Raw genomic sequence first — 48,700 nt, forward strand, 5'->3', positions numbered from 1 at the left:
GAACGCCGGACTGTTAATCCGTATGTCGCTGGTTCAAGTCCAGCAAAGGGAGCCAAATTTTAAAGCCTTGTCTAACGACGAGGCTTTTTTTTGCTTCTTTTTTGCCTAAAGATTAAAAACCTATTCTTTCTATGGTTGTTATCACGCTCTTAAAGTCCGATAATAACCAGATCACCTATTATCATAAAAATCATTGGCATGACTGAGTATCTATTACTACTTGTTGGTACTGTTTTAGTGAACAACTTTGTACTGGTTAAGTTTTTGGGTCTTTGTCCATTTATGGGCGTCTCTAAAAAACTAGAAAGTGCAATCGGAATGGGCCTTGCGACAACCTTTGTCCTAACCCTCGCTTCAGTGTGTTCATATCTTGTTGAAACCTATATTTTAACGCCTCTTGGCATTGAATATTTACGCACCATGAGTTTTATTCTTGTGATTGCAGTTGTCGTTCAATTCACGGAAATGGTTGTACATAAAACAAGTCCAACATTATATCGTGTCCTTGGTATTTTCTTACCTTTGATCACAACGAACTGTGCTGTTCTTGGTGTGGCCTTACTTAATGTATCTGAGAATCATAATTTCATCGAATCCATCATCTATGGCTTTGGTGCTGCCGTTGGTTTTTCATTAGTTCTCATTCTTTTCTCTGCTATGCGTGAACGTATTGCCGCTGCTGATGTTCCTTTGCCTTTTAAAGGTGCGTCTATTGCAATGATCACCGCAGGTTTAATGTCTTTAGCCTTCATGGGCTTTACTGGTTTAGTGAAATTATAAACATGAGTTCAATTTTAATCGCTGTTATTGCTATTGCTGCACTCGCCTTAATCTTTGGATTAATTCTAGGATTTGCGTCAATTAAATTTAAAGTGGAATCAGATCCTATTGCCGAACAGATCGACGCTATCTTACCCCAGACACAATGTGGCCAATGCGGATACCCAGGGTGTAAGCCTTATGCGACAGCCATTGCAAATGGGGATGACATAAACAAATGCCCTCCCGGCGGTCAAGCGACGATTGAAAAATTAGCCGATCTCATGGGAGTAGATGTCCCGAGTACTGATGATGAAGTCGTAAATGTAAAGACAATCGCCTTCATCCATGAAGACATGTGTATTGGCTGTACCAAATGTATTCAAGCTTGCCCAGTGGATGCCATTGTCGGTGGCACAAAAGCCTTACACACCGTGATTGAAGCTGAATGTACTGGCTGTGATTTATGTGTTGCTCCCTGCCCAACAGATTGTATTGAAATGATCCCTGTAAGCACGACACCTGATAATTGGAAATGGGATTTACATACTATCCCTGTTGTTAATCTTCCGGCAGATAAGCCTTCTCAAACATCGGAGCTGTAACCCATGTTGTCCATTATCGAACAAATTAAACAAGGCCAACTGTGGGATTTTCATGGTGGTATCCATCCGCCTGAAAATAAAACCATCTCAACTCGTAACGTAATTCAACAGGCCGGAGTTCCAAATGAACTCATTTTGCCATTAAAGCAACATATTGGTAGTAAAGGGGACATCTTAGTTGCTGTCGGTGAGCTCGTGCTAAAAGGCCAACCACTCACGCAAGGTAATATTGCCATGTGTGTGCCTATTCATGCGCCTACATCTGGAAAAATCACTGCCATAGAGCCAAGAACCGTCGCTCACCCTTCTGGTTTAACTGACCTTTGTATTGTCATTGAATCAGATAACAACGATCAATGGATTGACGATCGAGAACCTATCACTGACTTTTTCAATCAAGATCCTATTGATCTTATTGAGCGTATTCGTCAATCCGGTATTTCAGGCATGGGTGGTGCTGGTTTCCCTACCAGTAGAAAGCTACAAAGTGGTATTGGTAAAGCAGATATATTAATTATTAATGCCGCTGAATGTGAACCTTATATCACTGCCGATGATCGTTTAATGCAAGATTATGCGGAAGAAGTCGTTACTGGTATTAAGATCCTCCAACATATTTTAACGCCTAAATTGGCCGTTATCGGTATTGAAGATAATAAGCCAGAAGCAATAAAAGCATTAAATAGGGTAATTACTGATCATGATAATATCGTGATCCGAGTGATCCCAACCAAATACCCATCGGGTGGCTCTCGTCAGTTAGTTAAAATTTTAACCGGTAAGGAGGTTCCTGCTAGCGGCCGTTCTACAGATATAGGCGTTATCGTGCAAAACGTAGGAACTATTTTTGCGGTTAAACGTGCAATCTGTGACGCTGAACCTTTAATTGAACGAGTCGTCACATTGACTGGAAACAGTCTTGATGTTCCGGGTAATTTTTGGGTTCGTTTAGGAACTACTGTTGATCATTTAATGACATTGGCTGGTTATAAAGCCGATAAAAAACACCCTAGAATTATTATGGGTGGTTCGTTAATGGGCTTTACTCTGCCACATAAGCAGATCCCTATAACTAAAATTACCAACTGTATTATTACACCAGACAGAAAAGAGCTGCCCCTTTATAATCATGAAATGGCCTGCATTCGATGCAGTAGTTGTGCTGATGCCTGCCCTGCTGCTTTATTACCTCAGCAATTGTATTGGTACGCAAAATCAGAAGAGTTCGATAAATGTGAAGAATACCATTTATCTGATTGTATTGAGTGTGGTGCTTGTGCCTATGTTTGCCCAAGTGAAATTCCACTGGTTCAATATTATCGCCAAGCAAAATCAGAAATTTACGCTCGCAAGCAAGATGCGCAAGCTGCTGATCGTGCCAAAGTTCGCTTTGAAGAAAAAAATGCGCGAATGGAACGCGATAAAGCAGAACGTGAAAATAAATTCAAACTGGCTGCAGAAAATCGACGTAAAGAAATGAAAACAGAAACCTCAGCAGGCTCAGGAAATGATGCGATTGCCGCTGCAATTGCGCGAGTCAAAGCTCAAAAAGCCGCTGAAGAATCTGGTGTAGCTAGCCCAAGACCTGCTGTTGCAGCAGCAATTGCGCGCGCTAAAGCCAAGCAAGCAGAAGCGCTCAAAGCGAACACCGCTGAACCTGACAATTCTGAAATGGCAAAATTACGCGAAGAGCGTAAGCAACAATCACGAGAACGGAAAGCAAATCTTGCCGCAGAAACTAATAATTCTGAAGTAAATAATACAGAGTCAGAAAAAATCGCTGATACCGCTAATAAAAAAGATGCCGTTGCTGCTGCCATTGCTCGTGCAAAAGCGCGCAAAGCAGCACAGGCAGAAAAAGAAAGTGGACCTACTGAAACAGTAGCAACCGCTGCCGTTGAAAATGAATCAGCATCTGAACCAGTCGATCCTAAAAAAGCAGCCGTCGCCGCAGCCATCGCTCGTGCAAAAGCGCGCAAAGCAGCACAGGCAGAAAAAGAAAGTGGTCCGACTGAAACAGTAGCAATCGCTGCTGTTGAAAATGAATCAGCATCTGAACCAGTCGATCCTAAAAAAGCAGCGGTAGCCGCTGCAATAGCGCGAGCAAAAGCACGCAAAGCAGCTCAACAAATTGAAAAGAATAAGGAAGAGTAACAGTGGCCTTTTTTATCACTAGCTCACCACACGCTCACAGTAAAAAGAGTACAAGAACCATCATGAAACTGGTTGCCTTAGCGACAATACCAGGTCTACTCGCTCAAACTTACTTTTTTGGTTGGGGCTCCTTCCTACAAGTTTTGATTGCTATTATTACTGCAATTTCAGCAGAAGCATTGGTCTTAAAGTGTCGTAAAAGACCACTTAGACCTTATCTCAGTGACAATAGTGCCTTGCTAACAGGAGTATTACTTGCTCTTGCTATTCCACCACTGTCTCCTTGGTGGATAACGGTTATTGGTGTGATCTTTGCCATCGTTATAGCTAAGCATTTATATGGCGGATTAGGGCAAAACCTCTTTAATCCTGCCATGGCTGCTTATGTAGTATTACTGATCTCTTTCCCTGTACAAATGACCACGTGGTTACCAGTAAAGGTGCTACTTACTGAAAGTATCAGCTTCTCTGATTCCATCTGGTTAATACTTAATGGATTAAGCCAAGACGGTTTTTCGGTTCATCAACTCACTATGAATGTTGATGGTATGACAATGGCAACGCCATTAGATACCGTAAAAACAGGCCTTAAAGCAGGATTAACGACCAATGAGATTTTAGCGGCTCCTATTTTTAATAGCGTTGCTGGTTTAGGTTGGTTATGGGTAAATATAGGTTTCTTACTTGGTGGCCTTTTCTTACTACAACAACGTCTTATTCATTGGCATATTCCGGTGAGTTTTTTAGCAAGCTTGTTTGTCATAAGCAGCTTATTTTCTCTTTTCTCACCAGATACAGCAACATCACCGCTGTTTAATTTATTCTCGGGTGCAACCATGCTAGGTGCTTTCTTTATTGCTACCGATCCGGTTTCTGCGGCAACGACACCTAAAGGCCGCTTATATTATGGCGCTCTTATTGGTGCTCTAGTTTACATTATTCGTACTTGGGGTGGTTTCCCTGACGGGGTTGCTTTTGCGGTTCTCCTAACCAACATGTGTGTACCTTTAATTGACTACTATACAAAACCAAGAACCTACGGCCATAAAAAAGGGTAATTCTATGCTACAGACAATGAAAAAAAGCAGCCTTGTTTTGGTCTTATTTGCTATTGCTTCCACTGCATTAGTTACCATTACTTATGCATTAACCAAAGATCAAATTGCGTATCAACAGCAGCAACAGTTATTGTCCACCTTAAATCAAGTGGTACCAACTGAGCAACATGACAATGAATTATTTAAAGCTTGTACCTTAATCTCAAATGCAGACGCATTAGGCACAGAGGAAGCAATGCCAATCTACCTAGCCTCATTAAATGGCAAGCATTCCGGCGCAGCAATTGAAGCCATTGCTCCTGATGGATATAGCGGTGCAATTAAAATTATCGTTGGTGTTGATGCTGATTCAATGGTAACGGGCGTTCGCGTACTATCACATCAAGAAACACCTGGATTGGGCGATAAAATTGATACTCGTATTACTCGCTGGGTTGATGGATTCTTAGGCAAAAGTGTTGATTCTGTCGAGGACAGTAGCTGGGCCGTTCAAAAGGACGGTGGTCAATTTGATCAATTCACTGGTGCAACAATTACACCAAGAGCCGTAGTTAAAGCCGTAAAAAAAGCAGTTTGGTTTTATAAAACACACCAAGATGAACTGCAAACTCTTCCACTTAATTGTGAGGCTAACTAATGACAACGAATAAAGAATTACTCAAAAATGGATTATGGGATAACAACCCTGCCCTAGTGCAATTATTGGGGTTGTGTCCTCTACTTGCTGTTTCAGCAACCGTAACTAATGCCTTAGGTTTAGGTATTGCGACGACTTTAGTGCTTATTGGATCTAATTTAATCGTGTCTCTTGTTCGTCAATGGATCCCACAAGAAGTTCGTATTCCTGTATTTGTAATGATCATTGCCTCACTAGTAACCTGCGTTCAATTATTAATGAATGCCTATGCTTATGGTTTATATCTATCCCTTGGTATCTTTATTCCATTGATCGTAACAAACTGCATCATCATTGGTCGTGCTGAAGCCTTTGCCTCAAAAAATGATCCTATCCCTGCAATATTAGATGGCTTGTGGATGGGATTAGGTATGACGGCTGTTCTAGTCTTACTTGGCGCTATGCGTGAAGTATTAGGTAATGGGACCTTATTTGATGGGGCTGATTTATTACTTGGTGACTGGGCAACCGTATTACGAATTGAATTATTCCAAGTAGATAGTCATTTCCTATTAGCAATGCTTCCTCCTGGTGCCTTTTTAGGGGTCGGTTTTCTTATTGCATTAAAAAACATTATTGATAAAAGAATAAGCGATCGCCAACCTAAACAGCAAAAAATAGAAATCGAGCGCGCGCGAGTTTCATAGATAAGGACATAAAAAGCAGTATGAATAATATAAAACGACGAGAAATATTAGAACGCTTACGAGCTGATAATCCGCACCCACAAACGGAACTTGAATGGTCAACGCCGTTTGAGTTATTAATTGCTGTTTTATTATCTGCGCAAGCAACCGATGTGAGTGTTAACAAAGCCACACGCAAGCTCTACCCTGTAGCAAACACACCTCACTCTATTTTAGATTTAGGCGTTGATGGCTTAAAAACGTACATAAAAACGATTGGTTTGTTTAATACCAAAGCTGAAAATGTCATTAAAACCTGCCGTATGTTAATTGATCTCCATGATAGTGAGATCCCAGAAGACCAAGACGCATTAGAAGCACTTCCAGGTGTCGGACATAAAACCGCAAACGTAGTACTTAACACCGCGTTTGGTTGGCCGACAATTGCGGTTGATACTCATATTTATCGTGTCTCTAATCGAACTAAACTCGCAATGGGTAAAACCGTTAATGATGTTGAAAAAAAATTGGTTAAAGTGGTGCCAAAAGAATTCAAATTAGACGTTCACCACTGGCTTATTCTTCATGGTCGTTATACTTGTATCGCTCGAAAACCACGCTGTGGTAGCTGCATGATTGAAGACCTATGTGAATTCAAAGAAAAAACAGAAGTTTAATACTAATCTGAATAATCAAATTAAAAACTGGAGCAAAATAATGGCTAATGGACGCATTTTACACACGATGATCCGTGTAGGTAATTTAGATAAATCAATTGAGTTTTATACCAAAGTTATGGGAATGGATCTTCTTCGTCAAAACACCAATGAAGAATACAAATATACTCTCGCTTTTCTTGGTTATGGTGATGAATCTCAAGGTGCAGTTATCGAATTGACTTATAACTGGGGTACTGAAGAATATGATATGGGTAATGCTTTTGGCCATATTGCTATCGGTGTCAATGATGTTTATCAAACTTGTGATGCAATCAAAGCCGTGGGTGGAAATGTGACTCGTGAAGCAGGCCCAGTAAAAGGCGGTTCAACACATATTGCTTTTGTTAAAGATCCAGATGGCTACATGATTGAGTTAATTCAAAATAAAAGTGCTTCAGCCGGTTTAGAAGGCTAATAAGCTCAATATCCACTTAAATAAAAAGGCGTCTATTTATTAGACGCCTTTTTATTATTAACACTTTTTCTAATTAACGCTTTTTCTAATTAAATAATCGTTCTACCTAAAGAGATAACCACGCGTCGGTTTTTATTCTTACCAATTGGTGTTGCGTTATCCGCAATAGGACGACGCTCACCATAAGATTGAACTCGAATACGGTCAGCAGGTAAGCCAATTGATTCAAAGTAATTTTGTAATTTCACCGCTCGTCTTTCTGATACTTGTTGATTGACGTTTTTACCGCCACTCGAATCGGTGTAGGTTGCCACTAAAACTAAGTCGACATCTTTGGTGTATCGAATAAAATCTGCAATTTGAGATAAGCGTTTTTTCGATGATTTATTCAACTCATCACTATTTTTATCAAAATGCAAAATAGTAAATGAGATATCTTCAAAACTGTAAGGTAATAAATTGGCAATACACATACTGAACACGTTGTATTGCTCTTGGAATACCACTGGAGATAACGCAACTTCAATTAACTGCTTAGGACTCTGCCAATCAGCATAGGTAAACGTAGGAAAGCGACCATTTTCTAACTCTGCTAGCATTGACCATGCTGTTGTTCCGCCAACATAACCATCAAATTGCTTAAAGAATTTTAAATTTATCATTGCATCAGCACTTTCACCCGGCGTCCAACGAGGTGGCATCGACACTAAATTCACAGAACGAGTCTCTCCCATTGGGCGGCTCATTTTTAGCTCAAAATCCAAATTTATCTTTTTATTTGCGTACGATGAAAATTCTGCGTTACCATAATTTGGAATATTATGAGATAAGCGACACTCTAATGGCGAGTTTTGTAACATCGTCCATTTTGATTGCTCAGGTTTCGCAACATAGTTCTTATTTGCTAATACTGGAGTAGCAATCAATGAGCTTACTAACAGAGCTGAAGTAAAAAGTGTTTTTTTCATAATACCTAAATCTATGGGTCATGCCGTTGACGATGGTCTAACTAAAGCAAAAATTAGACCAATAATACTGATTTTCCCTCTTCACCCTATTTAACTTCAATAAATATATCCTCATCACACCTTATTTACAGTTTTTATGCTAACGATAATCTGCAATAATAGCGGCAACATTTTCTTACGTACCGAATGATGACTGAAGTAGAGCAACATAATTTATTAAAAAAACGTTTTCGTGGTTACTTCCCTGTAGTTATTGATGTTGAGACCGCTGGTTTTAATTCAAAAACCGATGCTTTACTTGAAATCTGTGCAGTCACTTTAGCAATGGATGAAGAAGGCTATTTAAAGCCAGCAACCACTATTCACTACCATGTTACCCCTTTTGAAGGTGCCAATCTTGAACAAGAAGCCTTAGATTTCATCGGTATTCGTGACCCATTCAGTCCTTTACGTGGTGCAGTAACCGAAGATGTGGCTTTAAAAGAAATTTTTAAACTCATTCGTAAAGAGCAAAAACAACATGATTGCCGACGCGCTATCATGGTGGCTCATAATGCCAATTTTGATCACAGCTTTGTAATGGAAGCTGCTGAACGAACGAAATTAAAACGCATTCCTTTTCATCCATTCTGTACTTTTGATACTGCCGCAATCAGTGGCTTAGCTCTTGGTCAAACCGTATTAGCGAAAGCGTGTAAAACGGCAGGAATGGATTTTGACGGAAAAGAAGCACACTCTGCTCTTTATGATACGGAAAAAACAGCGGAACTGTTCTGCCATATCGTAAATAAATGGAAAGATCTTGGTGGTTGGCCTCTAGCGCCAGAACCAGAAAGTGATACTAATAATAAATAACTGGCTACTTTACTAACAACACAACATTTACAGGGAAACTAAACAAAATGAATCCAATCATTCTTTCTGTTTCAGTAATGCTTATCCTCGCTTTACTTAGAGTTAACGTTGTTGTTGCTCTAACATTCAGTGCACTAATCGGCGGATTAGTCGGTGGTTTATCATTATCTGATACTATTTCAGCTTTTGAAGGGGGCTTAGGTGGTGGTGCGACTATTGCACTAAGCTACGCAATGCTCGGTGCTTTTGCTGTCGCTATCTCTAAGTCAGGCGTGACTGATTTATTGGCTCATAATGTAATTAAACGCATTAATGGCAAAGATAATCTACACGCGGCAACAGGGGTTAAATATCTTCTACTCTGCTTGATTTTATTAATCACCATTTCATCTCAAAACGTAGTTCCTGTGCATATTGCTTTTATCCCAATTCTAATCCCACCATTGATCCAAGTATTCAATAAATTAAAACTGGACCGTCGTTTAATTGCATGTGTTCTTACCTTTGGTTTAGTGACCCCTTACATGATCCTTCCTGTTGGTTTTGGAGGGATATTCCTTAACAATATTCTATTAAAAAACCTGCATGACAATGGCCTTGATGTTATAGCAAGCCAAGTACCTCTAGCGATGGCTTTACCCGCTCTAGGTATGGTTACAGGCCTCTTAATTGCTATTTTTATCTCTTATCGCAAACCGCGTACTTATGTCGATATCGATAATGCAGAAATGCAAGCCACTAACGCAACGCCTACGTTTAATAAACGTCACATCCAAATCTCTATTGTCGCTATTATTGCCGCTCTTTCCGTTCAATTGGCAACAGGCTCAATGATTGTTGGTGCGTTAGCAGGTTTTATGGTGTTTACTTTTGGCGGCGTTATTGCGTGGAAAGAAACTCAAGATGTCTTTACTCGTGGCGTCCATATGATGGCAATGATCGGCTTTATTATGATTTCAGCCGCAGGTTTTGCCGCAGTAATGAAAGCGACTGGCGGTGTTGAGATACTCGTTGATTCATTATCAACCTCTATCGGTGATAACAAGCCTCTTGCTGCGCTATTAATGCTCATTGTCGGCTTATTAGTAACAATGGGCATCGGTTCATCCTTTTCAACCATCCCAATCATTGCCACTATTTATGTCCCACTTGCCGTTGCATTTGGCTTCTCACCGATGGCTACCATTGCCTTAGTCGGTACTGCTGCTGCATTAGGTGATGCAGGTTCACCAGCCTCTGATTCAACATTGGGGCCAACATCTGGCCTGAATGCAGATGGTCAACATGAACACGTATGGGAAACTGTTGTTCCTACATTCCTACACTACAACCTTCCATTGATTGCTTTTGGTTGGATTGCGGCGATGGTTCTATAACTAGCTAATTAACCAATTTATTACATTGATAATTCAGTTAATTTATATATGAAAAGCGGCAGTTAATCTGTCGTTTTTTATATTAAGAACAAATATTTTTTTCTTCAACAGTTCGTTTTATCTATATTTCATCAAAACACTTGCTATACTCTGCCGCTGTCTAGTCATCACCTATTATTAACATGAAATTAATTAAGCTTTCCTCATTTCTCATCATTGACGACAGCACTGTCATTCAAAATGCTATTAGAGCATTGCTCAGCCGTATAGGGGTTCCAACTAACAATGTAGTTTGTTGCCCTACCGCTGGTGCAGCTGTTGGTGCCTTTAAACAACACAAATTTGATGTTCTTTTTGTTGATCATAATCTGGGGCACGGCAGCACAGGTCTTCAAATGTTGGAACAATTGCGTCTACTAAAATTGATCAACGATAACACCCTTGTTTACATCATCACTGGTAATGAAGATCCACAAATTGAATTAGCCTACAGTGATTACAAACCAGAAAAGTACATACAAAAGCCGATCCGCCCAGAAGAAATCATTAAGGTTATTAATCATGATTTAATCAAGCGTCAATTCGCTGTAGCAATGATCTCAGCGTATACCAAAGATGGACTTGCTGGTGTAAAACCTCTTATCTTTAAAGCCCCAAATAAAGTAATCCTTAAAGATTCGATGTTAAAGCTGACTTCCCGGTTAATAAAAGTAAATCGATTAACCGAAGCATTAAGTGTGAATAAAGCGCTATTGTCTATTATTAAAGAATCGGTCGACGTTGAAATACAACAAGCCGAAATTTATATCACACAACAAAATTGGGACGCAGCCAATCAAGTCATTGATGCGTTGCTTCCACAGAATGAAACCAACAATCTTCACTTATTAGACCTAAAAGCTCAAATCGCATTTTATCGTAATAATTTATCTATTGCGATCCGCTATTGGAAAAAAGGGTTTGAATTAGCGCCCTATTCTTATTTACGTTTTAGCCATTTAGTTTGGTCTTTATTAGCAAAAGGCGAGCGCTATGATGCGTTTGATTTGCTAACAAAATACGCCTACTTATTGCCAAATTCAGCATTTGATAGCGCAGGTAAACGAGCAATGGCTGCATGGGGGGATTTATTCTTAGCGTCAGAAGAGACTCTTCAAGATTGGTCACCTGAAAGTTCATGGCAGCGTGTTAGTGTAAAACTGAAAGGGCGTTTACGAGGCATACCTTGTACTTCAGCCCAACGAGCATTATCCGCCTTATGGCAATTAAAAATGAATCGATATGGCGAAGCGAATCGCTTAATATCAGATATAGAATTTTCTGATATTACTGACTATGAAACTGCTTATATTGTGTATTTAGTCTATTGTGAAATGAAATTAGATGATGAAAAAGAAGCCATTGAAGAGAAGTGGTTGAGTAAAATAAAAGAAGGTAAGACAATGTTAGCTAAGCTACAAACACTTGCTTTTGAAAAAGAAAAAGCATCTGCATAATTTTAATTTAATGATACCAATCCGGATAAGTAGTTGTTCTATTCATTCTTGGCGTTGTTATTAAGTCTATAGTTATTAAAAAAGCCACGTATTATCAAAAATACGTGGCTTTTTAATTAAACAAATCATAAATAAAGTATGAATGTTTTAATTCTTACTCAGCTTCAGGTGCATTACGTTGTGCAGCTTCTTGAACTAGAGGCTTTAATTCGCCCTTTTGGAACATTTCAAGAATGATGTCACAACCGCCAATTAACTCACCTTCAACCCAAAGTTGTGGGAAGGTAGGCCATTGTGCGTATGCTGGAAGTTCAGCACGAATGTCTGGATTTTGTAGGATATCTACATAAGCAAATTTCTCGCCGCAGTTCATTAGCGCTTGAGATGCTTGAGATGAAAATCCACAGCTTGGAAGCTTAGGAGAGCCTTTCATATATAAAATGATGTGATTTTCAGCAATTTGTTGCTTGATCTTATCGATAGTTTCCATTGTATCCTCTAATGGGTCGACACTAAGTTGTATTCATTCTACTTGTTATGCTCCCAGAAAAAAATACCTAATATTTGTAAGAGTATTATTTATTGAAAATTCACCACTTTTTCTTTTAATAAAATCAAAACTTGCTAGAATCAAATCGAAGTCAGAATAATTTATACACTCAATTGAGCGCATATTTTTGGAATTTAGTGAGGCGTAGACCTCTTATAAAATGGAGACATGAGCAATGTCATTTGAATTACCAGCTCTACCGTTCGCAAAAGACGCATTAGAACCACACATCTCAGCTGAGACTTTAGATTACCACCACGGCAAACATCACAATACTTATGTGGTTAAGCTTAACGGTCTTATCCCAGGTACAGAATTTGAAGGCAAAACGTTAGAAGAAATCATCAAAACTTCTACTGGTGGTGTTTTCAATAACGCAGCACAAATCTGGAACCACACGTTCTACTGGAACTGCCTAGCTCCAAACGCTGGCGGCCAACCAACTGGTGCAGTAGCTGCTGCTATCGACACTGCATTTGGTTCTTTCGAAGAATTCAAAGCTAAATTTACAGATTCAGCAATCAACAACTTCGGTTCTTCTTGGACTTGGCTTGTTAAAAACGCTGACGGTTCTCTAGCTATCGTTAATACATCTAACGCAGCGACTCCTCTAACAGACGAAGGCGTTACACCGCTTCTTACTGTCGATTTATGGGAACACGCTTATTACATCGATTTCCGTAACGTACGTCCTGACTACATGGGTGCGTTCTGGTCTCTAGTAAACTGGTCTTTCGTAGAAGAAAACCTAGCTAAATAATCCTATGATTTAATTAACCGCGTCTATAACGGTTAATATCAAAGCAAAAAGGTCGGTATTTATACTGGCCTTTTTTTATTTCCTTAATTTGCGGTAACGCTTTGCCTTACATTAGAAAGTAATTACAAAAAACGGCAATTAATTTCCTAAAAAAGCTAAAGTTTTTCAATTCTGTTCCGATAAGTATTTATCATTAAGAGGAATTGATTCATGAAAGTACATACTTTAGATAAAGCAGAGTTAATCAGTGAAATTCAATACGGTTCAAACCTAAACCATGCTATGGAAGCAGGTCGCCGTGCAGATTTTGCTTTAATGATGTCTTTACTCTCTAATGACTTACGTGAAAATACACCCGTTGAAAAAGTAGATGAGAAAAAAGTAACTGAAGAGCTACTTCGCAAACGCTTCCAATTAGCTGATGCCCAAATTCTACGTAGCAATGAAGAAAGTTACTCTCGCGCCGCTTCTCAAGCAAACCAATTTCATAATGGTGGCTTAGCAAGTGCTAAACTGCAATACGGCTTAGCTCCTGATGCTATGGCTTATATGCCACAAGGTACTTGTAATTTACCAGAAGATGTTTACCACAACCTTTCAGGGCACCAACGCCGTCAATTAGAATCAGGTAATGAGATCTTTAACGCTATTCCTCAAGATCTATATAACGAACTAGTAACTGCTAAAGGTCATTCAGAAATGAACCTTTACGTTTAACATTTACGATTTGTAGCCTATTTTTTAACCTACCTCTCTTTCCTGCCCACAACTCTCATTAATATAAATCTATTATGTGAGTTAGTTCATAAATACAAATATTGAATTCGATTTAATCCCTATTTCCAACAAAGCTCACAGCAGATACCCTATTTCTATCCCATGATTAAAGCACTTTATGACACTAATAATAAAATGCGTTAGGGAAGGAATGTTATGCAAATTGAACACTCAACCATTCTAATCACATCCGCTGGGAATTTTATGGGTCGTTCTGTTGCCTACCATTTTGCCTCATTGGGTGCATATCTGATTATTGCTGATTCAAATCATGATGATCTTGCTGATACTCATCGTTTATGTCGTCAAGTCAGTTCGAATATCATCAGTTTTCCACTAAAAGACCAATCTCTAGAGAGCATTCACCGCTTATTCCATAGTATTGACGAAGAATTTAGCGCTGGCATTGATGTATTAATTAACAATTATACTGATGTTGCGTTACCAAGCTTACTGACACCATACAATAAAGAGTGCCCATTTCAATTAACGGAATTAGCCGCTACCTTATTTACTTATGGACAATACGCTGCTAAAAACATGAGACATCATCGTAAAGAAGGCGTAATCATAAACTTAGGGCATCATAAATATTCTTCAGAGCAGCAATACTTAGAAAACTCTACAGCTCTGCTTGCCGGACTAACAAAAAGTTGGGCTAAAGAATTGAATCCATTTAAAATTCGAGTCGGCGGGGTTACTCCGCGCCTTTCTAATGAGTATTCAGAACCAAACATCAACTTAATCAATCAAGAGTTGCTCAAAAATACAGAATACATTCTACAAAATGACTATTTTAATGGCCGCATTATCGAAGCAACCGCTTAGAAAGTTAATGCCTCCTTGGTATAACAAGAATAAAAACCAAAAGTAACTGGCATAAAAAAACCACCTTATTCATAAGGTGGTTTTTTTCATTTCAATATCTTCAAATTATTAATGAAAACATTTTAGCTTATTTAGCATCGAATTATTTCTTTGCTTTTTTCGCTTTTACTTCTTCTTTCACTTCTGGTGCGTCCATTACGTCAGCGTAAGCCGTACCGTAGTAAGAAGCTATTAATACTTCTTTAAGCTCTTTGATCAATGGGTAACGTGGGTTAGCACCAGTACATTGGTCATCAAATGCATCTTCAGCTAATTTGTCTACTTTAGCCATAAATTCAGCTTCGTTAACGCCAGCGGCTTGAATTGACAGTGGGATATCCAATGCAATTTTAAGCTCTTCTAACCAGTTAAGTAACGCATTAACTTTCGTTTCAGTATTACCATCACGGTAACCTAAATGCTCTGCAATTTCAGCGTAACGAGCACGTGCTTTAGGACGGTCGTACTGAGAGAATGCAGCTTGTTTAGTTGGGTTGTTAGTCGCATTAAAACGAACAGTATTCGAGATTAATAACGCATTCGCAAGACCGTGTGGAATGTGGAATTCAGCGCCTAATTTATGCGCCATTGAGTGACACACACCTAGGAAAGACTGCGCAAAAGACATACCAGCGATAGTTGCTGCATTGTGAACTTTCTCACGTGCGATTGGATCTTTCTTACCGTTAGCGTAAGAGCTTGGTAAGTACTCTTTAAGCATCTTAAGTGATTGCAGAGCGTGACCATCTGAGTATTCGTTTGCAAGAACAGAAACATAAGCTTCTAATGCGTGCGTTACTGCATCGTAACCACCGAATGCACATAAAGACTTAGGCATATCCATTACAAGGTTAGCATCAACAACTGCCATATTTGGTGTTAGTTCGTAATCTGCTAATGGGTATTTTTGACCTGTTTTTTCATCGGTTACAACAGCGAATGGTGTAACTTCAGAACCAGTACCTGAAGTAGTTGTAATACATACTAGCTCAGCTTTTTGGCCCATTTTAGGGAACTTGTAAATACGTTTACGGATATCCATAAAGCGCATAGATAAGTCTTCGAAATCAGTTTCTGGATGTTCGTACATCACCCACATGATTTTCGCAGCATCCATTGGTGAACCACCACCAACCGCTAAGATAACATCAGGTTGGTAGCTTGCACATGCTTCTGCACCCGCTTTAACTACTGCTAATGTTGGATCCGCTTCTACTTCATGGAACACTTCAACTTCCATGCCTTTCTCTTTTAAGATTGAGCGTAGGTCATCGATGTAACCGTTGTTGAATAAGAAACGGTCAGTAACGATTAGTGCACGTTTTTTACCTTCAAGATCGCTCATTGCGATTGGCAAACAGCCGCGACGGAAGTAGATAGATTTTGGTAGTTTATGCCACAACATATTTTCTGCTCGCTTAGCTACAATTTTCTTGTTGATAAGGTGCTTAGGACCTACGTTTTCAGAGATAGCGTTACCACCCCAAGAACCACAACCTAGTGTTAATGAAGGAGCCAATTCGAAGTTGTAAAGGTCACCAATACCACCTTGAGATGCTGGCGTGTTTACAAGAATACGAGCTGTTTTCATTTTGTCACCGAAGTACGCAATACGCTCTTCGTTGTTATCTTGGTCTGTGTAAAGTACTGACGTATGACCAACACCGCCTATATCTAATACGATACCTGCTTGACGCACAGCATCTTCAAAGTCTTTCGCTTTGAATAAACCTAATGTAGGAGATAGTTTTTCATGAGCAAATTCGTCATCCCATGAAGCTTCTAAGCCTTCACCGATAAGAATTTTAGTAGAAGTAGGTACTTTAACATTTGCTAGCTCAGCGATTTTGTATGCTGGTTGGCCAACGATGTTAGCGTTAAGTGCGCCATCAATAAGTAGTACTTTACGTACTTTATTTGCGTCTTCTTTGCTTAGGATAACAGCGCCGTATTTAGCGAAACGAGCTTTAACTTCGTCGTAGATTGACTCAACAACAATTGCAGCTTGTTCAGAAGCACAAATAACACCGTTATCGAATGTTTTAGACATTAAGATAGAAGAAACAGCACGTTTGATATCAGCAGTTTCATCGATAACTACAGGCGTATTACCCGCACCAACACCGATTGCTGGTTTACCTGATGAATAAGCCGCTTTCACCATGCCTGGACCACCAGTAGCAAGGATCATGTTGATGTTATCATGTTTCATTAGTGCGTTTGATAGCTCAACAGATGGTTGGTCAATCCAACCAATGATGTCTTTTGGTGCGCCAGCTTTAATTGCAGCTTCTAATACGACTTTAGCTGCGTAGTTAGTTGCATTTTTAGCGCGTGGGTGCGGCGAGAAGATACAGCCGTTACGTGTTTTAAGACAGATTAGTGCTTTAAAGATTGCTGTAGAAGTAGGGTTTGTCGTTGGAACGATTGCACAAACAATACCTAGAGGTTCAGCAATAGTAATCGTGCCGCCTTCATCGTTACGATCGATGATGCCACACGTTAGCTCGTCTTTGTATTTATTGTAAATGAACTCAGAAGCAAAATGGTTTTTGATTACTTTGTCTTCCATGATACCCATGCCAGACTCTTCTGCTGCCATTTTTGCAAGCTCGATACGAGCCGTTGAAGCAGCTAGAGACGCAGCACGAAATATTGTATCAACTTGCTCTTGTGAAAAGCTTGCAAATTCTTGTTGCGCCGCTTTAACACGTGCTACTAGAGCATCAAGTTCAGCTAAATTAGTTACAGGCATATTGTTTCTCCTAAAAATAAAAACTATAAAATTCATTAAAAAACTATTTAGTAAGGACTCTGCTTTTTCATCCTTCTTTGCAGTTCAGCTTAACCATTTCTCTTGGTTACCTTGCTTTACTTTCTTAGTAAATTGCTTTCAAAATTGATTATATTCTTTCACAATTTGAAAAGTATTGATTCAGATCAGTTATGATAATTTATTTACCACTTTCGGCTTACACCTAACGAGCATCTCATTATAAATATGATTTAGATCACATGGTTATACTTGATTTTGACATACTTCAAAAAGCAAACTAATGACAAAACTCTCAATATAAAAAATAAAAGTTGTAATAAACTTACATAAACACGGCAAAAAATGACAAATTGTGGTGAAAACCGCGTGCCACTAAAGAGTAGTATAACTAAAATAAAATTCATATCTTTTATCATTAAAATAACTTGCTCTAGATCACTTTGTTATGAATATCTCACAATTAATCACTCATACAGAGTGCCAGCTAGTAAAGTTGTAGTGGAGAGTACTGCACTTTTTTATTATTCTTATCCACAGTGATAAGTAGGAAATATAGACAGCATTATGAAAACAAAGCGAATAAAGCATTATTTGTATACCACCATATTTGGTACACATACTAAAGGAGGGAAACGATTTGATATCGCATTGATCATATTAATCCTTACCTCTCAAGCAACATTAGTATTGGATTCAATCAGTTCAGTAAAAGCGACTTATGGTGAAGTATTGTGGGTCCTAGAGTATGTTTTTACAGCCATCTTTACCCTTGAGTACCTTTTGAGGCTCTATTGCTCCCCAAGGCCAAGTTCATACGCTAGAAGTTTTTATGGTGTAATTGATTTATTAGCGATTCTACCAACTTACTTAGCGCTGTTTTTCCCGAGCGCAAGTTACATCGCTATTATTCGACTACTTCGTGTGATGAGGATTTTTAGAGTCCTAAAACTAGTACGCTACCTACAAGATTCTAATATTCTTTTGCGATCATTATTAATGGCAAAAAGAAAGATACTTATTTTCTTTAGTACGGTTGCTATTTTAGTGACTGTTTTTGGTTCTTTGATGTTTGTAATTGAGGGGCCAGACAATGGGTTTACCAGTATTCCGCAAAGTATTTATTGGGCAATTGTTACGATAACGACGGTAGGTTATGGGGATCTAGTGCCTCATACAGCACTGGGGAAAGCAGTTGCATCATTAACGATGTTACTCGGTTATTCTATTTTAGCAGTACCAACAGGTATTATTACGGCCGAGTTAAATCAAGAAATGAACACTCATCGAGATTTAGTACGTTGTCCGAATTGTGTAAAAGGAGGCCATGAAACAGATTCGATGCATTGCAAGCACTGTGGAAGTAAATTACCAGAGCCACATGCGAGGATAGTAAAACCAAAACAGCGTTAATTTGATGTATTCAAACTAAAGCTGGAGTTCTTTATTAACGTGGGTTATTCAGAGTAAAGCGTTAATGATCCTTGAGACATATGAGTCAAAGAGTCAGCCTCTAAAAATTTTGGTGCTGCAATAACAGCAAGTAATACGAATACGGCTGCGAATGCCGCAAATTTAGTTAGGACTTGTCCTTTCGTTTTTCTCATTAGTCTGTTTTCTTTAATTTATTAAACTATCGATAATTTACTTCAATTACCCCTTATCGACAGTTTTATAGATTTTTTTTGGGACCAATGTTGCATTATAATTCTTATTGCTGAGATATTAAGCAAAAAAGAGAAAATCAGTCAGATTAAATATTTACACGAATAATATCTTCTTGCCCTTGAGCAAACTGTTTCTTTAACTCAGCTTTTGATTTAAAACTAATCTCTCCGCCTTCAGCCACTGTCATATGCTGGGCCTCTTTATTATGTTTTGATTGATATAGCATCATTGCTTGCATGCAAGTACTTCGTTGCTCTGTTGATAGTGGCGTGCCGTTATGCCACTTCCCTGTCTCAACAGCATATTGTAAGTTTTTGAAGACATCTGCTGTCATTGATTCTAGTAATTTATTAATATTCATTATTCCCTCTCTTTATATACTAACGACTACTAAACGATATCTTTTCATTAATGTTAGTCAACAATATGCCGATAAATAGGTGTAATGGATCACGTTTCCTTTTTTCTATCTATAGGATCATCATGTTTTTAACTATTAAACGACTTTCTTTGCTTACTCTGAGTACGCTTTTACTATCAGCATGTTTTGGAGAAAAACCAACAAGCGAACAGTTGTGTAAAGATCATACCGGTTTACAATGTAATCAATTAAATATGCAAGATGGTCAATGCCGCACTCAGCGTGACACACTGATCCTTAGTCGATTTGATTCCTTAAAAAGTAATAGTGATTTAGATAAATTAAACACAATTAAAGCAACTCATGAATACCAAGTCTGTTTAACCTCTGCCGCACAAATAGAGCCCATCACAGCAAAGGAAGTTAAATCTAAACGCAGTGAAGCATTACTACATACTTACGATGCTATTGATGCATTATCGTTAGAGCTTCAAGATTCCAAAGAGCCTAAAGTTCTTTTTTATCGCTGGGTAAGCGGAGACAAAACGGCATTACGTGAATTTTTACAATTAGAAGGGACAAAAGAACTCGAATCTACCGAACTTCAATACGCACTAGCCACTTTTTATACCCAGCGAGATGGTAATAAAACCATCCTGATCCTTAATCATTCATTAGAGATCCTTACTGAACAAGATTACAAAAATGGAATCCATGCTGTTGTGATCGAATCACTAGCCAGCCTTAATCATAAAGAAGGCAACAAAGAATATGCTTACATTTGGGCGTTAGTCGGCAAAGGATTTGAGTTACAAGTTGCTTCAGAAAAACAACTTGACCTGTTGTACCAATTTACAGACGAAGAAAAAGAAAGGTTAAGCAAAATCAGTGACACGATTCAAGAGAGCATAGAAACACAAACCTTTGCATCCTCACTACTACCTATCGCTACATTACCTAGTACAACGTTATAAACTATGTGATGTTAAAAACTATGTGATGTTAAAAACAAAAAACAGATAAAGAACAAAAGGAGCGAACCTGCTCCTTTGTTTTTATTAATAGAAATAACGGTCTATCTCCCCCTACTCTACCACTGACTTTCATCAAAATTTAATGATACCGAATTAACACAGAAACGTTCTCCTGTTGTTTTAGGTCCATCATTAAATACATGTCCTAAGTGGCTATCACAAGTTCGACATCTAATTTCTATTCTTTCCATCCCATGGCTCATATCTTTAATATAGCTGATCACTTGGTCATTAATTGGTGCGTCAAAGCTTGGCCAACCACATCCTGAATCGTATTTATTTTTAGAGGAAAATAAAACAGTTTGACAGCATGTACAAGCATAAGATCCTGTTGCTTTATTATGTAATAACATACCCGAAAAAGGAGCTTCTGTTCCTTGTTTACGACAAATATTAAACTCATCTTGAGTTAACTGACTTTGCCAATCAACTTCTGTAAGTTCTAAAAATGGTTTTGATTTATCCATCTGAATGACTACCCCTTAAGACTTATTTAAATTAAACCTTGCTAACAATCACCTTTGTAGCACATAATTTGCTGAAGTAATTTTACAGCAGCCGTGCAAAATGACATTAATAGTTATGTAGCTTTTTTTCATAACATGTAATTAAGGTCGCTAAATAACCAGCTTTTCTATAAGTTACGTAAGATTTTTTCTTTATGTTAACAGAATATGATGGTTTTCTTGATTTTAAACAATATAAATGGCATTTTCGCTTGCAGGTTGGCTCAGGATTTTGTAATTTTACTACCAGTTACTTTAAACCTGAAAATCAAATTTAAGTTGTGGAGCAACATATAATGACTATCAAAGTAGGTATTAACGGTTTTGGCCGTATTGGACGTTTTGTTTTCCGTGCATCTGTAGAGCGCAACGACATCGAAGTTGTTGGTATTAACGATCTTATCGACGTTGAATACATGGCTTACATGCTTAAGTACGACTCAACTCATGGTCGTTTTAACGGTACAGTTGAAGTAGTAGACGGTAACCTAGTAGTTAACGGTAACACAGTACGTGTAACTGCTGAACGTAACCCAGAAGAACTTAAGTGGGATGCAATCAACGTTGACGTTGTTGCTGAAGCTACTGGTCTTTTCCTTACTGACGAAACTGCTCGTAAACACATCACAGCTGGCGCTAAGAAAGTAGTTCTTACTGGCCCTTCTGGTGACGTACCAATGTTCGTTATGGGCGTTAACGCTGCAGATTACGCTGGTCAAGATATCGTTTCTAACGCTTCTTGTACTACTAACTGTCTTGCACCTATCGCTAAAGTACTTAACGACAAGTGGGGCATTGAATCTGGTCTTATGACTACAGTTCACGCAACTACAGCAACTCAAAAAACTGTAGATGGTCCTTCTGCGAAAGATTGGCGTGGTGGCCGTGGTGCTTCTCAAAACATCATCCCATCTTCAACTGGTGCAGCTAAAGCAGTAGGTAAAGTAATTCCTGAGCTTGACGGCCTTCTAACTGGTATGGCTTTCCGCGTACCAACTGCAAACGTTTCTGTTGTTGACCTTACAGTTAACCTAAAAACTGCTGCAACTTACGAAGAAATCTGTGCTGAAATGAAGCGTGCTTCTGAAAACGAATACGCTGGCGTTCTAGGTTACACAGAAGAAGCTGTTGTTTCTCAAGACTTCATCGGCGAAACACAAACTTCAGTATTTGATGCTGCTGCTGGTGTTGCTCTAACTGACAAATTCGTTAAGCTTGTATCTTGGTACGACAACGAAATCGGTTACTCAAACAAAGTTCTTGACCTAATCGCTCACGTTTCTAAGTAAGCATTAGTTTAGACTTTCTTTGAAAGCTAACTTAAAAGGTTTTGTTATCTTTTAAGAATAAAAGGCGACTTAATTGTCGCCTTTTTTGTATCTGTTATTTGCAGTCGAGTATCTATTCCTTTTCCAATACCACTAAGGCCACCTGAAAAAGAATATATATTTATCATTTTAGGAGTTACCTATGAATCTTACTCATCTTCCAACCATCAGCGTCTTATCTGATAACGTTACCATTGCTCAGCTTGATGACGTTAAGATCGTCCGCGTACTTCACGAGAAAGTAGAAGCGGCTATTTCCTTACACGGGGGGCATGTTTTATCTTTCACACCAAAAGGTCAAAACGACTTTATTTGGATGAGCAAAGACGCCATTTTCAACCCTGACAAAGCAATTCGTGGCGGTGTTCCTGTTTGCTGGCCTTGGTTTGGTCGTATTGCAAACCCGGCACATGGTTTTGCTCGTAACAGTGCTTGGTCATTAATCGAACATCGTGAAAATGAGAAAGGGGTTATTGTGGTTCTTGGTTTACAAGCCTCAAATGAAACAAAGGCAATTTGGCCTTTTGAATTTGAAGCACGCTTAACCGTAGAAATTAGTGATGAGTTAACGATTACTCTTGATGCTAAGAATACCGATGATAAAGCCTGGAACTGCTCAGGGGCACTGCACACTTACCTTAATGTTGCTGATATTGCCTCAACAACGATTACTGGTATGGGTGAAAGCTACATTGATGGTTTGCAAGACGGAAAAATAAGTAATGGTGGAGATACACTACGCATTAATAGTGCCGTTGATCGTGTCTATACCCAACCACAAGAGACAATTACAGTATCAGATACACAACGTGTCTTATCTATCACTAATGCAGGTCATAATGCAGCTGTTATCTGGAATCCTTGGATTGAAGGCGCTGAATCTATGGGTGATATGAATAACGATGGCTATCAAACCATGGTGTGTGTTGAATCCACTTATCATGCGACAAGTCTTGACGTTGCTAAAGTCATTCAACCTAATGAGTCATTTGTATTAAGTACAACAATCACAGCTTAATTATTTAGATTCTAAAAACAAAAACGGAAGCACTTAGGCTTCCGTTTTTTATATCATCTATTTTTAGCTTCGCTATTTTTTATAATAAGCACCCGCAAAAATTATCTTTCCCAGTACGACTCTTCTAATGAATCTTCACGCTCAGGCAAACCACGAGATAAACGTGGTGAATGCTGTGCTAATACTTCAAAACTTACACGGTTTGAATACTTACATACTTGAGATAATGAAGAGTACGTTAAGTAAGAATGTTGATGCTTACTTGAGTTCGGCACATTATTACGATGGTAATGATTTGCAGCCATATCATGTAACAATGCAGACAAAGCACCATCACCCGCGCCATTCGTATTTTTGATTTTCTCAGGGCCACCCATGTACGGTGAAATATGAGAATATACTTTTGTCGGCTGCTCACAACTTGCTTTAACTGCTGGACGACTGAATTCATATTGATTAAATTCAGCGATTGTTCCTGGAAGTAATGGCAACGATGTTTCACGTTTCGCTGATTCTTCTGTGTAACCGGCCATGTATAGTCCAACCGGACCTGCCGTACATAAAACAAGATCAACCCATTCAAGCGCTTTATCTGCGGCTTCTAGTGGATCAGAAGCACCAGTCAGTGCCTCGCCTTCTTCTTCGTTCATAGCAACAACTGAGACATGATCTCTTAGGAAATCACGCCAATATTGTGGGTCGTCTTGAACTACAAACTTCGTACCCATGGTTAATACCACTGGCACATCATGTTTTTTCGCGTACTCAATTGCTTTCATGGTTGCTTCAGGCATTGGATCACCCTCTTTACAACGAACTAAGTACGCAGTCAAAACTAATGCTGATGCATTTTTAAATATTTTCTCTGGAATACTTTCTGCTCGAAGTTGATTCATATCACCTTCGCTGATCGCAAACGTACGCTCACCGTCTTGGCTAATAAGCGCAAAACAACGACCAATCGCACCAGGAACAGGTTGAAGGTAATTTAAATCCATTCGGCTAGACGTATTACATAGGTAACGGTATGAATAGCTACCAATGTGAATGTCTTCACTCATTACACCGAGTAACACTGACTTATCATCAGCCAATACTGAGTAATTGTGTAGTGTATTACCAATCGTGCCACCAGCGAATTCATTGGTGATCATGTTGTTATCTTTAAGTTCGTTATAAAGCATTTCCGCTTTATCATTATCGATAACCAGTGAGTGTCCTTTACTCAAGCCATACTTTTCAATAAAAGCATCATCAATTCTAGCTTCAATATCCACTAACGTTTGATCAATACCAACAATGTGCGTACGCGACATTTTTTTGGTTTCTTGAGCTTGGCTAACTAATGGATCACGAGCGTGAACAGGGAAATAATGCTTGGATTTACGCTGACCTGGAAATTTCATAAAATAATCATTCAACTGGCTAATGGAATAAGTGCGGGAGTTTAGCCCTTGCTTAACGCCCTCGCAATACCTGATATTAATACCAACGACAAGCAAACGTTTGCTTGCGGGAATTATTTAAGTAACTAGCGTTCTTATCTGTATTCATGGTAATTTAAAGCGTATTTTTTAAAGGTAACCACCATGACTACTGAACTAATTAGCTACGATGATGTAATTGAAGTCGCTTACGATATTTTCTTAGAGATGGCTCAAGATAATCTTGAACCTGCTGACGTTGCTCTTTTCACACTACAATTTGATGACCGCGGCGCTGCTGAAGTTATTGATACTCGTGATGACTGGGCTGAACATGTTGGTTTTGAAGTCGATGGCGAAGTATACGCTGAGGTTCTTATCGGTTTAGTCAACGAAGAATCTGACGTATTAGATGATGTATTTGCACGTATGTTAGTAAGCCGAGATCCAGAACATAAATTCTGCCATATGCTATGGAAACGTGATTAATTCATAATCACCACATGAAAATTATTATAAAAGGAGCTATTTGCTCCTTTTTTATTGAGTTTCATATCATCAATCCCCATTATTTCTTTATGCTCACAAACTGCTTATGGCAGAAAATAATAAAGGAATACTATGTCTCAATTTCAATCTCGATGCCCATCGTGCAATGGATTAAACCGCCTTCCTATTGAACGTATTAATGACACAGCTACGTGTGGTCGTTGTAAAGAACAACTATTAGATGGAAAGCCAGTAGAGGGAACGTCTGATAATCTTGCCGCTTTAATGAATAGTGATAAACCTGTTGTTATCGACTTCTGGGCCCCGTGGTGTAATCCGTGCGTGGGTTTCTCTCCTGTATTTGAAGATGTTGCGGCCGAGCGTAATGGTCAAGTTCGTTGTGTGAAAGTAAATACAGAAGCTCAACAACAAATCGGCGCTCAATATCAGATCCGTTCTATCCCGACAATTATGGTTTTTAAAAATGGTCAACGTGTAGATATGATCAATGGTGCATTGCCAAAAGGCCAATTTGATCAGTGGTTGAACCAAGCACTACTTAAATAATTTAAACCGCAAACAAACAAAAGCCGCTTTATGACTTAACATAAAGCGGCTTTTTAGTGTTTATCTAGTCTATGTTATAGAACAGATTAACCGATGAACTCAACACCATTCATGTACTTACGCAGTACTTCAGGGATTGCAATTTTGCCATCAGCTTGTTGGAAGTTCTCTAAAATCGCAACCATTGTACGACCGACAGCAAGACCTGAACCGTTTAGTGTATGAACCAATTCTGGTTTCTTCTCGCCTTGACGACGGAAACGCGCTTGCATACGACGCGCTTGGAAATCCCACATGTTTGAACAAGATGAGATCTCACGGTATGTTTCTTGTGCTGGAACCCATACTTCTAAGTCGTAAGTTTTACGAGAGCCGAAGCCCATATCACCCGTACAAAGAATCACTTTACGGTAAGGAAGTTCAAGAAGTTGAAGTACTTTCTCAGCATGACCTGTTAGTTCTTCAAGCGCGGCCATTGAATCTTCTGGTTTCGTAATTTGAACTAATTCAACTTTGTCGAATTGGTGCATACGAATAAGACCACGAGTATCACGACCGTAAGAACCTGCTTCAGAACGGAAACACGGTGTATGTGCCGTCATTTTCAGTGGAAGATCAGCTTCTTCAGTAATTGTGTCGCGCACCATGTTTGTTACTGGTACTTCCGCTGTAGGAATAAGTGATAGCATCTTAAGAGGTACGTCACTTACTTGCTCTGTTAGCGGGCTTGTATGGAATAGGTCTTCACTAAACTTAGGTAGCTGACCCGTTCCATATAGGCTGTCGTGGTTAACTAAGTATGGAACGTACATTTCCATGTAGCCGTGTTCTTCCGTGTGAAGATCAAGCATAAACTGCGATAAAGCACGGTGTAAACGCGCAAACTGGCCTTTCATTACAATGAAACGAGAGCCTGAGATTTTAACTGCGCTTGCAAAGTCAAGACCATCAGCAAGCTCGCCAAGAGCTACATGGTCTTTCACTTCAAAGTCGTACGTTAGCGGTGTACCCCAACGTAATACTTCTACATTTTCTTCTTCATCTTTACCATAAGGTACAGATTCATCAGGCAGGTTAGGTACTGAGGATGCGATTGTTTCAATTTGTTGCTGAAGTTCAGTAAGTGCTACTTTTGCTTCATCTAATTCAGAGCCTAGGTTTGCAACGTCAGCCATGATGCGATCAGCTTCTTCGTGATCGCCCTTCGCTTTTGCTTGACCAATGGACTTCGAACGGGAATTACGCTGCGCTTGAAGCTCTTCAGTTTTAACTTGAAGGGACTTACGTTGTTCTTCAAGGTTGCGAAGTGTCTCTACGTCTAGCTTAAAGCCACGACGTGCCAGTTTCTCTGCTGTTTCATCCAGCTCTGTACGAAGTAATTTTGAATCAAGCATTTGTAATCCTATGCCTTATGGTCATTGTGGGTTCAAAGTAAACGAACTCACTTAATAATAAAATTTTGTGCAATTTCTAATTCTAAATTGCGATTTGAATAAGATACCGAAAATGATCTTTTATTGGTAGCGTTTTAAGGTACTGTTTTGATCTAATTTAGCTAAATACTCTAGCTTTTCGCTAATTTTGGTTTCTAGACCACGTTTTGTTGGAAAGTAGTACTTACGATCCTGCATTTCAGGCGGAAAATAATTTTCACCAGAGGCATAAGCGTTTGGTTCGTCATGCGCATAACGATAGTCAGCACCGTACCCCATATCTTTCATTAATGAGGTTGGTGCGTTACGTAAGTGATTGGGCACATCATAATCTGGCGAGTTAATCGCATCCATTTGTGCTTGTTTCCATGCCGTATAAACCGCATTACTTTTTGGTGCACACGCTAAATAGACAACCGCTTGTGCAATTGCTCTTTCCCCTTCTGCCGGACCAATTCGCGTAAAACAATCCCACGCATTCATCGCAATTTCCATCGCACGAGGATCAGCATTACCAATATCTTCTGAGGCGATTGCGAGTAAACGACGCGCAACATACAAAGGATCACCACCCGCGGCGATAATACGCGCAGTCCAATACAGTGCGGCATCTGGATTTGAACCACGGATTGACTTATGCACAGCTGAGATTAAGTCGTACCACATGTCCCCTTTATTATCGAAACGTGCCAGTTTTTCACCCGCAACTTCGGCCAATAAAGGTAAATCCACCACTTTTTTTCCTTCGTGGTTTTCTTCTGCCATGTCATGCAAAAGCTCAAGGTAGTTTAATGACATGCGCGCATCACCCGACACTAAATCGGCCAATTGCAGTTTAACCTCATCTGGCAGAATGAAGTGTTCATCATTTAATCCACGATCTTTATCCAAAAGAGCTTGATCAATCACTTGTACGATATCTTGCTTTTCTAATGATTTAAGCTTGTATACTCGTGCACGTGACAATAATGCATTATTTAGCTCAAAAGACGGGTTTTCCGTTGTCGCACCAATAAACGTGATTGTTCCATTTTCGATATGAGGCAAAAAAGCATCTTGCTGACTTTTATTAAAACGATGTACTTCGTCTACAAATAAAATCGTTCTGCGGCCTGTCGTTTGATTTTCTTTGGCCTTCTCTATTGCCGCTCGAATATCTTTTACGCCAGACGTTACCGCTGATACGCGCTCCACTTCTGCATTGGCATAATTTGCTGCCACTTCTGCTAATGTTGTTTTGCCCGTTCCCGGCGGTCCCCATAAAATCATTGAATGGATCTGACCTGCCTCAAGTGCACGACGTAGCGGTTTACCAACACCCAATAAGTGCTGTTGACCAATATACTGCTCAATATTTTGAGGGCGCATTCTAGCAGCAAGGGGACGAAAATCGTCCCCTGCTGAAAAATCTAAACTGAAATTACTCACGTTTATCCTTTTAGTTGCTTCGATGTCTATTAACGTTGGTCGTCAATATCAACACCCGCAGGGACCGTAAAGCTAAAATTATTTTGTGCTGGCTTTTTCGCTTCAAATTTTGAGAAGCTAAAATCACTGCGTTGACCGTCTTGCTCAACAACAGAGAAACCAGTCACTTCACCTGATGCTTGAATACGCACAATAAATTCACTTTTAATTGCCGAATCAGCTTTAGGCGACACTGTAAATGAATCACCATTTTGAGCTACTGAGTAGTTATCCCAATCAGACGTTTTATTACGAGTTAATAAAACAAATGGCGTTTGTGTCGTTGCTTTATCTAAACCCATCAGCGTCACCTGCTCAACAAATGGATTGTAATACCACAACGTTTGTCCATCAGTAACTAATAGGTTTTCATCAGGTGTCTGTGTATGCCAGCGAAATAAATTCGGACGTAATATTTTTACATCCCCCTCGCCTTGCATCAATACATCGCCTTCTGGACTGACTACTTTTTGGGTAAAGTCAGCTTCAAAGCCTGCATTTTGATTTAAACGCCCAGTTAACTCACTTTGAGGTGATGCTAAAACTGTCGCACTAAAGACACCAGAACTTAATAAACACAGAGAAATCAAAAACTTTTTCATTATTAATTATCACTTATCTAAAATAGAGGATTAATCGCCACTGCCAACAGGAGGTGGAGCAATGACTTCACGGTTACCGTTATGGCCCGGAGTACTAACAATACCGTGAGCTTCTAGTTGCTCAACAATACGAGCGGCACGGTTATAACCAATTCTAAACTGACGTTGAACACCAGATACTGAACCTCTGCGAGAGGTCGTTACAAATTCAACCACTTGATCGAATAATTGATCAAGCTCTTCTTCACTGTCCGATTTCTCACCTGGTAGCAAGGATTCTGCACCTTGTTCACTCTTGGTAATCGCCTCAATGTAATTTGGACGACCACGAGCTTTCCAGTCATTAACCACTGCATGAACATCATCATCTGAGGCAAATGCACCATGTACACGAACCGTATGGTTAGAACCAGGAGCAAGGTAAAGCATGTCGCCCATACCAAGTAATGACTCAGCTCCACCTTGATCAAGAATCGTTCTTGAATCGATTTTGGTGGATACAGTAAAGGCCACACGTGTTGGTATATTGGCTTTAATCAAACCGGTAATTACATCAACCGAAGGACGCTGCGTTGCAAGAATTAAGTGAATACCTGCCGCACGAGCTTTTTGAGCCAAACGAGCGATCAGTTCTTCTACTTTTTTACCTACCACCATCATCAGATCGGCAAATTCATCAACGATAACAATAATAGAGGGTAACTTTTCTAACAACGGCGGCATCTCATCCATGCTGTCACCCGGTTTCCATAATGGATCATGGATTGGGTGGCCTGCTGCTGCTGCCATTTTTAACTTATCATTAAAGCCTTGTAGGTTACGTACCCCTAATGCAGACATTAATTTATAACGACGCTCCATTTCACCGACACACCAACGCAGTGCATTACCGGCATCTTTCATATCAGTAACAACTTCAGTCAATAAGTGTGGGATTCCTTCGTAGATAGAAAGTTCCAACATTTTTGGATCGATCATAATAAAACGCACATCTTCTGGCGTGGCTTTATATAGCACACTCAAAATCATGACGTTTACACCTACTGATTTACCTGAACCGGTGGTACCCGCAACTAATACGTGAGGCATTTTTGCTAAATCAGCAATAACCGCTTCGCCTGCGATATCAAGTCCCATCACTACCGTAGTTGGCGATTTTGCATTTTGAAATATTTCACTACCTACAACATCAGAAAAGAAAACGGTTTGACGATTAAAATTCGGTAATTCCAAACCAACATAAGGTTTACCCGGAATAACTTCGACAACACGTACTGCCATTGCCGATAAAGAACGAGCTAAATCGGTTGCTAGACCTGAGATGCGACTTACTTTAACCCCCGGAGCTAAATCCAATTCAAAACGTGTAATCACAGGACCAGGGAAGATGCCTACCACACGCGCTTTAATTTTATAATCGGCTAATTTCGCTTCAACTAGACGAGCTGTGTGCTCTAGTGATTCACGAGACTCCATTTCTGCACGTGTATCTGGTGAGAACAATAAATCTAAGGTTGGCAGTGGCGACGTTGGTACTGGTAAATTAGGCTCTGAATTAACCAAAAATGGGTTTTGTAAAGCGGCTTGCGTGGCTTTCTCTTTAGCCACTAGTGCTTGAAATGCAGCAATATCAGCATCTAAATGCGTTGGCTTTTCTTCAGGGAATACCTCTTCAATCACAACGTCATTAACCAAAGGGATCTCTTTTATTTCTGGGATCTCTTCTACTTCATCAAACGATGTATCAACCGCATTAATGTGCAGATCGTCTATTTCTTCACCTTGAACATCTTGTTCAATTGCATTAAACGCTGGTAATGCCTCTTCATATAGAATTGTTTCTTGTTCTGTATTATCAGGCAATGAATCAAACTCAGGTGAGAAATACGTTTTATCTTCATCGCCAATCAAAGCTGTTGTATTTTCAGTACACTCTTCAAGTACAACGTCAGTACTCTGGTCTTCATACTTATTAGTGTGCTGCTCATTATATTGTGCGCTTAATGACTCAAGATTATCAGCTTCCAATGTACTTTCTATAACGTCCACAAACTCAGGCATATCGATAACAACATCTTCAGCACCCATCGCCATCGCAGAAGAACTCACCGCAGCAACGGTCGAGGTATACGCAAAAGCTTGCCCTGCATCAACCTGACTTAGTAAAGGATCTTGACCTAATGCTTCAGTATCTAGCTCTGCAATTGTCGCATTACTGCGCATAGCTAAATTAATACCATCTTCTAATTGTTCAGGTTCATCGATCTCTTTAAGTAACTCTGAAACGGTTGGTTGATTCATTAAATCTGTTGTGTTCATGTCTGTTGCATATAATGCTTCAGGCTGAACCTCTATGAATGGAGAATCACTCGATGTCGCTTCATTAAATTCTTGCGATGTAACTTGTGAAGCGAGCACATCTGAACTAGGCGCTGAGAATAATGGGTCATCTGCATAGTTGTCATTTATTTCAAACGTATCAATATCGCTTCCTTTCTCTGCCTCAGGGGCATTCGCAAACATTGACAGTTCACGAGAAGATATTTTTGGGGTTTCAAATGGATCAATTTCTATATCAGAAGCCTCAACCGCTGTCGACGTAAAAGATAAACCTGAATCAATAGGCGTATTTTTAAGTTCTACTTCATTTTCAACTTGGTAGGTTTCATCTTCTGTTTTTCTCATTTTATTTACAACGATTCTAACGCCTTCAAGAGCCATACCGCCAAGATTATCAACGATCGTTAACCAAGAAACGCCCGTAAAGAGCGTTAAACCCGCTCCCCATAGAAACATAAAGATGAGTGTTGAACCAAGTACATTCAAAACAGGCGTCGTAATACTGGTAAGAACATCGCCAACAACACCACCAGAAGAAAAGTACCAAAGATCATCAAAATTGGTATCAGCCAGTGCGCAACTTGTTAAAAATAAAATCAACAAACCAAGAATGCGAGTTCCAATCATCATTAGATCCAGTTCGCCCTCTTCTTTATCTTGATTTTGATCTTTTTTGCGGAAAATAATCCATGTACAGCCTAGAAGAATAACAGGCAATAAGTAAGCTAAAGAGCCAAAAGCAAAGAAAAGAGTATCAGCTACCCACGCACCAAAGGAACCACCAGCATTCTCGACTGTTCCAGCCCAAGCCGTTTGAGTCCATGATGGATCTGCTGGATTAAAACTAAATAAAGAAGTGGTTATAAAAATAGCGGCAAGTAAACCGACAATGAATAACGCTTCTTGTAGGCGTTGATTACCATTCAATCGAGCTTTTTCAGGCTCGGCAACCAATTCTACTTTCAACGTTGTTAGCTGCATTTTTCTTTCAGCAATTTTTTCTTTAATCTTTGTAAACAAAATACTATCCAATGTCACTGTGCTTAGATTTAGTCATCCCTCTTATATAAATGCATTCGATAGAGGGGAAAAGTAAAGATCACTAAATCTGTAGAAATTAAAAACAAGTCGAGCGGCATAACGCCGCTCGCCATTGCTCAAAGGCATATAAAGATAGAGTATACCTAAATCACCTTTAAGCTCTTCAAGATTATACAAATTTAAAGAAAGAAAATCTCTAATTTAGAATCTTGATTCAATTAGCGAGTTTTAATCACTAAATGATTGGTTTGTTTTACTTCTTCCATTACTACATACGTACGAGTGTCATTAACACCTGGAAGACGTAATAGTGTATCACCAAGCAATCGGCGATAAGCACTCATATCTGATACTCGCGTTTTTAAAAGATAGTCAAAATCACCTGAAACAAGGTGACACTCTTGAATATCATCTAATAACTGTACTGCTGTGTTAAATTGCTCAAACACATCCGGAGCACCACGATTAAGCGTGATCTCAACAAATACTAATAATGACGCATCAAGATATTGTGGATTCAGCAAGGCTGTATAACCATTGATGTACCCTTGACGTTCTAAACGACGAACACGTTCTAAACACGGAGTCGGCGATAAGCCTACTCTTTTAGATAATTCAACATTCGAAATTCGCCCATCTTTTTGAAGCTCATTTAAAATATTGCGATCGATACGATCCAGTTCCTTGGATGGTTTCTTATTATCTACCATTTTTTATTCCACCTTATTACTTCCTTGCAAAAAAATATACTACAACTTTTTAATATTTAGCATCAAATTCTGCCATTTACAATCTATACTAGATAAAAATTCAAAACAAAAACCCTACAAGCAGTCAAAATAACTATAACATAAAAGGAAATCAGGATGATCATTGGCGTACCTAAAGAAATAAAAAATCATGAATACCGCGTTGGCATGATCCCAGCGAGTGTTCGTGAATTAATATCTCATGGCCATATCGTTTTTGTCGAAACAAAAGCGGGGTCTGGCATTGGTTTTACTGACGATGATTATATCGCAGTAGGCGCATCCATACTTCCTACAGCTAAAGACGTTTTCGCTCAAGCTGACATGATAGTTAAAGTTAAAGAGCCGCAAGCTGTTGAGCGTGCAATGCTACGTGAAGGGCAAATTTTATTCACGTATTTACATCTTGCACCAGATTTTCCACAAACAGAAGATCTAATTAAGAGTAAGGCTGTCTGCATTGCGTATGAGACTGTAACAGATTATATGGGTCGTCTGCCACTATTAGCGCCAATGTCTGAAGTTGCAGGCCGTATGTCTATTCAAGCAGGTGCGCAAACTCTTGAAAAATCTAACGGTGGCCGCGGCTTACTTCTTGGTGGAGTTCCGGGTGTTGAGCCTGCAAAAGTCGTTATTATTGGTGGCGGTGTTGTTGGTGCGAATGCTGCAAGAATGGCGGTAGGTATGCGTGCTGACGTCACTATTTTAGACCGAAATCTTGATACACTTCGCTCTCTTGATGAAGAATTCCAAGGTCGAGCAAAAGTGGTTTATTCAACGGTTGACGCGATTGAGATGCATGTATTAGAAGCTGACCTAGTTATTGGTGCCGTTCTTATCCCGGGTGCAGCAGCACCTAAACTAGTTACCGCAGACCACATCAAACGCATGAAACCAGGTGCAGCGGTTGTTGATGTAGCTATCGATCAGGGGGGATGTTTTGAGACTTCCCATGCAACAACTCATGCAGACCCTACTTATATTGTTGATGACGTTGTTCACTACTGTGTGGCAAACATGCCAGGTGCTGTTGCTCGTACCTCAACGTTTGCCCTTAATAATGCAACATTACCTTACATTATTAAATTAGCAGATAAAGGCTATAAAGCGGCTCTTTTTGAAGATAAAGGTTTCCTAAATGGCTTAAATGTTATTCACGGGAAAGTGACTTGCAAAGAAGTCGCAGAAAGCTTTGATTTAGAATACGTTACTCCAGAAACAGCACTCACTGCATAAAAGACACATCCTATAACAAAATCATTTGAGGGCACCCATCGCGGTGCCCTTTCTTTACGTCAATAAATTCCCTACAATCACCTCATACCAAAGGATAATGAACACCCAACTTGTGTTTCCTACCCTTATTTTTTGTTTCTATTGATTTTAGCTCGGAGAGCTTATGAGCAACGTAAAGCATTCTAAATTATTGATCCTTGGATCTGGCCCTGCTGGTTATACTTCCGCTGTTTATGCAGCACGAGCGAACCTTAATCCAGTGATGATTACCGGCATGCAGCAAGGTGGGCAATTAACCACAACAACAGAAGTTGAAAACTGGCCAGGCGGCGCTGCAGATATGACAGGTCCTGGTTTAATGGAAGAAATGAAGGCACACGCTGAGCGTTTCAATACTGAAATTATTTTCGACCATATTAATGAAACTGATTTTAGTCAGCGTCCTTTCCGTTTAAAGGGCGACTCTGCTGAATATACATGTGATGCGTTGATCATTTCGACTGGTGCTTCTGCAAAATACTTAGGTTTAGAATCTGAAGAAGCATTTAAAGGCCGCGGCGTTTCTGCTTGTGCAACCTGTGATGGTTTCTTCTACCGTAATCAAAAAGTCGCGGTTGTTGGCGGTGGAAACACTGCTGTTGAAGAAGCGCTGTACTTATCAAATATTGCTGCTGAAGTTCATTTAATTCACCGCCGAGATACCTTCCGCTCTGAAAAAATCCTAATCGACCGCTTAATGGATAAAGTTGAAAACGGCAATATCATTCTACATACAGATCGTACTCTAGAAGAAGTTCTAGGTGATGAGATGGGTGTTACTGGCGTAAGATTAAAAGATACAAAATCAGATACGACGGAAGACTTAGAAGTAATGGGCGCTTTCATTGCCATTGGTCACCAACCAAATACCGCTATCTTTAATGGTCAACTTGATATGAAAAATGGCTATATCAAAGTTAAGTCTGGTCTTGAAGGTAACGCGACTCAAACTAATATTGAAGGTATTTTTGCCGCTGGCGATGTGATGGACCATAATTATCGTCAAGCAATTACCTCAGCAGGCACGGGTTGTATGGCTGCATTAGATGCTGAACGTTTTTTAGATGCGTTAGAAGCAAAAGAAAGTTAGACTATCTGAGTTAACGTTAAGCCCGAAGCGAATACTTCGGGTTTCTTTTGCTCATCTTATTTTGCTGATGTGCCGATAAGTTTCTTATATTCCAATTATTACAATAGAAACTTTAGTGCGTGCAAAATAATACAAAACGTAAGCCTTCAATATTATGGATAAACAACAACAACGCGAGTTAGACCAATGGCTCAAAGGCCAAAGTAAGCTTGCAAAAAAATGGCTAACCCTTTCAATTGGGCTTGGCTTCCTTTCTAGTCTTTTTCTTATTGCACAAGCGGCATTGCTCGCTGATATATTGCATCAACTAATCATTGAACAAGTTGATAAATATGAACTTATTAACCACTTTATTGCCATTCTCGCTATTGTTTCAATCCGAGCTGCATGCAGCTGGGGACGAGAAATCGCAGGCTATCGTTGTGGTGAACATATCCGTGTTCATATTCGCCAATTAATCTTAGACAAACTTCAAGACCTTGGTCCTGCCTATATTAAAGGCAAGCCTGCTGGTGCATGGGCAACCTTGCTACTTGAACAGGTAGAAGATATGCAAGATTTCTTTTCTCGCTATCTGCCTCAAATGTCTTTATCAGTATTGATCCCATTTGTTATTTTGATTGTCGTCTTTCCACAAAACTGGGCTGCTGGTTTAGTATTTTTACTTACCGCACCGTTAGTTCCATTATTCATGGCATTAGTGGGGATGGGCGCCGCAGACGCTAACCGTCGTAATTTTAAAGCATTACAACGTTTATCTGGTCACTTCTATGACCGCCTGCAATCAATGACCACCATTCGTTTATTCAATAAAACCGCACAAGAAACAGCGCACCTTCATGGCGCATCTGAGGTTTTCCGTAAACGAACGATGGAAGTATTACGATTAGCATTTTTATCTTCTGCTGTATTGGAATTCTTTACTTCTATCTCTATCGCTATCGTAGCTGTATATTTTGGTTTCACCTTCATTGGTGAATTGAATTTTGGCCATTACGGAACCACAGTAACCCTCTTTACTGGTCTATTTATCCTTATTCTTGCGCCCGAGTTTTACCAGCCATTACGTGATTTAGGTACTTTCTATCATGCCAAAGCACAAGCTGTCGGTGCTGCTGAATCTCTTGTCGAGTTTTTAAATACAGAAACCAGCTCACAAACTAAAGGGGACAAAAAAGTCTCTGATTCAAGTACTCTTGATATTAAGGTGACCGAACTCATTGTTACCACTCACGATAATAATACCTTGCTTGGTCCAATTAGCTTCCATCTACATGAAGGCTCTCAAACCGCATTAGTCGGCCCAAGTGGTGCCGGTAAAACCAGTTTAATTAATGCCATTCTTGGTTTTTTACCATACCAAGGCAGCATTAAAATAAACGGTACTGAGTTATCTGAGTTGAACAAAAAAGAATGGTATAAAGAAATCAACTGGGTTGGGCAAAATCCAACCTTGGTTCACGGTACTATTGCAGAAAACATTACGTTAGGTAAGCAAGGGATCTCTCAAGAGCAACTTGATACCGCTAGCCAACAAGCCTTTGCCAATGAATTTATTGATGACCTTGGTTATCAACACCCAGTATCTGATCGCTCAGGCGGCTTATCTGTTGGCCAAGCACAACGATTAGCGTTAGCAAGAGCACTATTACAACAAGGCCGTTTGTGGATCTTAGATGAACCAACAGCAAGTCTTGATGCTAAAAGTGAACGTCTCGTAATGAGAAGTCTTAATGAAGCAACACTGGGTCTAACCACATTAATGATCAGTCATCGCTTAGATCAACTTCATACGATGAACACCATTTTAGTGATGGATAAGGGTCAAGTGGTTCAATCTGGTTCATTTGATGAAATTAAAGACTCCGGCTTATTTGCAACCATGCTTGCCGCAAAACAACCAAAGCAAGGTGATCTTGATGCGTGATTTACTGCCTTACATTAAATTATATAAAAAACACTGGTTTGGTCTAACGCTAGGAATGCTACTTAGCTTTGCTACCTTGTTTGCTTCCATTGGCCTACTAACCATTTCCGGTTGGTTTATTTCCGCCTCTGCTATTGCGGGTTTAACCATTGCTCGTGAAACCTTTAACTACATGCTTCCTGCGGGAGCGGTACGTGGCTTCTCTATTGGCCGAACTGCTGGTCGTTGGGGGGAGCGTGTCGTTAGCCACAACGCAACTTTTAAGCTATTGACTGAACTTCGGATTTTCTTTTTCAAAAAGTTAATCCCATTAATTCCAGGCCGTTTTTCAAAACTACGTGATGCAGATTTATTAAACCGCCTTGTTGCTGATGTGGATGCGATGGATCATGTCTATTTACGCCTTATTAGTCCAATCATTGTTGGTACGCTAGGTATTATCGGGTTAACCGCTTTTCTTGCTTGGTTTGATGCCACTATCGGACTTACGCTTGGTGCGATCTTATTCTCGTTGCTACTTATCTGGCCCACTTTGTTTTATAAGTTAGGTAAACAAAATGGCACCGAGCTAACACATAACAAAGCAACATTAAGAATCAAAACACTCGATTGGCTACAAGGCAATTCAGAATTACGTATCTTTGGTGCAGAAGAACAATATCAACAACGTATTCTAGACGCTCAAGTCGCTCTGTTATCAAATCAACGTCACATGGCAACGCTGACGGGTTTAGCAAATGGATTATTACTGCTAGCTAATGGTTGGACACTGTTGTTAATGCTGTGGATCTCTGCGGATGGTATTGCAGGCATGACACCAGATCCTATGGTTGCAATGGTTGCTTTTGCTACGATGGCAAGCTTTGAGTTATTAATGCCTATTGCTGGTGCTTTCCAGTACTTAGGCCAAACACTAAGCTCTGCTCGCCGCTTGAATGAAATTATCACAGCAGAACCAGATACTGTCTTTGATGAAAACGGTGTAGAACAAGATGTAAAAGGTAATCTAACGATCTCTGATGTTAGTTATCAATACATAGATGCTGACACTGATGCGATTAAACACATTTCATTAGATATACTTGCCGGTCAAAAAATGGCAATTGTCGGTCAAACAGGCTCTGGGAAATCAACCTTACTGCAATTGTTAACCCGTCAATGGGATCCTACATCTGGTGCTATTTCTATTGATGGTGTTCTACTGCCTAAATGGAAAGAATCAAGCTTACGCAGTGCGATGTCTGTTGTAAGTCAACGTGTTGATATTCTCAATGGCTCATTGCGTGATAATCTACTGCTTGCTAATGACAGTGCGACAGACGAGATACTAGCTCAAACCCTTGAAAAAATCGGTTTGCATGATCTTGTTTCTAATGAAGGATTAAATACTTGGTTAGGAGATGGAGGTCGTCAACTTTCTGGCGGTGAACGTCGTCGAATTGGTATAGCCCGAGCGCTACTGCATGATGCGCCTATTGTGTTGTTGGATGAACCAACCGAAGGGTTAGATCAGAAAACAGAGCAACAAATCATGTCAGTCTTGAATGAACACATTAAAGACAAAACCGTGGTCTTCATCACTCATCGCTTAGTAAACTTAGAAGCAATGGATCATATCTGCTTGATGGATCATGGTGAAGTGATTGAATATGGTACGCATCAGAGCTTGCTTGCACTCAACGGTGCTTATCACCAATTGTGGCAACGCTTTTAGCTTTCGATTAGTTCCAACTTTCTATTAGTTTTAACTCTCTATTGGTTTAAAGTTACTAAGAATTCAAACCTATAAAAAAACCGATACTGTTAATGCAGTATCGGTTTTTTACTAACTTCTTATGCAGGTTCTAAAATTATGCGTATTTTTCTTCAAACGATTTCATGAACTCAACTAACGCTTGAACACCTTCTAATGGCATTGCGTTATAAATAGAAGCTCGCATTCCACCAACGGCTCTATGTCCCTTTAGCGCTTTCATTCCTGCGTCATCGGCTAATGCTAAGAATTGAGCGTCCAGTTCTGAATTTGCTAACTGGAATGGTACATTCATTAATGAACGGTTACCGGCATGGACCTCATTTCGATAAAAATCAGACTGATCGATATAATCGTATAATACCGCTGCTTTCTTACGATTATGAGCTTCCATTGCTTCAATACCACCATTCGCTTTTAGCCATTTAAATACTAAACCCGAAAGATACCAAGCGTATGTTGGCGGCGTATTAAACATCGACTCTTTATCTGCTAGAACACCGTAACTTAAAACACTAGGAAGGGCATCAGCAGCCAGTTCAAGTAAATCATCACGTACAATGACAATCGTTAAACCTGCTGGCCCAATATTTTTTTGAGCTCCAGCATAGATAACGCCATACTTAGAAACATCAATTTGGCGAGATAAAATAGTTGAAGACATATCCGCAACAATTGGTTTATCTGTCACAGGTAAATCGTTAATTTCAATACCATCAATGGTTTCATTTGGACAAAAATGAACATAAGCGGCATCATCACTTAATGCCCACTCAGCAGCGGGTTGAACTGCTTTTTTTCCATCGATATTAATAATCGTTTCAATCACATTAGGCGTACAATATTTTTTTGCTTCAACAACGGCACTTTGCGCCCAATAACCAGCATCAACGTAATCTGCTTTGGTATTGCCTCCAAGCAGATTCAGTGGAACTGCAGCAAACTGTGCTCGAGCTCCACCTTGACAAAACAAGACCTTATAGTTGTCAGGAATAGATAACAGATCACGTAAATCTTGCTCTGATTCTTCCGCAACTTTAATGAACTCTTTGCTACGGTGGCTAATCTCCATGACTGAAGTGCCTAAACCGTTCCAATTCACCAATTCCTTTTGAGCTTGGGCTAGAACGTCTACTGGCAGCATTGCTGGACCAGCACAAAAGTTAAATACTTTTTCCATGTTTATCAAAGGCTCCTGCTATTTTATAAAAGTTAAGTTTGTAAAATAATGATATAGAAATTAATACCACTTTTTGCCTTACAAATAAATCATAAAGTGATCTAATTCACTAAATAAAAAAATAGCCCACCTAGGTGAGCTATCATCTATACGCATCTTAGCTATTAACGTAGATAACTTAAAAAGCCCAATAACATAAACAACGGCATTTTTTGACCGTTAAGTAATTCAATTTGTCCATCAGAAACCTTAGCTGACAAACGGTAGTTATCTCCCTCTTCTACCGCAAACTCATTAATTAATAACTCATCCATTTGCATACGTAATTCAGGTGTTTCATCGACTAATTTTTTTGCAATCACAAGTTCTGTAGAGCCAGTTATCGTCTTAACTAATTGGTCTGCATTTTGTGATGCTCTTGCCGTGCCTGCCGGTAATGTAAGTAAAATATGACTATCGACTTTACTGCCTAAAACTTCTGCACTAAATTCATTAATATTAGCTTTAAAACCTTGAGCGGCTAATAAATCAAACGAAAGCATTAGTTGCTCAACTTTCTCATTGCTTAACTCTTGATCTTGAAGAAGCGGAACCAGTTTTACCAAGCCATCATAATTAAGATCTTCAAAGCTAATATCAAAAACCCCATTTTTTACAACGCCAGCACTCGTAACAGCCTCATTGAGAGTTAATCGATTTTGAGTACTAAAGCTATTCTCTTCTGCTTTATCTTTTACTTCATGAAGGCGATTCACACTAGTGTATTTCATCCCCTTAAGTTCATTATTAATATCACTTTCTATATCGTTGATCGTCAATTTATCTAAACCAACACTAGCCTCACCAATAAAGATATCGTTAACGTAATGACCTATACTCTGACCTACGACATTCTCAACAACCATTGCTGATTGATTATCCAAACGCAGTTCAGTTTTAGGTAACTGGTAAGATAGCGTAAATTGCCCATCTTTTTCAATGACAGCAGCAAGCTGAGAAGCGGCTAGAAATAGTTTTTCAACGCCTTGAGCCTGTAAATCTGCTGTCGCAAAATCAGTGTCTTGACTCGTAAGCAATAGATCCGTGGTGCCTGTTAACTTACTGTTCGTTTTCAAGGTTAGGCCTTGAACAAATTCAGAGATATCTTCTTTGCTAATAAAAGTAGAAGTAGAAGATACAGAAAATAGTCCGTGAGAAATATCGTGATCTACCATGATTTCTGTTGGATAATCGGCTTGCTCTAGCTCTTCACTCAGTCCTTTATCAACGACATGAATTCGGCTTTGAGCATGAGAGCTTAAATAGCCTCGGTCGTAAGAAACTGACTCTACTTCAATAATTGAATTATTGTACGATGCAATTCCATCTTTAAAAATTGCTTCACCAATCTTACCTGTCGCAAAAGGCCAACAAGCGATAAGTGCAACAGCACCACCAATTGCAGCGTATTTCTTTAATTCATTCATATTCTTATCCAGTTTTATCCATTTCAATTAGTTTACCTAAGTCTCTCTGTGCAATACAACTCTATTTATTTATAATGCTAACCTATTTACTGAACGTTAAACGTATAAAATAAACAAACTATATTTAACAACTCTGTCTATATTGGCTCATATTTTGCTTGGCTAAATAATAAGAAGTAATACACTAATTTTTTGACTAAGTTGCAGTAACTCTAAATTTTACATACTCCCTTCTAGCATAAATACCAATTTCTGTTAGTATTTAGATAATATTTTTGGTTACAGCACTCAATTTGATAGGTTTCAAATATCATGATCCGTAAGACACTTTTAGCTTCAAGCCTAATGTTTATTTCAGCAACATCAATGGCTGCAGATAATGATCCAAACAATTCAAACATGAGCAACTTTAGCTATGACTATGCGGAAGCTCGTATTGGATTTAGCCCATCAACATTTGGTGCTGGTTTAAGTAAATCAATCCACCCTAATGCTCATGCGATCGTATCTCTCGATTCTGAATTAGATGGCGATTACGACTTAGCAACCGGTCTTGGCTTCCACGCTCCAGTAAATAACTGGGCAGATATCACTGGTGAAATGCTACTTCGTGTTGTTGATAATAATCGCAACTTCAAAAATGACACTGGCATGGAATTGAACTTAGGTGTTCGCCAATGGTTAGGTCCACAGTTAGAAGTCGGTGGTAAAGTAGGTTATTTATCAATTAAAGATACTGATGACACATTGTTTTCCGTATATGGTCGTTTCCACTCTACAGAGCTATTCTCAATTGGTGCTGAAGGCCGATTCAATGGCATCTACGGTGACCAATTGCTACTAACTGCTCGCTTTAAATACTAAATTTAATATACCAATTTGAATCACTGATAAATCAATCAGTGATTTAGATTAGTATAGTTAGAAAAAAACTCGTTATCCCTTCAACAATGAATAGATAGCGAGGTTTTTTTTATGTTCTACATTTAAATCTGTTTAAGTAATGCTTTTTTCGTTGGCTCTTGCAATAGAGTCCAATGCACGCCTGATTCTGCACCAGCAAATTTCCACAAAAGCTTCACGTCAACATCACCACCATACGTGTTATTTACTTTTCTAAAGACACTTACTGCACCAACGTCAAAAAATGAATCTACGTCAGGAACTCCCGCTTTTTTAATCATTCTTTCTAGCGTAAGTTGCATATTAGGTAAGTCGCGTAAACGGCGATTCTCTTTTGATTTTTTAAATTCTCGCTCTGCTCGTGAATTATCCATTGCTTCTTTAATCATAGTAAGAAGTAGCGTTGGTCTTTTCTCAAACAGCTCACTAATGTCAAAATAATTCACTGTCGCAATAGTAGATTTTTTTACATGCTTAAAGCGTTCGCAACCTAATTTTTCAAACTGATCATCAACATCACCACCACCTCGAACGTATAATCGCCCTTCAGTAACAAGTGAAAACATTGCGTCTTCAGTAAATAGTCCTACGCCACCAAACATCGAGCGTTTATTAAATTTACCCAGTTTTTTTACAAAGTTAAAAAAGCGTTCCTCTAAATGACTCATGTCGTTCTCCTTGATCTTAAACTTAGCGACCCCCGTCCCTGTCATAAATTTGACATCAAGCAATTGAATAATAAACGTACAATACCTATTTTTCTATAATTTTTCGATTAAGTCCTGAATTTACTATAGATTTCTTTATTGCGATCACACCTTGTAGTATTAATTCATGCAACAAAGTAAGTTTTTTTTCAGGTCGATATCACATTATAGTCTCACAACTATACACATCATTTCGTTGATGAAGTTCACAATATCCATTGGTAGGGTAAATAAAAAACAACTTATTTATTTATCCGTAATAACTTCGTGATGCCTAAAAGGCACTAATTGTCTTAAATCTCTAGATAAGTTGCCTTATTTTATTAAGATTTTTTTTAGAAAACATAAAAATACTGTATGATTATTTCATTATTCAAAGGTATTAATAAAGAATGAATCATTTATCCTTTTTCTGGTTATCTCCTGATAAAGAAAAGCTACTAGCTGCATTAGGAACTGAATTTTGCCAAATGGCATCTCAGAGTATTTCATCAGGTAATATCCAATTACCCCCAATCCCTGATGTGGTTCTGAAAATTCAAAAGTTATGTACTCTTGAAGGCACATTAATTAAAGATGTCTCTGATACTTTATTGGAAGATCCTAGCCTTACAGCTATTGTAATTCGAATGGCAAATTCTGTCATTTTCAACCGAAGAAATATCACCTGTACCGATGTATTAACCGCCGTTTCTCGGCTGGGTATTTATCGTGTTCGTGATATTGTAACCGCTCAAGCGATTGAACAACTCAAACATTCAAGTGATTTAAACAAAGAATGTAATGCACTACTACGTAAAAGTGCCGCTCGTTCACGTGAATTTGCCGCGGTAATGACCATGGTTTGTGAAGAGATAATTAAAGAATCCGATGATGGATCTCTTAATTATCTTGAGCCAGAAAAAGCACTTTTAACAGGATTGCTTGCCGACATCGGTTTATTTTGCCTTGTTAATGAATATTTTGATTACCTTGAAAAAGGGAATTATTTAGACCTAGATTTGGCGATCTATATTTTTAATAAAGAGTGTAATGACACCAGTTACCATGTACTCAGTCATTGGCAATTTGATGTCGATTTCTTAGCTGTTGCCACCAATGAAGAGAAATCAACCAACACTGAATACCCTATCAATTATTTAAACATTGCTCGTATTGCTAACCACCTTTTAATGTTTAGACATAAAGACGATGCCATTGATGATCATGACGTTGAGATTACTCTTGAAGGTGCAGAAGCTCTGTATACATTAAGTAACTTAACAGATAGCCAATTCAACGATCGAATTAAAGAAACCCTAAGAAGCAGTGGTTTGTAGTTTAATTACAGCAAAACTAATAACTTATATTGATGTACTTGATAAGCCTTGATATTCTCAAGGCTTCTTCATGGATGAGGTCTATATCATGCTTTCCGGAATGCTCTTTGTTTTTTTACCACTACTTTTTGGGTATCTGATCCCATTACATAAGAAAAAGCCTCTCCAGCATATTAATGCAGCAACAAGCCATTTAGTTACCATTATCTTAGCCTTAATGGGCTTAAGTCTTGCCGCGCTTGATAATCTAGCCCAAAACTTAAACCAAATAATAACCATTACTGCCGTCTTTTTTGTCTCTATTAGTGTGTGTAATTTAGCAATTCTTCCCATTATGGATAAACTCTTCCCTCTAAATTCAGAAGGGAATAAAAATACGCTACCTCTATTTAAAATGATCCTTGAGTCAGCCAAGTTATTACTTGCTGTCGCGGGCGGCTTACTTGTTGGCTTACTTAGTGGTATCGACTTATCTTGGGTTGAAAAGGCAAGTGAACTGATCTTGCTTCTCCTGCTGTTTCTTATTGGCATTCAGCTACGAAATAGTGGTTTATCACTGCGTCAAATTTTACTCAATAAACACGGCATTATCATCGCGGTAGTCATCATGTCTACCTCTTTGATTGGTGGACTGATTGCTGCTCTATTTTTAGATATCCCCCTACAGCATGGACTTGCTATGGCTTCTGGCTTTGGTTGGTATTCTCTTGCAGGTATTTTAATGGGTGATGCGCTAGGACCAGTATATGGTGGTGCAGCCTTTCTCAATGAATTAATGCGTGAATTAGTCGCTCTTTTATTAATCCCAACACTTATTCATCGCTATCCTGTCACCTCAATTGGTTATGCTGGCGCAACAGCAATGGATTTTACGCTACCTGTCATCCAAAATTGTGGTGGGATCCGCTGCGTACCTATCGCTATTGTTAGTGGCTTTATTTTAAGTTTAGCGGTTCCCTTCTTAATGCTATTTTTTGTCTCTCTATAAAAGAGTAAATTAAGAGGGAAACATCACACTATGAGCCGTTCCCATTGCATTTAATAATACGATGCCTACAATCACAACCCATAATAATGATTCATTTCTAAGGATTTGTAATGAAACTCGTTGCTCTTATTTTACCGTTTGCTTTGCTTACAACCTCTGTTCAAGCTGCCGATACTGAATGTTTAAGTAACAAATACAGCCAATACGTTGATGCTTCTTTAACTTGGTACAAAGAACTGATTGCCATTACAATTAAAAAAGATCCGAATTTAGAAAGCGTCGGGGAATGGTTTCTTGAAGGCCGTCAGCATCATTTCGAATTAAATCGTGCCGCTGTCGATTTTTACCTTAAAAATGACCCATCAAAAGTAAAAACAAATCAATCTATTGAATCTTGGTTACAGCTTGATCAAAAAGAAATTAAAACATTAGCTGCAAATAATGATGCTTTGGGTAAGGTTGCAAAAATAACCTTTGATGATCGTCAAACTCAACCTCATAAACAAAATTATGAATTGCGATCTGCATTTGCCGATATTCTTAGCCACCCAAAAGAAATCGATGCACCACTAAATGCATACAATGAGACAATCTCTAAAATTAGCGATATTACCTGCAAATGATTTGTTTACTAATTAATCAATATGTATTGATTTCGTAAAATTTATACGCTCAACTGTTCATGAGGCACATTTAGACAAGACATTTTTATCATTTTGTTCTAAATTGTGCCTTTAGTCATGGGCAAAGCGATCATCACTTTGCTTTTCAATCACCAACAGAATAGAACAGATACCATGGTAACAGACAACAAGACAGCGGATGCCAACTTAGAAAGCATGTTGCGAATTTTTACTGTTCCGGAAGCGCCCGATTCGACTCTTGGGAAAATTGAACAAGAACTCTCTCAAAACCTGAATCAATTCTTACGAGAACATATTGTCGCAGAAGAGAAGCCTCTGACTGAAATCGAAAAAGATTTTACTGACTCTTCTATGCCAGAATCTCCTATGTATGTTTCTGAACATACTGAGCACTTACTGAACACCTTAGTTTCTCAATCTGTTCATACTTCTGCACCTAGCTTTATTGGTCATATGACTTCTGCATTACCTTATTTCTTAATGCCGCTGTCAAAAATTATGATCGCGTTGAACCAAAATTTAGTAAAAATTGAAACCTCTAAAGCATTTACTCCTTTAGAACGTCAAGTTTTAGGCATTCTACACCGCCTTATTTATGGTCAACAAGATGACTTTTATCATCATTGGATGCATAGTGCCGATCACTCCCTTGGTGCCTTCTGCTCTGGTGGAACCATTGCCAACATCACTGCTTTATGGGTTGCAAGAAACCGCTTATTAAAACCTGATGGTGATTTTGAAGGTATTGCAAAGCAAGGCCTCTTCGCAGCATTAACTCATTATAAGTGCAATGGCCTTGCGATTTTTGTTTCCGAACGTGGTCATTATTCAGTTAAAAAAGCCGCCGATGTATTAGGCATTGGTCAAGATGGTGTTATCACAGTAAAAACTGACAATAACAACCGTATTTGTTTAGCTGATTTAGACCTAAAAATCGCGGCAGCTAAAGCCAAAAACATTAAACCGCTTGCTATCATTGGCGTTGCAGGTACAACGGAAACAGGAACAATAGATCCATTGTGTAAACTTGCTCAAGTAGCACAGCGCGAAGACTGTCACTTCCATGTTGATGCGGCTTGGGGCGGTGCGACATTAATGTCTAATACCTATCGACATTTATTGGATGGTATTGATTTAGCCGATTCAGTTACTATTGATGCGCATAAACAACTGTATGTACCAATGGGTGCAGGCATGGTTATCTTTAAAGATCCAGAGTTGATGTCTTCAATTCAACACCATGCTGAGTATATCCTACGAAAAGGGTCAAAAGATCTAGGCAGACACACGCTAGAAGGGTCTCGTAGTGGTATGGCTATGCTGTTGTACTCTTGCTTTAATATCATTAGTCGACCAGGTTATGAACTACTGATAAATCAAAGTATTGAAAAAGCAAAATACTTTTCAGATCTGATCCAACAGCAAGATGACTTTGAAGTCATCTCTGAACCAGAGCTCTGCTTACTGACTTATCGATATATACCAAATAAAGTGACAGCAGCTTTAGGCATTGCAAATAAAGAACAAACGGCAGAAATCTACGAGCATCTGGATAATCTCACTAAGTTTATCCAAAAAACACAGCGTGAGACTGGCAAGTCTTTTGTGTCTCGTACTCGATTAACACCAAAAGCCTATCAATACCAACCAACGATTGTATTTAGAGTTGTACTGGCAAACCCACTAACAACCAAAGAGATCTTGCAAAGCGTTCTTGTAGAACAAAGAGAAATAGCAAGCAGCAGTGAAGTATCACTTCCTCAACTTCTTAACCTTGCTGAATCAATTCTACAATAATCACTTCTTTCGCTTAGCCTAAGATAGGTTATTTTATAACCGTAAAATAACCTATCTTTTGTAATTATTTTCCTCTTAACTGAAATTTAATCACAAAAAAAACCTCTGAATCACAATAAAATGACGTTTATAAAACAAAACACTTTCTAAATTGAAAGTGTTTTTAGAGTTCTGTCATATTATTGTTATA

Annotated in this window: 44 protein-coding genes; 29 read left to right on the plus strand and 15 right to left on the minus strand. The window is 39.1% G+C overall.

From position 1 onward, the window contains the following. Positions 1-198: 198 nt before the first annotated feature. From rsxA to gloA, 8 genes are read left to right on the plus strand one after another with little or no spacing between them, the layout of a single operon-like run. The gene (rsxA, locus tag Q1K78_RS11910) at positions 199-780 is read left to right on the plus strand and encodes an electron transport complex subunit RsxA (protein ID WP_300178800.1); all 582 of its coding nucleotides are present in this window, start codon (positions 199-201) and stop codon (positions 778-780) included. A 2-nt stretch (positions 781-782) separates the two neighbouring features. Continuing rightward, complete coding sequence (gene rsxB, locus Q1K78_RS11915) at positions 783-1,364, plus strand: electron transport complex subunit RsxB (RefSeq protein WP_300178803.1); 582 nt, start codon at positions 783-785, stop codon at positions 1,362-1,364. 3 nt (positions 1,365-1,367) lie between these two features. After that, positions 1,368-3,518, plus strand: a complete 2,151-nt coding sequence (gene rsxC / locus Q1K78_RS11920) for an electron transport complex subunit RsxC (RefSeq protein ID WP_300178833.1) — start codon at positions 1,368-1,370, stop codon at positions 3,516-3,518. Between the two features lie 2 nt (positions 3,519-3,520). Next, positions 3,521-4,576 carry an electron transport complex subunit RsxD gene (gene rsxD / locus Q1K78_RS11925; protein WP_300178836.1) on the plus strand — a complete coding sequence of 352 codons (1,056 nt, stop codon included), beginning with the start codon at positions 3,521-3,523 and terminating at the stop codon, positions 4,574-4,576. Between the two features lie 4 nt (positions 4,577-4,580). Further along, the gene (gene rsxG, locus Q1K78_RS11930) at positions 4,581-5,213 is read left to right on the plus strand and encodes an electron transport complex subunit RsxG (RefSeq protein WP_300178839.1); all 633 of its coding nucleotides are present in this window, start codon (positions 4,581-4,583) and stop codon (positions 5,211-5,213) included. Beyond that, positions 5,213-5,899: an electron transport complex subunit E gene (locus Q1K78_RS11935; RefSeq protein WP_300178842.1), complete on the plus strand. Its 687-nt coding sequence runs from the start codon at positions 5,213-5,215 to the stop codon at positions 5,897-5,899. Before rsxG ends, Q1K78_RS11935 begins: the two co-directional genes overlap by 1 nt. A 20-nt stretch (positions 5,900-5,919) precedes the next feature. Then, positions 5,920-6,555, plus strand: a complete 636-nt coding sequence (gene nth / locus Q1K78_RS11940) for an endonuclease III (RefSeq protein ID WP_300178844.1) — start codon at positions 5,920-5,922, stop codon at positions 6,553-6,555. Between the two features lie 40 nt (positions 6,556-6,595). Further along, a complete protein-coding gene (gene gloA, locus Q1K78_RS11945) occupies positions 6,596-7,012 on the plus strand; it encodes a lactoylglutathione lyase (RefSeq protein ID WP_300178847.1) in 417 nt (138 codons plus the stop codon). Between the two features lie 89 nt (positions 7,013-7,101). On the opposite strand, the gene Q1K78_RS11950 is transcribed toward gloA, so the two are convergent. Next, positions 7,102-7,980 (minus strand): OmpA family protein, encoded by an 879-nt coding sequence (locus tag Q1K78_RS11950; protein WP_300178849.1) that lies wholly within the window; start codon positions 7,978-7,980, stop codon positions 7,102-7,104. 189 nt (positions 7,981-8,169) lie between these two features. Between Q1K78_RS11950 and rnt the strand changes: the two genes are divergently transcribed. The 3 genes from rnt (at position 8,170) to Q1K78_RS11965 (ending at position 11,707) form a co-directional block, all read left to right on the plus strand. Continuing rightward, positions 8,170-8,835 (plus strand): ribonuclease T, encoded by a 666-nt coding sequence (gene rnt, locus Q1K78_RS11955; RefSeq protein ID WP_300178939.1) that lies wholly within the window; start codon positions 8,170-8,172, stop codon positions 8,833-8,835. Positions 8,836-8,882: 47 nt separating this feature from the next. Continuing rightward, on the plus strand, positions 8,883-10,211 hold the full coding sequence (locus Q1K78_RS11960; protein ID WP_300178853.1) for a Na+/H+ antiporter family protein: 1,329 nt from the start codon (positions 8,883-8,885) through the stop codon (positions 10,209-10,211). Positions 10,212-10,393: 182 nt separating this feature from the next. Then, complete coding sequence (locus Q1K78_RS11965; RefSeq protein WP_300178856.1) at positions 10,394-11,707, plus strand: response regulator; 1,314 nt, start codon at positions 10,394-10,396, stop codon at positions 11,705-11,707. Positions 11,708-11,861: 154 nt separating this feature from the next. Here Q1K78_RS11965 and grxD read toward each other — a convergent pair whose 3' ends face one another. After that, positions 11,862-12,197: a Grx4 family monothiol glutaredoxin gene (gene grxD, locus Q1K78_RS11970; protein WP_060990545.1), complete on the minus strand. Its 336-nt coding sequence runs from the start codon at positions 12,195-12,197 to the stop codon at positions 11,862-11,864. Between the two features lie 235 nt (positions 12,198-12,432). Here grxD and sodB point away from each other — a divergent pair, with 235 nt between their 5' ends. The 3 genes from sodB to Q1K78_RS11985 all read left to right on the plus strand — a co-directional run bounded on the left by sodB (position 12,433) and on the right by Q1K78_RS11985 (position 14,622). Then, positions 12,433-13,017 carry a superoxide dismutase [Fe] gene (gene sodB, locus Q1K78_RS11975; RefSeq protein ID WP_300178861.1) on the plus strand — a complete coding sequence of 195 codons (585 nt, stop codon included), beginning with the start codon at positions 12,433-12,435 and terminating at the stop codon, positions 13,015-13,017. A gap of 210 nt (positions 13,018-13,227) precedes the next feature. Further along, on the plus strand, positions 13,228-13,734 hold the full coding sequence (locus Q1K78_RS11980; RefSeq protein WP_300178864.1) for a VC2046/SO_2500 family protein: 507 nt from the start codon (positions 13,228-13,230) through the stop codon (positions 13,732-13,734). A gap of 216 nt (positions 13,735-13,950) precedes the next feature. Next, the gene (locus Q1K78_RS11985) at positions 13,951-14,622 is read left to right on the plus strand and encodes an SDR family oxidoreductase (protein ID WP_300178867.1); all 672 of its coding nucleotides are present in this window, start codon (positions 13,951-13,953) and stop codon (positions 14,620-14,622) included. A 142-nt stretch (positions 14,623-14,764) separates the two neighbouring features. Here the strand turns inward: Q1K78_RS11985 and adhE are convergent, their stop codons facing one another. Next, a complete protein-coding gene (gene adhE, locus Q1K78_RS11990; protein WP_300178870.1) occupies positions 14,765-17,416 on the minus strand; it encodes a bifunctional acetaldehyde-CoA/alcohol dehydrogenase in 2,652 nt (883 codons plus the stop codon). Positions 17,417-18,001: 585 nt separating this feature from the next. On the opposite strand from adhE, the gene Q1K78_RS11995 reads away from it, so the two are divergent. Then, positions 18,002-18,847, plus strand: a complete 846-nt coding sequence (locus Q1K78_RS11995) for an ion transporter (RefSeq protein WP_300178873.1) — start codon at positions 18,002-18,004, stop codon at positions 18,845-18,847. Between the two features lie 44 nt (positions 18,848-18,891). On the opposite strand, the gene Q1K78_RS12000 is transcribed toward Q1K78_RS11995, so the two are convergent. Further along, positions 18,892-19,041, minus strand: a complete 150-nt coding sequence (locus tag Q1K78_RS12000; protein ID WP_300178875.1) for a hypothetical protein — start codon at positions 19,039-19,041, stop codon at positions 18,892-18,894. A 146-nt stretch (positions 19,042-19,187) separates the two neighbouring features. Then, positions 19,188-19,463: a DUF1315 family protein gene (locus Q1K78_RS12005; protein ID WP_300178878.1), complete on the minus strand. Its 276-nt coding sequence runs from the start codon at positions 19,461-19,463 to the stop codon at positions 19,188-19,190. A gap of 122 nt (positions 19,464-19,585) precedes the next feature. On the opposite strand from Q1K78_RS12005, the gene Q1K78_RS12010 reads away from it, so the two are divergent. Continuing rightward, positions 19,586-20,437: a DUF2989 domain-containing protein gene (locus Q1K78_RS12010; protein ID WP_300178881.1), complete on the plus strand. Its 852-nt coding sequence runs from the start codon at positions 19,586-19,588 to the stop codon at positions 20,435-20,437. 116 nt (positions 20,438-20,553) lie between these two features. On the opposite strand, the gene msrB is transcribed toward Q1K78_RS12010, so the two are convergent. After that, the gene (gene msrB / locus Q1K78_RS12015) at positions 20,554-20,964 is read right to left on the minus strand and encodes a peptide-methionine (R)-S-oxide reductase MsrB (RefSeq protein WP_300178884.1); all 411 of its coding nucleotides are present in this window, start codon (positions 20,962-20,964) and stop codon (positions 20,554-20,556) included. A 335-nt stretch (positions 20,965-21,299) separates the two neighbouring features. On the opposite strand from msrB, the gene gap reads away from it, so the two are divergent. Then, positions 21,300-22,292 carry a type I glyceraldehyde-3-phosphate dehydrogenase gene (gene gap / locus Q1K78_RS12020; RefSeq protein ID WP_300178887.1) on the plus strand — a complete coding sequence of 331 codons (993 nt, stop codon included), beginning with the start codon at positions 21,300-21,302 and terminating at the stop codon, positions 22,290-22,292. A gap of 181 nt (positions 22,293-22,473) precedes the next feature. Further along, entirely contained in the window at positions 22,474-23,349 is an 876-nt protein-coding gene (locus tag Q1K78_RS12025; protein ID WP_300178890.1) for a D-hexose-6-phosphate mutarotase, read from the plus strand. A gap of 101 nt (positions 23,350-23,450) precedes the next feature. Here the strand turns inward: Q1K78_RS12025 and Q1K78_RS12030 are convergent, their stop codons facing one another. Next, on the minus strand, positions 23,451-24,755 hold the full coding sequence (locus tag Q1K78_RS12030; RefSeq protein ID WP_300178893.1) for an inosine/guanosine kinase: 1,305 nt from the start codon (positions 24,753-24,755) through the stop codon (positions 23,451-23,453). 183 nt (positions 24,756-24,938) lie between these two features. Here Q1K78_RS12030 and Q1K78_RS12035 point away from each other — a divergent pair, with 183 nt between their 5' ends. Together Q1K78_RS12035 and trxC are read left to right on the plus strand one after the other, a co-directional pair. Next, positions 24,939-25,262, plus strand: coding sequence for an HI1450 family dsDNA-mimic protein (locus Q1K78_RS12035; RefSeq protein ID WP_300178897.1), 324 nt, complete (start codon positions 24,939-24,941; stop codon positions 25,260-25,262). A gap of 132 nt (positions 25,263-25,394) precedes the next feature. Further along, complete coding sequence (trxC, locus tag Q1K78_RS12040) at positions 25,395-25,829, plus strand: thioredoxin TrxC (protein WP_300178899.1); 435 nt, start codon at positions 25,395-25,397, stop codon at positions 25,827-25,829. Positions 25,830-25,915: 86 nt separating this feature from the next. On the opposite strand, the gene serS is transcribed toward trxC, so the two are convergent. The 5 genes from serS to lrp form a co-directional block, all read right to left on the minus strand. Then, complete coding sequence (gene serS, locus Q1K78_RS12045; RefSeq protein WP_300178902.1) at positions 25,916-27,223, minus strand: serine--tRNA ligase; 1,308 nt, start codon at positions 27,221-27,223, stop codon at positions 25,916-25,918. 120 nt (positions 27,224-27,343) lie between these two features. Next, positions 27,344-28,696: a replication-associated recombination protein A gene (locus tag Q1K78_RS12050; RefSeq protein ID WP_300178944.1), complete on the minus strand. Its 1,353-nt coding sequence runs from the start codon at positions 28,694-28,696 to the stop codon at positions 27,344-27,346. A gap of 23 nt (positions 28,697-28,719) precedes the next feature. Further along, positions 28,720-29,331 (minus strand): outer membrane lipoprotein chaperone LolA, encoded by a 612-nt coding sequence (gene lolA, locus Q1K78_RS12055; protein ID WP_300178905.1) that lies wholly within the window; start codon positions 29,329-29,331, stop codon positions 28,720-28,722. 30 nt (positions 29,332-29,361) lie between these two features. Further along, positions 29,362-32,652, minus strand: coding sequence for a DNA translocase FtsK 4TM domain-containing protein (locus Q1K78_RS12060; protein WP_300178947.1), 3,291 nt, complete (start codon positions 32,650-32,652; stop codon positions 29,362-29,364). Between the two features lie 278 nt (positions 32,653-32,930). Beyond that, complete coding sequence (lrp, locus tag Q1K78_RS12065; RefSeq protein ID WP_045101653.1) at positions 32,931-33,422, minus strand: leucine-responsive transcriptional regulator Lrp; 492 nt, start codon at positions 33,420-33,422, stop codon at positions 32,931-32,933. A 156-nt stretch (positions 33,423-33,578) separates the two neighbouring features. Here lrp and ald point away from each other — a divergent pair, with 156 nt between their 5' ends. The 4 genes from ald (at position 33,579) to cydC (ending at position 39,467) form a co-directional block, all read left to right on the plus strand. After that, positions 33,579-34,697, plus strand: a complete 1,119-nt coding sequence (gene ald / locus Q1K78_RS12070) for an alanine dehydrogenase (RefSeq protein ID WP_300178909.1) — start codon at positions 33,579-33,581, stop codon at positions 34,695-34,697. Between the two features lie 163 nt (positions 34,698-34,860). Continuing rightward, positions 34,861-35,826 (plus strand): thioredoxin-disulfide reductase, encoded by a 966-nt coding sequence (gene trxB, locus Q1K78_RS12075; RefSeq protein ID WP_300178912.1) that lies wholly within the window; start codon positions 34,861-34,863, stop codon positions 35,824-35,826. 154 nt (positions 35,827-35,980) lie between these two features. Further along, positions 35,981-37,753 (plus strand): cysteine/glutathione ABC transporter permease/ATP-binding protein CydD, encoded by a 1,773-nt coding sequence (gene cydD / locus Q1K78_RS12080; RefSeq protein WP_300178915.1) that lies wholly within the window; start codon positions 35,981-35,983, stop codon positions 37,751-37,753. Further along, complete coding sequence (cydC, locus tag Q1K78_RS12085; protein WP_300178918.1) at positions 37,746-39,467, plus strand: cysteine/glutathione ABC transporter ATP-binding protein/permease CydC; 1,722 nt, start codon at positions 37,746-37,748, stop codon at positions 39,465-39,467. The genes cydD and cydC overlap by 8 nt, the downstream gene beginning before the upstream one ends. A 136-nt stretch (positions 39,468-39,603) precedes the next feature. On the opposite strand, the gene serC is transcribed toward cydC, so the two are convergent. After that, on the minus strand, positions 39,604-40,686 hold the full coding sequence (serC, locus tag Q1K78_RS12090) for a 3-phosphoserine/phosphohydroxythreonine transaminase (protein ID WP_300178921.1): 1,083 nt from the start codon (positions 40,684-40,686) through the stop codon (positions 39,604-39,606). 164 nt (positions 40,687-40,850) lie between these two features. Then, complete coding sequence (locus Q1K78_RS12095) at positions 40,851-42,152, minus strand: DUF945 family protein (protein WP_300178924.1); 1,302 nt, start codon at positions 42,150-42,152, stop codon at positions 40,851-40,853. 312 nt (positions 42,153-42,464) lie between these two features. Here Q1K78_RS12095 and Q1K78_RS12100 point away from each other — a divergent pair, with 312 nt between their 5' ends. Next, entirely contained in the window at positions 42,465-43,016 is a 552-nt protein-coding gene (locus tag Q1K78_RS12100) for a hypothetical protein (RefSeq protein ID WP_300178927.1), read from the plus strand. A gap of 122 nt (positions 43,017-43,138) precedes the next feature. Here the strand turns inward: Q1K78_RS12100 and Q1K78_RS12105 are convergent, their stop codons facing one another. Further along, entirely contained in the window at positions 43,139-43,723 is a 585-nt protein-coding gene (locus Q1K78_RS12105; protein WP_300178930.1) for a TfoX/Sxy family DNA transformation protein, read from the minus strand. Between the two features lie 431 nt (positions 43,724-44,154). On the opposite strand from Q1K78_RS12105, the gene Q1K78_RS12110 reads away from it, so the two are divergent. The 4 genes from Q1K78_RS12110 to panP all read left to right on the plus strand — a co-directional run bounded on the left by Q1K78_RS12110 (position 44,155) and on the right by panP (position 48,510). Further along, a complete protein-coding gene (locus Q1K78_RS12110; protein WP_300178932.1) occupies positions 44,155-45,081 on the plus strand; it encodes an HDOD domain-containing protein in 927 nt (308 codons plus the stop codon). An 88-nt stretch (positions 45,082-45,169) separates the two neighbouring features. Next, positions 45,170-46,069, plus strand: a complete 900-nt coding sequence (locus Q1K78_RS12115; protein WP_300178950.1) for a lysine exporter LysO family protein — start codon at positions 45,170-45,172, stop codon at positions 46,067-46,069. Between the two features lie 110 nt (positions 46,070-46,179). Further along, complete coding sequence (locus tag Q1K78_RS12120; RefSeq protein WP_300178936.1) at positions 46,180-46,692, plus strand: hypothetical protein; 513 nt, start codon at positions 46,180-46,182, stop codon at positions 46,690-46,692. A 174-nt stretch (positions 46,693-46,866) separates the two neighbouring features. Then, on the plus strand, positions 46,867-48,510 hold the full coding sequence (gene panP / locus Q1K78_RS12125) for a pyridoxal-dependent aspartate 1-decarboxylase PanP (protein ID WP_300178953.1): 1,644 nt from the start codon (positions 46,867-46,869) through the stop codon (positions 48,508-48,510). Positions 48,511-48,700 lie beyond the last annotated feature (190 nt).

The organism is uncultured Aliivibrio sp., from assembly GCF_946479765.1.
Taxonomy (GTDB): Bacteria; Pseudomonadota; Gammaproteobacteria; order Enterobacterales; family Vibrionaceae; genus Aliivibrio.

Bases quoted from the DNA above. Each gene is read 5' to 3' on its own strand.
- rsxA (WP_300178800.1), top strand. From the start codon at position 199: ATGACTGAGTATCTATTACTACTTGTTGGTACTGTTTTAGTGAACAAC.
- rsxB (WP_300178803.1), top strand. From the start codon at position 783: ATGAGTTCAATTTTAATCGCTGTTATTGCTATTGCTGCACTCGCCTTA.
- rsxC (WP_300178833.1), top strand. From the start codon at position 1,368: ATGTTGTCCATTATCGAACAAATTAAACAAGGCCAACTGTGGGATTTT.
- rsxG (WP_300178839.1), top strand. From the start codon at position 4,581: ATGCTACAGACAATGAAAAAAAGCAGCCTTGTTTTGGTCTTATTTGCT.
- Q1K78_RS11935 (WP_300178842.1), top strand. From the start codon at position 5,213: ATGACAACGAATAAAGAATTACTCAAAAATGGATTATGGGATAACAAC.
- nth (WP_300178844.1), top strand. From the start codon at position 5,920: ATGAATAATATAAAACGACGAGAAATATTAGAACGCTTACGAGCTGAT.
- gloA (WP_300178847.1), top strand. From the start codon at position 6,596: ATGGCTAATGGACGCATTTTACACACGATGATCCGTGTAGGTAATTTA.
- Q1K78_RS11950 (WP_300178849.1), bottom strand. From the start codon at position 7,980: ATGAAAAAAACACTTTTTACTTCAGCTCTGTTAGTAAGCTCATTGATT.
- rnt (WP_300178939.1), top strand. From the start codon at position 8,170: ATGACTGAAGTAGAGCAACATAATTTATTAAAAAAACGTTTTCGTGGT.
- Q1K78_RS11960 (WP_300178853.1), top strand. From the start codon at position 8,883: ATGAATCCAATCATTCTTTCTGTTTCAGTAATGCTTATCCTCGCTTTA.
- Q1K78_RS11965 (WP_300178856.1), top strand. From the start codon at position 10,394: ATGAAATTAATTAAGCTTTCCTCATTTCTCATCATTGACGACAGCACT.
- grxD (WP_060990545.1), bottom strand. From the start codon at position 12,197: ATGGAAACTATCGATAAGATCAAGCAACAAATTGCTGAAAATCACATC.
- sodB (WP_300178861.1), top strand. From the start codon at position 12,433: ATGTCATTTGAATTACCAGCTCTACCGTTCGCAAAAGACGCATTAGAA.
- Q1K78_RS11980 (WP_300178864.1), top strand. From the start codon at position 13,228: ATGAAAGTACATACTTTAGATAAAGCAGAGTTAATCAGTGAAATTCAA.
- Q1K78_RS11985 (WP_300178867.1), top strand. From the start codon at position 13,951: ATGCAAATTGAACACTCAACCATTCTAATCACATCCGCTGGGAATTTT.
- adhE (WP_300178870.1), bottom strand. From the start codon at position 17,416: ATGCCTGTAACTAATTTAGCTGAACTTGATGCTCTAGTAGCACGTGTT.
- Q1K78_RS11995 (WP_300178873.1), top strand. From the start codon at position 18,002: ATGAAAACAAAGCGAATAAAGCATTATTTGTATACCACCATATTTGGT.
- Q1K78_RS12000 (WP_300178875.1), bottom strand. From the start codon at position 19,041: ATGAGAAAAACGAAAGGACAAGTCCTAACTAAATTTGCGGCATTCGCA.
- Q1K78_RS12005 (WP_300178878.1), bottom strand. From the start codon at position 19,463: ATGAATATTAATAAATTACTAGAATCAATGACAGCAGATGTCTTCAAA.
- Q1K78_RS12010 (WP_300178881.1), top strand. From the start codon at position 19,586: ATGTTTTTAACTATTAAACGACTTTCTTTGCTTACTCTGAGTACGCTT.
- msrB (WP_300178884.1), bottom strand. From the start codon at position 20,964: ATGGATAAATCAAAACCATTTTTAGAACTTACAGAAGTTGATTGGCAA.
- gap (WP_300178887.1), top strand. From the start codon at position 21,300: ATGACTATCAAAGTAGGTATTAACGGTTTTGGCCGTATTGGACGTTTT.
- Q1K78_RS12025 (WP_300178890.1), top strand. From the start codon at position 22,474: ATGAATCTTACTCATCTTCCAACCATCAGCGTCTTATCTGATAACGTT.
- Q1K78_RS12030 (WP_300178893.1), bottom strand. From the start codon at position 24,755: ATGAAATTTCCAGGTCAGCGTAAATCCAAGCATTATTTCCCTGTTCAC.
- Q1K78_RS12035 (WP_300178897.1), top strand. From the start codon at position 24,939: ATGACTACTGAACTAATTAGCTACGATGATGTAATTGAAGTCGCTTAC.
- trxC (WP_300178899.1), top strand. From the start codon at position 25,395: ATGTCTCAATTTCAATCTCGATGCCCATCGTGCAATGGATTAAACCGC.
- serS (WP_300178902.1), bottom strand. From the start codon at position 27,223: ATGCTTGATTCAAAATTACTTCGTACAGAGCTGGATGAAACAGCAGAG.
- lolA (WP_300178905.1), bottom strand. From the start codon at position 29,331: ATGAAAAAGTTTTTGATTTCTCTGTGTTTATTAAGTTCTGGTGTCTTT.
- Q1K78_RS12060 (WP_300178947.1), bottom strand. From the start codon at position 32,652: ATGCAGCTAACAACGTTGAAAGTAGAATTGGTTGCCGAGCCTGAAAAA.
- lrp (WP_045101653.1), bottom strand. From the start codon at position 33,422: ATGGTAGATAATAAGAAACCATCCAAGGAACTGGATCGTATCGATCGC.
- ald (WP_300178909.1), top strand. From the start codon at position 33,579: ATGATCATTGGCGTACCTAAAGAAATAAAAAATCATGAATACCGCGTT.
- trxB (WP_300178912.1), top strand. From the start codon at position 34,861: ATGAGCAACGTAAAGCATTCTAAATTATTGATCCTTGGATCTGGCCCT.
- cydD (WP_300178915.1), top strand. From the start codon at position 35,981: ATGGATAAACAACAACAACGCGAGTTAGACCAATGGCTCAAAGGCCAA.
- cydC (WP_300178918.1), top strand. From the start codon at position 37,746: ATGCGTGATTTACTGCCTTACATTAAATTATATAAAAAACACTGGTTT.
- serC (WP_300178921.1), bottom strand. From the start codon at position 40,686: ATGGAAAAAGTATTTAACTTTTGTGCTGGTCCAGCAATGCTGCCAGTA.
- Q1K78_RS12095 (WP_300178924.1), bottom strand. From the start codon at position 42,152: ATGAATGAATTAAAGAAATACGCTGCAATTGGTGGTGCTGTTGCACTT.
- Q1K78_RS12100 (WP_300178927.1), top strand. From the start codon at position 42,465: ATGATCCGTAAGACACTTTTAGCTTCAAGCCTAATGTTTATTTCAGCA.
- Q1K78_RS12105 (WP_300178930.1), bottom strand. From the start codon at position 43,723: ATGAGTCATTTAGAGGAACGCTTTTTTAACTTTGTAAAAAAACTGGGT.
- Q1K78_RS12110 (WP_300178932.1), top strand. From the start codon at position 44,155: ATGAATCATTTATCCTTTTTCTGGTTATCTCCTGATAAAGAAAAGCTA.
- Q1K78_RS12115 (WP_300178950.1), top strand. From the start codon at position 45,170: ATGCTTTCCGGAATGCTCTTTGTTTTTTTACCACTACTTTTTGGGTAT.
- Q1K78_RS12120 (WP_300178936.1), top strand. From the start codon at position 46,180: ATGAAACTCGTTGCTCTTATTTTACCGTTTGCTTTGCTTACAACCTCT.
- panP (WP_300178953.1), top strand. From the start codon at position 46,867: ATGGTAACAGACAACAAGACAGCGGATGCCAACTTAGAAAGCATGTTG.